The organism is Geobacillus jurassicus NBRC 107829 (assembly GCF_001544315.1).
Lineage (GTDB): Bacteria > Bacillota > Bacilli > Bacillales > Anoxybacillaceae > Geobacillus > Geobacillus jurassicus.
This window is the reverse complement of the sequence record NZ_BCQG01000008.1, coordinates 1-56501: the sequence shown is the minus strand read 5'-3', so window position 1 is coordinate 56501 and position 56501 is coordinate 1. Positions and strand designations below refer to the sequence as shown.

Sequence of the window (56501 nt, the reverse complement as noted above, 5' to 3'; positions counted from 1 at the left end):
TCGCGGAGCGCTTCGGCGGACAAATTTTAGATACGCTCGGCATTGAAAACTTTATCAGCGTCAAATATACGGAAGGGCCGAAGCTCGCGGCCAGCATTGAGGAACATGTGAAACAATACAATGTCGACATCATGAGTTCACAGCGCGCAAAACGGTTGGAGAAAAAAGACTTGATTGAAGTCGAGCTTGAAAACGGCGCTGTGTTGAAAAGCAAAACGGTCGTGATTGCGACCGGGGCGCGTTGGCGCAATCTCGGCGTGCCGGGCGAGGAAGAGTTCAAAAACAAAGGAGTCGCCTATTGCCCGCACTGCGACGGCCCGCTGTTTGAAGGGAAACACGTGGCGGTCATCGGTGGCGGGAACTCCGGCGTCGAAGCGGCGATTGACCTGGCCGGCATCGCCAGCCATGTGACGCTGCTTGAGTTTGCCCCAGAACTAAAGGCGGACGCCGTTTTGCAAGAACGTTTGTACAGCTTGCCGAACGTAACGGTCATCAAAAACGCGCAAACGACGGAAATCACCGGCACGGACAAAGTCAACGGCCTGACGTACATCGACCGAGAAACAGGGGAAGAGCACCATATCGAATTGCAAGGCGTGTTCGTTCAAATCGGATTGGTGCCGAACACCGAATGGCTTGAAGGGACGGTGGAACGAAACCGCTTCGGTGAAATCGTCGTCGATAAACGCGGCGCGACGAACATTGAAGGCGTCTTTGCCGCGGGAGACTGCACGGACAGCGCCTATAAGCAAATCATTATTTCGATGGGCTCGGGTGCGACCGCAGCGTTAAGCGCGTTCGATTACTTGATTCGCCATTAAGATTAAGAGAGCTGATGAACTGCCCCCTCAATGGCTCGACATCATGAGCCATTGGGGGTATGGTTCAATGAATCGGCTCTCTTTTTTATAAGGTGAGACAACTTGACAAACGGCCGGTTTTCTCCGTAATATAAAATTACATTTTTCCATACGGAACAACCGATGATGGAGAGAAGTAGTTAAGGCCCACATGGCCAGAGAGGAAACGCCTGAGGCTGCGAGCGTTTCTCCATGATGGCTTAACGAAAGACACTCCGTAGGTTTCCCTTTGAACGCGCTTTGCGCCAGTAAAGGGGAACGTGTGCCATGCGTTAATGGCAACAAGCGGAAGCCGGATTGGCTTCAATTAGGGTGGCACCGCGGGAATGACGCTCTCGTCCCTATCGATGACAGGGACAAGGGCGTTTTATTTTGGGCAAAGGAGGATGAGCATGGCTTTTCAAATTCCAAGAGGGACGCAAGATGTGCTGCCGGGGGACACAGAAAAATGGCAATACGTCGAATGCGTCGCCCGCAGCCTTTGCAGCCGGTATGGGTATCGGGAAATCCGGACGCCGATTTTTGAGCATACGGAGCTTTTTTTGCGCGGTGTCGGCGATACAACCGATATCGTGCAAAAAGAAATGTACACGTTTGAAGACAAAGGGGGCCGCGCGCTGACGCTCCGCCCGGAAGGAACGGCGCCGGTCGTTCGAGCGTTTGTCGAGCATAAGTTGTACGGCAGCCCGAACCAGCCGCTGAAATTGTATTACAGCGGACCGATGTTTCGCTACGAGCGGCCGGAAGCAGGACGGTTCCGCCAGTTCGTCCAGTTCGGCGTTGAGGCGCTTGGCAGCAGCGACCCGGCGATTGACGCCGAAGTGATGGCGCTGGCGATGCATATTTACGAGGCGCTCGGGTTACAACGAGTCCGGCTTGTCATTAACAGCTTAGGCGATCTTGACAGCCGCCGGGCGCACCGCGAGGCGCTTGTCCGTCATTTTTCAAGCCGCATCCACGAGCTGTGCTCGGACTGTCAGATGCGGCTTCGTACGAATCCGCTCCGCATTCTCGACTGCAAAAAAGACCGCGATCACGAGCTGATGGCGACGGCGCCGTCGATTTTAGATTATTTAAATGATGAATCGCGCGCTTACTTTGAAAAAGTCAAACAATACTTGACGGCGCTTGGCATCCCGTTTGTCATCGATGCGCGCCTCGTGCGCGGGCTCGATTATTACAACCATACGACGTTTGAAATTATGAGCGAGGCGGAAGGGTTCGGCGCGGCAGCGACGCTGTGCGGCGGCGGGCGCTACAACGGGCTTGTCCAAGAAATCGGCGGTCCGGAGACGCCGGGCATCGGCTTTGCCTTAAGCATCGAGCGGCTGTTGGCCGCCCTTGATGCGGAAGGGGTGGAACTGCCGGTGGACAAAGGGCTTGACTGCTATGTCGTCGCCGTCGGTGAGCGGGCGAAAGACGAAGCGGTCCGACTCGTCTATGCATTGCGCCGCGCCGGATTGCGGGTGGATCAAGATTATTTGGATCGAAAACTGAAGGCGCAGCTGAAGGCCGCCGACCGGCTTGGCGCGTCGTTTGTCGCCATCATCGGCGATGAAGAGCTCGAAAGACAGGAGGCGGCGGTGAAACATATGGCGAGCGGCGAGCAAATGAATGTGCCGCTTGGCGAGTTGACGCGCTTTTTGCTTGAGCGAATCGGGAAGGAGGAGTGAGCGAATGGAACGGACGTATTATTGCGGAGAAGTGCCGGAAACAGCCGTCGGCGAGCGTGTCGTGCTCAAAGGCTGGGTGCAAAAGCGCCGCGACTTAGGCGGGCTCATTTTCATCGACTTGCGCGACCGAACGGGCATCGTCCAAATCGTCGCCAGCCCGGATGTGTCGGCTGAAGCGCTGGCGGCAGCGGAGCGCGTGCGGAGCGAATACGTCCTGAGCGTCGAAGGAACGGTTGTCGCCCGCGCGCCGGAGACGGTCAACCCGAACATCGCAACCGGCCGAATTGAAATCCAGGCGGAACGAATTGAGATCATCAATGAAGCAAAAACACCGCCGTTTGCGCTTTCCGATGACACGGATGCAGCGGAAGACGTGCGCTTAAAATACCGGTATTTAGATTTGCGCCGCCCAGTGATGTTTCAAACGTTGGCTCTTCGGCACAAGATCACAAAGGCGGTGCGCGATTTTTTGGACGGCGAGCGCTTTTTGGAAGTCGAGACGCCGATGCTGACAAAAAGCACGCCGGAAGGGGCGCGCGACTATTTAGTGCCAAGCCGCGTCCATCCGGGCGAATTTTACGCCTTGCCGCAGTCGCCGCAAATTTTTAAGCAGCTGCTGATGGTCGGCGGCGTGGAACGGTATTACCAAATCGCCCGTTGCTTCCGCGACGAGGATTTGCGCGCTGACCGCCAGCCGGAATTTACGCAAATCGACATCGAAATGTCGTTTATCGAACAAGAGGATATTATCGATTTAACCGAACGGATGATGGCTGCGGTCGTGAAAGCGGCAAAAGGGATCGACATCCCGCGCCCGTTTCCGCGCATCACGTATGACGAGGCGATGAGCCGCTACGGCTCGGACAAACCGGATGTGCGCTTCGGCCTGGAACTTGTTGACGTGTCGGAAATCGTCCGTGATTCAGCGTTTCAAGTGTTCGCCCGCGCCGTCAAAGAAGGAGGCCAAGTGAAGGCGATCAACGCGAAAGGCGCTGCAAGCCGTTATTCGCGCAAAGATATTGACGCCTTAGGCGAATTTGCCGGACGCTACGGGGCGAAAGGGCTCGCTTGGCTGAAAGCGGAAGGCGAAGAGCTGAAAGGACCGATCGCCAAGTTTTTCACCGATGAGGAACAGGCGGCGCTGCGTCGGGTTCTCGCTGCAGAAGACGGAGATTTGCTTTTGTTTGTCGCCGACGAAAAAGCGGTCGTCGCCGCGGCGCTCGGTGCGCTGCGGCTGAAGCTTGGCAAGGAGCTCAGCTTGATCGATGAAACAAAGCTCGCGTTTATATGGGTGACCGATTGGCCGCTGCTGGAATACGACGAAGAAGAAGGGCGCTATTACGCCGCCCACCATCCGTTTACAATGCCGGTGCGGGATGACATTCCGCTGTTGGAGACAAACCCAAGCGCCGTCCGCGCGCAGGCGTACGATCTCGTCTTAAACGGTTATGAACTTGGCGGCGGCTCGCTCCGCATTTTCGAGCGCGACGTGCAGGAAAAAATGTTCCGCGCCTTAGGGTTCAGTGAGGAAGAGGCGCGCCGCCAGTTCGGCTTCCTGCTTGAGGCGTTTGAGTACGGCACTCCGCCGCACGGCGGCATCGCGCTTGGGCTTGACCGGCTTGTGATGTTGCTCGCTGGGCGCACGAACTTGCGCGATACGATCGCGTTTCCGAAAACGGCGAGCGCGAGCTGCTTGCTTACCGAAGCGCCGGGGCCGGTCAGCGCCAAGCAGCTCGAGGAGTTGCACTTGGCGGTCGTGCTTCTGGAAAAAGAATAATGGCGCTGCTGGAAAGATCGGCGGCAAGTGTTCACAAACGCTCAAAAATATGATACAATCAAAGCAACAAACCGTCCTAATGTGTTCGTCGAATCACCGATCGTTTTGACCGAACAGTGAATGATCCGGGAGCCCGGAGTTTCCAAGCGGCGCGCATGCCTCTTCGTCACAGGGGAAGCGCAAACCTTGGAACAGGGCACCCACCTATGGGAGAGCGGGTTCAAAACGAAGGCATCGACGGCACGATTGGGACTGGCGTACATCAAGGAGTCAACAACATTTCCCCTATGCGGATGGCCGCGTAGGGGTTTTGTTTTGCCAGCAAAATGCCGTTGCCTCTTTGGCTGTCTTGATGGTAGGATAAAAAGCGGCATAAACATCAATTTTGAAGCAAACGGAGAGGAGAACGATGCTGCACCAATTTTCCCGCAATGAACTGGCGATTGGCCCCGAGGGGCTTGAGAAATTAAAAAACGCCACGGTCGCCGTGCTTGGCATCGGCGGCGTCGGGTCGTTCGCCGTCGAGGCGCTCGCCCGTTCGGGCATCGGCCGATTGGTGCTTGTCGATCGCGACAACGTCGATATTACGAACATCAACCGGCAAATCCACGCGTTGCTCTCGACCATCGGCCGTCCGAAAGTGGAGCTCATGAAAGAACGCATCGCGGACATCAACCCGGCATGCGATGTCATCGCGCTGCAAATGTTTTATACGGAAGAGACGTATGAGCAGTTGTTTGCCTATGACTTGGATTTTGTCATCGATGCGTCCGACACGATTGTGTACAAAGTGCATTTGATGAAACAATGCCTCAAGCGCGGCATTCCGATCATCTCCAGCATGGGGGCGGCGAACAAAATGGATCCGACCCGGTTCCGCATTGCGGATATTTCGAAAACGCACACCGACCCAATCGCCAAAGTGATTCGCGCCAAATTGCGCAAAGAAGGGATCCGCCGCGGCATTCCTGTCGTCTTTTCCGATGAGAAGCCGGTGAAAATCCGCGAGGACGTCCGCCAAGTCGTTGGCAATGACGCTTCGCCGATCCGCAAGGCGAAAATGCCGCCGTCTTCAAATGCCTTTGTGCCGTCGGTCGCCGGATTGATCATGGCGTCCTACGTCGTCAACCAATTGTTAAAAGACGTTCCGATCGCCCGCGTCGGCGAATAAGAGGTTGAAACAAGAGGCGCTGCATCCGCACGCCTCTTTTTGTTGCTATGAATGGGCCATCGGTTCGCTTTGTTCGCCAACCTCAGCGAGAAGCAGCTGGGCGAGGGAGAGGCGGTCTCCTTCTTCAGCGGCAAGCTGGCGGGCGCGGGCCATAATTTTGACGAGCGCCTCGAAATCTTCTTGAACAGTCGACTGTCGCGCTTCAAGGTGTTGCAGTTTTTTTCTCAATTGCTCGTTGCGCGCCTCCCATTCGGCTCGCTCCAGCTTTAGCCGTTCGTTTTCTTGCCGCGCCGCTTCCAGCTGTTCCGCATCGCGCCGCAGCGCTTGCAAAAAGGCAATGCATTGGTCCAACGTCAGCGGGGCGGCCGGGAGAAATGGCGATGACCCTTCAGCCGCTTTGCTGTCATCAAGGGCGGGAAAGGCGATGGCGGCTGCTTCTTTCTGCCATTTTTTCATCATCTCCAACGCTCGTTTCCGTTCTTTTCGTTGTTTTTTTGCTTGTTCAATAGCGTCGAGATGCCGTTTGCGCACCTCGGCGTTCCAGCGGAAACCGCATGCCGCTGCCGTCCGGTGCAGTTGTCTCCCAACGTCTTCAAAAGCGGCAAGTTGCGTTTTTCCTTCGCGTATATATTGCAGCACCGTTTCAGCCAACAGTACGTCTTCTTCATGCGACCAGGCATCCTGTCTTGTTTTCATGTTGTCCACCTCATTAAATTGTCATGTTGATATTATAGTTTTTCCGTTCGATTTTCATTTTAAACTTCGCCTTTTCATTTTTCCCATTTTCATGTATCATAGAATGTAGTTTTGTATGACCAGTCAGTCCAATCCTCTTGGACCGATTGGTCAAAATCGTGGGATGAGAGGTGGCACAATGACGTTTTTGACCAGGTTCAGTTTGAAAAACGCGGCAGCCGTGTTTGTGTGCTCCTTTTTGCTTTTGCTCTTAGGACTGTATTCCTTCTCTTCTTTGAAGGTCGATTTGCTGCCGAACATTGAATTTCCCCAGTTGTCGATTGAAGCGGTCTATCCCGGAGCTTCTCCGCAAGACATGAATGAGGAGGTCACGGCCAAGCTTGAGGAAAAACTGAAGCCCCTTGACGGGCTCAAGCAAATGCAGAGCTCTTCCTACGAAGGAATGGCTGTTATCAATCTTGAATTTCCGTTTCGTACGGATATGGAGAAAATGGAGCGGCAGGTTGAATCGATCATTGATGAGGCTGGATTGCCGGATGGCGTGCACACGGAGGTCAACCGGTTTTCCTTCGGCATGATCCCGGTTTTCAACATTTCTTTGTTTGCCAAAAACGGAACGGATCTGCAAGCGTTGCTCGAAACCGAAGTGGTTCCGGAACTGAATAAAATTGACGGGGTCAACTCCGTTTCGATCGGCGGAGACAGCGACCGCCTCATCCGGATCACGGTCGACCGGGAAAAAGCGGCTCGGGCCGGGCTGACATTGACAGATATTAAAAACCAAATCAATGAAAAGGTGCTGGCTTTCCCGGCGGGAACATTGCAAACCGATGCGTGGCAAATTCCCGTTCGCGTCGAAGAAAAATTGAGCAGCATTGATGAGTTGAAAAACTTGAAGCTGGTTCCGGCGGCTGTTCCTACGGCGGCCAATGGACTCCAACGGGTGACGCACGTCAAGTTGGGGGATATCGCAACGATTGAAGAAGTCAATGAGCAAAGCGAATTTACCCGTTATAATTTGAAACCGTCACTGTCGATGGCGGTCACGAAAAAACAAGATGCCAATACGATTGAAGTGGCGGACCAAGTCATCAAAGTGCTCAATTCCTATAAGGACCAGTTCAATTATTCCATCGGGTTTGATTCGTCAGAAGGCATTAAACAATCCGTCGAATCGCTCGTCCGTGAAGGGCTGCTCGGGGCGCTGTTCGCTTCGTTGGCCGTATTGCTCTTTTTGCGCAACATCCGGGCGACCGTGATTGCCATTGTTTCGATTCCGCTTTCATTGCTTGTATCGGCCATTTTTCTCAACCGCATGGAGATTACGCTCAATGTCATGACGCTTGGCGGCATGGCGGTCGCCGTCGGCCGCGTTGTGGATGACAGCATTGTCGTGATTGAAAACATTTTCCGACGCGTCCGTCGGGAGAAAACAGGCATCAGCGATGAGTTGGTCGAACAATCAACGAAAGAAATTGTCAAAGCCATTGTGTCTTCGACGATGACAACGGTTGTCGTCTTTTTGCCTCTAGGGCTCGTCGGGGGCATTACAGGGGAGTTTTTCTTTCCATTTGCCTTGACGATTACGTTTGCCCTTCTGGCTTCTTTAGTGGTGGCTGTGACGGTCGTGCCGATTTTGGCGAAATTTTCGTTCCGCCGCGTCCCGCCGGAAGAAAAAGAAGGGGCGCTTCAGCGCTTGTATGGCCGAATCATTGAATGGGCCCTCAACCATAAAGCCATGGTCTTTGTGTTGTCGGTCGTGCTGCTGGCTGGTTCATTGGCGCTTGTGCCGCGCCTTGGCTTTACGTTTTTGCCGAACGAAGAGCAGAAAACGCTGGTGGCCAGCATCGAACTGCCGGCTTCCACATCGGTGGCCAAGACGAATGACGTGTCGTTGGAGCTTGAGAAGATGTTTTTAAAACGAAGCGATGTCGACAGCGTCACCGCCGCGGTCGGCAGTCGCGATTTCCGCACCGGTTTGAAGCGGTCCAATCAAGCAAGCTATTATATTTTGCTAAAAGATAGAGCCGATGCCAGCAAAACGGTGGAGGCTTTAGAAAAAGAGATGCGCCGCATCGCCGACCGGCATGCGCCGGGGGCCAAAGTGGGCGTGCAAGAGATGTCAAGCGGAGGGCCGCCGACGAACAATAACGTCAATATTGACTTGTATTCCAACGATTTGGAGGCGCTCCAAACGGCGTCCAAACAGGTCGAGGCATATTTAAAGCAGCGCGATGATGTCAAGGACGTGACGAATAACTTGACGGAAAAGCAAAAACAAGTGATTGTCGCCATTGATCCACAAAAGGCGGCCGCCTATGGCGTTTCGGGCATGCAATTGCTCGGGACGGTTTCCGATGCGACAAAACCGGTTGATGTGGGGACGCTGAAACTCGGCGGCAAAGAGGAGCAAGTTGAACTTTCGTATGATGAAACGTTGGGATCGATCGATGAGTTGAAAGAACTTCCTATTGTGACGAGAAATGGAGTGATTCCGCTTTCGGCTGTCGCCGAAGTGAAAGAGGCGCAAGTGTATACGTCCATTCAAAAGCTGGACGGAAAAGTGTTTGCCCGCGTATCCGCCAAAATTGTCGGTGACAACATCCAGAAAGTAACGAATGATGTCGTCAAGCATGTAAATGATTTGAAGCTTCCATCCCATGTCACAGTGAAAACGGGCGGCGGAAGCGACGAGACGGTGCAGACGTTCCGCGAGCTTGGTGTGGCCATGGCGGCGGCCATCGGGCTTGTGTATTTGATGATGCTGATTACATTTGGCAAGGTGCGGGTGCCGTTGATCATTTTATCTTCGCTTTTGTTTGTTCCCATCGGTTCGCTGTTCGCTTTATATGCGGCCGATGAGCCGCTCTCTATCAGCGTTATGATCGGCTTGTTGATGTTGATTGGCATCGTGACGACCAATGCGATCGTGCTGGTGGATCGAATCGGGCAAAACCGCGAACAAAAACGGATGACGGTGCGGGGCGCTATCATTGAAGCAGGCAAAACGCGGCTGCGGCCGATTTTAATGACGGCGTTTGCGACTGTGACAGCGCTCATTCCGCTTGCGCTGACGAATGAAGCAGGCACTTTGATTTCCAAAGGGTTGGCGATCACCGTCATCGGCGGCCTGACGTCGTCGACGTTATTGACGCTTGTGTTCATTCCGGCGATGTATGAGGCGTTTTTCTTCCAGACGGCCAAACGCGAGCAGATGGCGGAATGACAGGGCTGGATGGCCGGATCATCGGTCATCCGTCATTTTTTTTCATTGCACGATCGACTATAATGGACATGAAAGACGGAGTAAGGAAGGAGAAAACATTGGGTCGGAAAGAGGACGTCATTGAAACCGCAATGAAATTATTCGCCGAAAAAGGCTACCACGCTACCTCCATGCAAGAGATTGCCGAGCGGAGCGGTGTAGCTAAAGGTTCGATTTACAATTATTTCAAATCAAAAGAAGAGTTGGCTGTGTCGATTTTCCGCTACCATTATGAAGTCCTGTTTCGCCAACTTAGACAAATCGGGGCGGATCCGGCCTTAACGGCGCGCGAGCGGTTTTGCCGCCAGTTGACCGCGCAAATTCGGCTGTTTGACGAACATAAAGAGCTGGTGCAAATGCAGTTGGGCGAACAAGCGGTGAAGGTAAGTGATGAGGTGCAGCACCTGGTGTTCCGCATCCGCGCCCACACACTCAACTGGTACCGCCGGGCGATTGAAGACATATATGGCGAACAAGTGCGTCCGGTTTCGTTTGATTGCGCGGCGATGCTCAACGGAATGCTGAAAGAATATTTGATTTACCTGGCGGTGGATCGAAAGCCGCTGCTTCCTGAGAAGCTCGCCCCATTCTTGCTCGGCCGGCTTGATGCCATTGTGGCCAGCCTGCTTGACGAAAAGGCAGGGCTTTTGGATGAAACGATGATGGCGGATTATATTGCTGCTGCAACCCAAGAGCGACGCCAATGGAAAGAACGGGCCATCCGCTGTTTAGAGCGCATGACGGCGATGCGCCCGTCTGAAGACGACATTCTTCGCTCGCTGCACTTGCTGAAGGAAGAAATCGAGAAAGGGGAAACGGCTAGGCGGTTTATGGTGGAAGCGCTTCTGCTCTATTTGGAGAAACACTCGCTTCCGCTGCTCAATGAGTTGAAGAAAGCCATTGAACGCTATTTTCAGTGAACTGCTCCCACTGAGCTTTGCCTGAAGGGGGAGACTTCTTTCAGAAATCTGTTAAAAACCGTCGATGTCCCCTTGGGGAGATGCCGATGTATGGGAGACGCCCTCTCATGCCGGCAACAAACAGTCCCATTCGTCCCACATGGATCGACGGCATCGAATAATGTCTGCGAACAAAGCGCCATCAATCTCGAGGAGGGGTCGGCATGCCCACAACGACGGAGCCGCTTGCGCTGCGAATGCGTCCGCGGACGATTGATGAAATCGTAGGGCAAGCCCATATCATCGGGCGGGAGACGCCGCTTTACAAAATGGTGAAAAAAGGATATGTACCATCGCTGTTGCTGTATGGGGAGCCAGGGACGGGGAAGACGTCGCTTGCTTACGCCATCGCCCGCACTGCTGGGCGGGAGCTCGTTGCCATCAACGCGACATCAGCCGGAAAAAAAGAGATCGAAGAGGCAGCCGAAGCGGCGCGCTGGTCAGGGAACGTCCTGCTGTTTATCGACGAAATCCATCGGCTGAATAAGGCGCAGCAAGATGTCTTGCTCCCCCATCTTGAATCAGGGCTTATCACTTTGATTGGAGCGACGACGGAAAATCCGTTTCATGAAGTCAACCCGGCGATCCGCAGCCGGTGCGGGCAAATTCAGCAGTTAAAACGGCTTGAGCCGGCCGATTTGCTCGTCATTTTAAAACGGGCACTCGCCGATCCGGAGCGGGGCGTCGGGGCGCAGACGGTGATCATCGATGACGCGCTGTTATGGCGCATCGCCGAAGCGGCCGGCGGGGATGCGCGCGTGGCGCTGTCGCTCCTTGAGGCGGCTGTCGCCGCCGCTGATGAACGCGACGGCTGCCTTTACATTGATGAAGCCGTCGTTGCCTCGTGCACAGCGAACCGTGGATTCACCCATGACAAGTACGGTGATCATTACTATTCGCTGTTGTCCGCGTTCCAAAAAAGCGTGCGCGGCAGCGACGTGGACGCCGCGCTCCACTATTTGGCGCGCCTGCTTGAAGGCGGCGATTTGGCGTCCGTCTGCCGGCGGCTGCTCGTCATTGTTTACGAAGACATCGGGCTCGCCAATCCAATGATGGGGGTAAAGGTGCAAGCGGCGGTGTCCGCGGCGGAACGGCTCGGGCTGCCGGAGGCGCGCATTCCGCTTTCGGTTGTGACGATCGAGCTTTGTTTGAGCCCGAAATCGAACAGCGCCTACAAGGCGCTTGATGCCGCTTTAGCCGACGTGCGCGCCGGCAAGCTCGGCGACATCCCTGACCATTTGAAAGACGCCCATTACAAAGGAGCGGCCGCGCTCGGCCACGGACAAGGGTACTTGTATCCGCACGACTACCCGAATGGTTGGGTGGCGCAAGCTTATTTGCCATCTGTTCTTGAAGGCGTCCGCTATTATGAACCGAAAGAGCATGGCGAGGAAAAGCATTACGCCAAAGTATACCGTCGGCTTGAGCAGTTGAAACAAGAGGGCAAGGTTCGGCCGTGAAGGGAAGAGGCTTTTATGGTATAATAACACAGGCGATTGACTGAACAGAGGAGTCGCGTGTTTACAATGGTGCATCCATTTACCCCAAGGCTGCGTTGGGGCATTTATTTTGCCGGCTTGGCGCTGCCGCAATGCCGGAAGATGACAAGCCGCTTTGTTGCGGCCGGCCGGCGCTCAGGTGCAAGGGTGAAGCCGTTAGGGGGGATAAAATGAAAATTTCGACGAAAGGCCGATATGGGCTGACGATTATGATCGAATTGGCGAAAAAATATGGCGATCGCCCGATCTCGCTTCGTTCGATCGCCAAGGCGAACAATTTATCGGAACATTATTTAGAGCAGCTCGTCACGCCGCTGCGCAACGCCGGGCTTGTCAAAAGCATCCGCGGAGCGTATGGCGGCTACGTGCTTGCTGAGCATCCGGCGAAAATTACCGCCGGCGACATTTTGCGCGTGCTTGAAGGGCCGCTGACCCCAGTCGAGGAGCTCGACGAGGAAGAGCCGGCGAAGCGCGAGCTATGGATTCGCATCCGCGATGCGGTCGAGGAAGTGCTCGACAGCACGACGCTCGAAGATTTGGCGAAGTATAGCGACGGGGATGAAGGGGCATATATGTTTTATATTTAAAAGCACATTAAAAGCACAGAAAGGAAAGGAGAATGGCTGTTGGAACGGATTTATTTGGATCATGCGGCAACGTCTCCGGTCCATCCGGACGTGGCGGCCGGCATGGTCCAGTGGATGACCGAACAGTTCGGCAACCCGTCAAGCATCCATTATTTTGGCCGGCAAAGCCGCCGGGCGGTCGATGAAGCGCGAGCCGTTGTCGCCCGTTCCATCGGGGCGAAAGAGACGGAGATCGTGTTTACAAGCGGCGGCACTGAGGCGGATAACTTTGCGGTCATCGGAACGGCCATAGCGAACCGCGGCCGCGGCTATCATATTATTACGACCGCCATTGAGCATCATGCGGTGCTGCGCGCTTGTGAATACTTAGAGAAGCACGGGTTCGAGGTCACGTATTTGCCGGTTGACGAACAAGGGACGGTATCGGCAGAGGATGTCAAGGCCGCGCTGCGCGATGAGACGATTTTAGTGTCGGTCATGTTTGCCAACAACGAAGTCGGCACGATCCAGCCGATCCGCGAAATCGGCGCGCTGCTGCGCGATCACCCGGCTTACTTTCATACCGATGCCGTACAAGCATACGGGCTTCTTCCGATCGATGTGAATGAATACGGGATTGACTTGCTGTCGCTTTCGGCGCATAAAATCAACGGTCCAAAAGGAAGCGGGGCGTTGTATGTTCGGGAGACGGTCCGCATCACTCCGCTTCTTTTCGGCGGCGAACAAGAGCGGAAACGGCGCGCTGGCACAGAAAACGTTCCCGGCATCATCGGTTTGGCGCAGGCGGCGGAAATCGCCGAGCGGACAAGGGAGGAGAAACGCCGGCAATATACGGCGTGGCGTGAGGCGATGCTTGCGATTTTCCGCTCCTCCGGAATCGATTATGCGGTCAACGGCAGCCCGGATGGCTTGCCGCATATTTTGAATGTCGCCTTCCCAGGAACGAACGTCGAATCGCTGCTTGTGAACTTGGATTTAGCCGGCATTGCCGCTTCAAGCGGGTCGGCGTGCACGGCCGGGTCGATCGACCCATCGCACGTGCTTGTTGCGATGTGCGGAAGGCAGTCGGAGCGCATCCGCTCGTCCGTCCGCTTCAGCTTTGGGCTCGGCAATACGACGGAACAAATTGAGCGGGCGGCGGAAGAAACGGTGAAGATCGTCAAACGGCTCACTAAAGGGGGGTGAAACAGAGTGAATAAAGCGCCGCACGAAACGCGTGTAGTCGTCGGCATGTCCGGCGGGGTCGACTCGTCGGTCGCCGCGCTGCTGCTCAAAGAACAAGGATATGATGTGATCGGCATTTTTATGAAAAACTGGGACGACACCGATGAAAACGGCGTCTGCACGGCGACAGAGGACTACGAAGACGTCGTGCGCGTCTGCAACCAAATCGGCATCCCGTACTACGCGGTCAACTTTGAAAAGCAGTATTGGGACAAAGTGTTTACGTACTTTTTGAACGAATACAAGGCCGGGCGCACGCCGAACCCGGATGTGATGTGCAATAAAGAAATCAAGTTCAAGGCGTTTTTAGAGCACGCCATGTCGATCGGCGCCGATTACGTTGCGACCGGCCATTACGCCCGCGTCGAGTTTCGCGACGGCGAGTACAAAATGCTGCGCGGAGCCGACCGGAACAAAGATCAAACGTACTTTTTAAACCAACTCGGCCAAGCCCAGCTGTCGAAAGTGATGTTTCCGATCGGTCATTTGCACAAAGCCGATGTGCGTCGGATCGCGAAAGAAGCCGGGCTCGCCACCGCTGAAAAAAAAGACAGCACCGGCATTTGCTTTATTGGCGAGCGCGATTTCAAAGAATTTTTAAGCCACTATTTGCCGGCCCAGCCGGGAGTGATGAAAACGCTCGACGGTGAAGTGAAAGGTCGGCATGACGGCGTCATGTATTATACGATCGGCCAACGCCATGGCCTAGGCATCGGCGGCAGCGGCGAACCGTGGTTTGTGGTCGGCAAAGACGTGCGCGAAAACGTGTTGTATGTCGCCCAAGGGTTTGAAAACGAATATTTGTATTCCACCTCGCTAAAAGCGGTCGATGTCAACTGGGTGTCTGACCGCAAGCCGGAAGCGCCGTTTCGCTGTACGGCGAAATTCCGCTACCGCCAGCCGGATATCGGCGTGACCGTTCACCCGCTTGCAGACGGCAAGGCAGAGGTCGTGTTTGATGAACCGGCGCGGGCGGTGACGCCGGGACAGGCGGTCGTTTTTTACAACGGTGAGGAGTGCCTTGGCGGCGGCACGATCGACGAAGTGTTCCGCAACGGTGAAAAGCTTTGGTATGTCGGTTGACCGCCTTGCCGGCGCGCGGGATCTTCCATTGCCGCTTTAGGATAGCGGATGTTGCTTGAAAATCACGTTGAATCAGGGGGGATGGGCGGTGGCCAATTTCAACGAACAAGGCTTGGCGTATATGCGCGAAGGAAAGTATGAGGAAGCCATCCGCTGTTTTTCCGCGGCGGTCGGAGAGCATCCGGACGACCCGGCCGGCTATATCAACATCGGCACCGTGCTTGCCGCAGCCGGCGAGGAAGAGAAGGCGCTTGAGTGCTTCCGGCAGGCGCTTAGGCTTGACGAGCGGGCGGCAGCCGCGTATTACGGCATCGGTACGGTGCATTACAAACGCGGACAATTTGCCCTGGCGAAAGACATGTTCGAGCGGGCGCTCGGGCTCGGGCTCGATGACGCCGATACGCATTTTATGCTCGGCATGTCATTATGGCGGCTTGAGATGCCGCGGCTGGCGCTGCCGTATTTGCAGCGGGCGGCCGAATTGAACGAAACAGATGCCGAAGCGCTCTTTCAGCTTGGCCTTTGCCTCGCCACTCTCGATTACGTCGATGAGGCGAAGCGCTATTTCGAAAAAACATTGGAACTCAACCCGCACCATGCCGATGCATACTACAATTTAGGCGTCATTTATGCGTACAAGGATGACCTCCATGCCGCCCGCGCCATGTTTGCCGCCGCCTTGGACGCCAAGCCCGATCACGTGCTTGCCGGGTACGGAAAGAAACTGATGGAAAAGCGGCTTGCGCCGTAAAAAGGCAGGGGAAGGCTGTTGCAAGAGCAACAAACGCTTGCCCTTGACGGGCGTACGTTCATTAAAGGGGTATGCTTAGCCGTCATTTTTCATAACGAGGAAACGCTGTATACGGTCGTCCGTGTGCGCGTTGAGGAAACGAACGAAGCGCTCGGCGAGGAAGAAGTCGTCGTCACTGGCTATTTTCCGCTCCTAAACGAAGGGGACGTCTACGTCTTTTACGGACAATTCCGCCACCACCCGCGTTTTGGCCGCCAATATGCGGCCGAACAATTCCGCAAACAGCTCCCAAACACGAAAGAAGGGGTCATTCATTATTTATCGAGCGGGTTGTTTAAAGGGATCGGCAAAAAAACAGCCGCCGCGATTGTGGAGGCGCTCGGCGAAAACGCGATTGCGGTGATTTTGCGCGATCCGGGGGCGCTTGAGCGGGTGCCGAAGCTGACGAAGAAAAAAGCGAAGCAGCTGTATGAATCGCTCCGCGCCCACGAAGGGCTTGAACAGACGATGATCGCCCTTGCCCAGCTTGGATTTGGCCCGCAGCTGGCCATGAAAATTTACCAGGCATATGGCGAAGAAGCGATCGACATCATCCACGAGAACCCGTACCAGCTCGTTGAGGATATTGAAGGGATCGGCTTCGGCCGAGCGGATGAAATCGGCCGCCATCTTGGCATTTCCGGCAGCCATCCGGCCCGGCTGCGCGCCGCCTCGTTGTTTGTTCTCGAGCAAGCATGCTTGCAGGAAGGGCATGTTTATTTGCGCGAGGAAGAGCTGATTGACCGCATCGGGAGGCTGCTCGAAGGAAGGCCGAGCGGCGCCGTCGATGGACAAGCCATCAGCCAGATGCTCCTCATGTTAAGCGAAGAAGGAAAGCTGATCGCTGAGCAAGGCCGCTATTATCTTCCGTCTCTTTATTTCGCCGAAAAAGGAATCGTTTCAAACATTCGGCGTCTGCTCGGGCAGACGCCGCCTGCAGCGTTTGCTGAGTCGGAGTTTTTGCTGGCGCTTGGGGCGCTTGAAGAGAGGATCGGCATACAATTCGCCCTCCAGCAGAAGGAGGCGATCCAACGGGCGCTTTCCTCGCCGTTGTTTATTTTGACCGGCGGCCCGGGAACGGGAAAAACGACGGTGATCAAAGGCATTGTCGAGCTGTTTGCCGCGTTGAACGGCTTGTCGCTTGACCCGGCTCATTACAAAAACGGCGAGCCGTTTCCGGTGTTGCTCGCCGCGCCGACCGGCCGGGCGGCGAAGCGGATGAGCGAGGCGACCGGACTGCCGGCGGCGACGATCCATCGGCTGCTCGGCTGGAACGGGGCGGAGGGGTTCAGCCGCGATGAAAACGAGCCGATTTCCGGCAAGCTGCTTGTCGTTGACGAGATGTCGATGGTCGACACATGGCTCGCTAACCAGCTGTTAAAAGCTGTGCCAAACGGCATGCAAGTCATTTTCGTCGGCGATGAGGATCAATTGCCGTCCGTCGGTCCGGGGCAAGTGCTGAAAGACTTGCTGCGCTCAGGCGTCGTGCCATCGGTTCGGCTGACGGAAGTGTATCGCCAAGCGGAAGGGTCGTCGATCATCGAGCTGGCCCACGCGATGAAACGAGGCATCGTGCCGGCCGATGTGACCGCCCCGAAGGCGGACCGTTCATTCATCCGCTGCCGCGCCGGACAGGTCGTCGACGTCGTGCGGCAAATTGCTGACAACGCGCGCAAAAAAGGATTTTCCGTGAAAGACATTCAAGTGCTTGCTCCGATGTATCGCGGTCCGGCAGGCATCGATCAATTGAACAAAGCGCTTCAAGAGCTGTTCAACCCGCCGGCCGAGGGGAAGCGGGAGCTGTCGGTCGGCGAGGTCGTCTATCGTGTCGGCGATAAAGTGCTTCAGCTTGTCAACCAGCCGGAAGACAACGTCTTTAACGGCGACATCGGCGAAGTCGTCGCCATTTTTTACGCCAAAGAAAATACGGAAAAGCAAGACTTGCTCGTCGTCTCGTTTGACGGTATTGAAGTGACGTACACCCGGCAAGATTTAGGGCAAATTACCCATGCGTACTGTTGCTCCGTCCACAAAGCGCAAGGAAGCGAATTTCCGATCGTCATTTTGCCTGTCGTCAAAAGCTATTACCGGATGTTGAAGAGGAATTTGCTGTATACCGCGGTGACAAGAAGCAAACAGTTTCTCATTTTGTGCGGCGAAGAGGAGGCGTTTCGGTTCGGCGTCGCCAAGCAAGGCGATGAGGCGCGCCAGACGGGGCTCGCTGAGAAGCTGGCGGGGGCGGTGATGCCGCTTGTCGAGGGCGAGCTGCCGCTTGAAGACGCGAACATAGGAATGGAAAACGTTACGCCGTATGACTTTATGGTCGATGAGTCAAGCTAAAGGTGGCTGGAAAGGTGGGAGAATCATGCGGACGTTTTCCGACATCAAAGGGCTTCCCATTTACGAACAAACGACGGGAAAAATGGTCGGAACGATCGCTGACATTTGGTTTACCAGCCACGGCGCGGTCAAAGGGTTTGTTGCGGAACGGAGCGGCTTGTTTGGCCGCCGCCGCTACTTGCCGCTTTCGGCCGTGCAATCGTTCGACAACGAGCGGATCATCATCCGCGATTCGGGCAGCTTCCAGCCGTTTCCTTCTCCTGACAGCGGCCACTCTCTTTACGGTGAACGCGGCCTCGCCGGCAGCATGGTTGTCGCCGCGGACGGAACAACGATTGGATTGCTCGATGACGTATATTTTGACGGGCAGTTGGGAAAAATTGACGGATACGAGATCAGCGAGGGATTTTTTTCCGATCTGACCGCAGGAAAAAAACGAATGGATCCGGCTCCGTTCACCGCCAAAGAAGGAGTTGTCACCGTTGAAATCTAAGGTAAGGAGAGTGGCTGTCGATGCTCATTTGCCCGAATTGCAAGCGGAAAAACTTAGGGAAAATCGGCGTCAACCAGTACTATTGCTGGGACTGCTTTATTGAGCTGTCGGTCTCAAAAGGAATGATTCACGCCCATCAAGTGGAAGAAGATGGGACGCTGAGCTCCCTGGATGACTTGTTCGATGACCATGAGCGAATGATCCAATTTTAGGGGGGACACGCATGAACCGGACAATGACATCGCTGTTGGCAGTCGGGTTAGGCGTCGCCGCTTATCAGCTTGCTCAGCGCAACAACTGGATCAACGGCCGCACGATGCGGAGAATGCGCCGCCGCTTGATGCAGGCGATCCGTTGATGGCGCTGCCGCCCCAGCTCTTGCGGCGGGGGCGGCGGTTTGTAATTGTAAAATAATGTTAAAAAACGACAAAGGCATATTTTCTGCCCCGTCTCCTACACTAACGGTAGGAGGTGTGGCGATGGGCGAGCAACAATGGCTGTCGTTCTTTCGCATCGGAAAATGGCTGCTGATTACGGCGATCATCTATTTAATCGTCCGGATGAAGGACGTTTGGTGGCCGGTTGTCGACTTTGTCGCCGCCGCCTTGACCCCTTTTTTGCTGGCCGCGTTCATCACCTATTTGCTTTATCCGCTGGTGGAATACATTCATAGCAAAGGGATGCCGCGCGCGTTCGCCGTTTTGCTCATTTATTTGCTCTTTTTCGGCTCGATCGGTTACGGCCTGTACCGTGGCGTACCGGTGCTGATCGCTCAGCTGCGCGAACTGGATGAACAACTGCCGTCGTTGATGAATACATATCGCCAATGGGCGCGCTACATTCACGATGAAACGTCGACGTGGCCGATGGAAGTGCATACGCGCATCGAAACGATGTTTGTCGAGCTTGAGCAGACGGCCGCCGCCGCTGTCACGATGGCCATTGACGCCGCCAAATCGTTCATCGGCTCGGCAGCGACGTTGTTTCTCATCCCGTTTATCGTCTTCTATATGTTAAAAGACATCGATGTGCTGAAAAAAGCAGTTTGGTACATGACGCCAAAACAGTGGCGCGAGCCGGGAATGGCGTTTTTGAAAGATGTCGATGAGTCGCTCGGCGGCTACATCCGCGGCCAGCTGTTCGTCTGTGCGGCGATCGGCTCGGCGGCGGCGCTCGGTCTGTGGCTTGCCGGCATGGATTATCCGCTCTTGCTTGGTTTTGTCATTGGTGTGACGAACATCATTCCGTATTTCGGCCCGCTGATCGGCGCGGTTCCGGCGGTCATTTTGGCAGCGACCGTGTCGCTGAAAATGGTTGTCATCGTTCTTGTCATCATTTTTACGTTGCAGTTTCTCGAGGGGAACGTCTTGTCGCCGCTCATTGTCGGCAAAAGTGTGCATATGCACCCGCTTGTCATTATGCTCGCCCTTTTTGCCGGTGGCGAACTCGCCGGCGTGCCCGGCCTGATTTTAGCCGTTCCAACAGCGGCGGTGCTGAAAGTGGCCATCGCCCACTGGAAAGAGCATTATGCCCCGCATTGACAAACGGCTGCTGCTTGTCTATAATCTTTCAATGAAAAAGCGAATACATAACGCGATGACGGATCGAGTATGTTGCAGTCCATCTTAACGCGCTTTGGCGCACAGAGAGGAATTTCCGCGGCTGAAAGAAATTCCAGATGAAGGGCAACAGAAGGCTAATCCGGAGCGCAGGCAAAACCTGACGCAAGGCTGCGTTACGGCCAAAGAGGCGATGGGCGTCCTTTTGCCCATAAACAGGGTGGTACCGCGAGCGCAACTCTCGTCCCTGCAGGGGATGGGAGTTTTTTTATAGTAAAAAAGCAAAGGGGAGGATCATCATGAAAAAGCTGACATCCGCCCAAGTGCGGCGCATGTTTTTAGAGTTTTTCCAAGAAAAAGGCCATGCGGTTGAGCCGAGCGCCTCGCTCATTCCGGTCGACGACCCGTCGTTGTTGTGGATCAACAGCGGCGTCGCGACGTTGAAAAAATATTTTGACGGGCGCATCGTTCCGGAAAACCCCCGCATTTGCAATGCGCAAAAATCGATCCGCACCAACGACATCGAAAACGTCGGGAAAACGGCGCGCCACCATACGTTTTTCGAGATGCTTGGCAACTTTTCGATCGGCGATTACTTCAAGCGCGAAGCGATTCATTGGGCATGGGAGTTTTTGACGAGCGACAAATGGATCGGCTTTGATCCAGCACGGTTGTCGGTCACCGTCCATCCGGAGGATGAGGAAGCGTACAACATTTGGCGCAATGAGATTGGCCTGCCGGAGGAGCGGATCATTCGCTTAGAAGGAAACTTCTGGGACATCGGCGAAGGCCCAAGCGGTCCGAACACAGAAATTTTTTACGATCGCGGCGAAGCGTTCGGCAACGATCCGAACGATCCGGAGCTGTACCCGGGTGGGGAAAACGACCGCTATTTGGAAGTATGGAACCTTGTCTTTTCGCAGTTCAACCATAACCCTGACGGCACGTACACGCCGCTGCCGAAGAAAAACATCGACACCGGCATGGGGTTGGAGCGGATGTGCTCGATTTTGCAAGACGTCCCGACAAACTTTGAAACCGACCTGTTCCTGCCGATCATTCGCGCGACGGAACAGATCGCCGGTGAGCGGTATGGCGAAGATCCGGAAAAAGATGTTGCCTTCAAGGTGATCGCCGACCATATTCGCGCGGTGACGTTTGCGATCGGCGACGGGGCGCTGCCGTCGAACGAGGGCCGCGGCTATGTGCTGCGCCGCTTGCTCCGCCGCGCGGTGCGCTATGCAAAACAGATCGGCATTGAACGCCCGTTTATGTACGAACTCGTCCCGGTCGTCGGCGAAATTATGCACGATTACTATCCAGAAGTAAAGGAAAAAGCCGATTTCATCGCCCGTGTCATCCGGACGGAAGAAGAGCGGTTCTATGAAACGCTTCATGAAGGGCTCGCTATTTTGGCGGAAGTGATTGAAAAAGCGAAGGCAGAAGGAAGCCGCGTCATTCCGGGCGAGGAAGCGTTCCGCCTGTATGATACGTACGGCTTCCCGGTCGAGCTGACGGAAGAGTACGCCGCCGAAGCGGGCATGACGGTCGATCACGCCGGCTTTGAGCGCGAAATGGAGCGGCAGCGCGAACGGGCGCGCGCGGCCCGGCAAGATGTCGATTCGATGCAAGTGCAAGGCGGAGTGCTTGGCGATATTAAAGACGAAAGCCGGTTTGTCGGTTATGACGAACTCGTCACCGCCTCTACGGTCATTGCGATTGTCAAAGACGGACAGCTTGTCGAGGAAGTCAAAGCCGGCGAAGAGGCGCAAATCATCGTCGATGTCACGCCGTTTTACGCCGAAAGCGGGGGGCAAATCGCTGACCAAGGGGTGTTTGAAGGCGAAACAGGGATGGCGGTCGTCAAAGATGTACAAAAAGCGCCGAACGGCCAACATCTCCATGCGATCGTCGTTGAGCGCGGGAAGGTGAAAAAAGGCGCCCGCTATACGGCGTGCGTCGATGAAGCGAAGCGGGCTCGCATCGTGAAAAACCATACGGCGACCCATTTGCTCCATCAAGCGCTAAAAGATGTGCTCGGCCGCCATGTCAACCAAGCTGGGTCGCTTGTCGCTCCGGACCGGCTCCGTTTTGACTTCACCCATTTCGGGCAAGTGAAGCCAGACGAACTCGAGCGCATCGAATCCATCGTCAATGAACAAATTTGGAAGAGCCTTCCGGTTGACATTTTCTATAAACCGCTCGAGGAAGCAAAAGCGATGGGCGCCATGGCCTTGTTTGGCGAAAAATACGGCGACATCGTCCGCGTCGTCAAAGTCGGCGACTACAGCTTAGAGCTGTGCGGCGGCTGCCATGTGCCCAACACATCAGCGATCGGGCTGTTTAAAATCGTCTCCGAATCCGGCATCGGCGCCGGCACACGCCGGATTGAAGCGGTGACTGGGGAAGCGGCGTACCGTTTTATGAGCGAACAGCTGGCCATTTTGCAAGAGGCGGCGCAAAAACTGAAAACAAGCCCGAAAGAGTTGAACGCGCGCCTTGACGGGCTGTTTGCCGAGCTGAAAGAGCTCGAGCGCGAAAACGAATCGCTCGCCGCCCGCCTCGCCCGTATGGAAGCGGAGCACCTCACCCGACAGGTGAAAGACGTAAACGGCGTGCCGGTGTTGGCGGCGAAAGTGCAGGCGAACGACATGAATCAATTGCGGGCGATGGCCGACGATTTGAAGCAAAAGTTAGGAACGGCGGTCATCGTGCTGGCGTCCGCCCATGGAGGAAAGGTACAATTGATCGCCGCGGTGACGGACGATTTAGTGAAAAAAGGGTTCCATGCCGGCAAGCTGGTGAAAGAAGTGGCGTCGCGCTGCGGCGGCGGGGGCGGCGGGCGTCCGGACTTGGCGCAAGCCGGCGGCAAGGATGCGAACAAAGTCGGCGAAGCGCTCAGTTATGTCGAAACGTGGGTGAAATCCGTTTCCTAATCAGCGTGGATCGTGTACAATGGATGTAAAAGGACGGGGTGCGTGAATAAGGAGCGAGGTGGAAACGGTGAGCTCGTTTGATCAAACGATGCAGTTTCATTTTTCCGAGGAGCCGGCTGAGACGAACGTTCGTGAGGTGCTGTTGACGGTGTATGACGCCTTGCAGGAAAAAGGCTACAACCCGATCAATCAAATCGTCGGCTACTTGCTGTCCGGCGACCCGGCTTACATTCCGCGCCATAAAGATGCGCGCGCGCTCATCCGCAAAATCGAGCGCGACGAATTAATCGAGGAATTAGTGAAATTCTATTTACAGGGGCAACGAAAGGACTAACCGATGCGAGCGCTAGGATTGGATTTTGGAACGAAAACGCTCGGCGTCGCGGTGAGCGACGAACTGGGCTTGACGGCGCAAGGGTTGGAGACGATTTCCATCGATGAGGAGCGCGGCGACTACGGCTTAAAGCGGCTGCGCGCCATCATCGATGAGTACGGCGTCGATACGATTGTCGTCGGATGGCCGAAAAACATGAACGGTACGCTCGGGCCGCGCGCCGAAGCGAGCGAGCGGTTCGCGGCCAAGCTGCGCGAGGAGTTTTCTTTGCCGGTCGTGCTTTGGGATGAACGGCTGTCGACGATGGCCGCCGAACGGATGTTGATTGCCGCTGATGTCAGCCGGAAAAAGCGGCGGAAGGTGATTGACAAAATGGCGGCGGCCGTCATTTTGCAGTCATACTTGGACAGTAAACGGTGAATGGGAGGAAAAAACATGGAGCATGGAGACCGCCATATTACGGTGATTGATGAACACGGCAACGAGCAGCTGTGTGAAATTTTGTTTACGTTTGAATCGGACGATTTTGGCAAGTCGTACGTATTTTACTACCCAGTCGGCGCAGAGGAGGAAGATGAAGACGGCGAAACAGAGGTGCACGTTTCCGCCTTTATTCCCGGCGATGAAAACAAAGAAGGCGAACTGCTCCCAATTGAGACAGAAGAAGAGTGGGACATGATCGAAGAAGTGTGGAACACGTTTTGCGCTGAACAGGAAGACGAAGACGATGAATAACAGAACAGCAGGCGGCATACAGCCGCCTTGTTTTTTGTAGGCAAACGAGATACGGGCTCAGCTCCTCCCTTCCCGGCTTGGCGTTTTTTCGCCGTCGGGGGCGAAACATGCGGAATTTTGTAGTATAATATGGCCGGGTGAAAGGAGAATGGAGATGGAGAAGAACGGTTTCAAGGGGCAAGAAGCGAGGTTTGTGCGACGCATGGTCTTCATCGTTTGCGCCGTCCTGCTGGCAGCGCTCGTCATCGTGGGCGCCAGCAGTTTCTTATACATCCGCTCAGCGCTGAAGCCGGTCGATCCCGATGATCGCACTCCGGTTCATGTATCGATTCCGGTCGGTTCGACGGCGTCCGACATCGCCGAGCGGCTTGAACAGAAGCGGCTCATTAAAAGTGCGGCCGTGTTTCGCTTGTACGTCCGCTGGAAACACGAATCCGGTTTCCAGGCTGGAGAGTACGAGCTGACGCGGGCGATGTCGATGGCGCGCATCATCGAGCTGTTAAAAACGGGAAAATCGTTGAAAATCGGATTGAAGCTGACCGTTCCGGAAGGGTCGCAATTGGTGCAAATCGCCGACCTTATTGCCGCCAAAACGGGATACAAGCATGAGGACATTATGAAGCTGCTCAACGACCGGGCGTACATTGAACGGCTGATGAAAGCTTATCCGGATGTATTGACCAAGGACATCTTCGATAAAGCCGTCCGCTACCCGTTGGAAGGCTATTTGTTCCCGGCGACGTATGTGTTTGCCGACAAAAAACCGCCGCTTCCGGAGATCATTGAGGCGATGGTTGCCAAAACAGCTGCGGTGCTCGACGCATATCAGGCAGCGATGAAAGAAAAGAACATGTCGCCGCATCAGCTGCTGACGCTCTCATCGCTCATTGAGGAAGAGGCGACGGAAAAAGCCGACCGCGAGAAAATTGCCAGCGTGTTTTACAACCGTTTGCGCATCGGCATGCCGCTGCAGACCGACCCGACCGTTTTGTATGCCCTCGGCCAACATAAAGAGCGCGTGTTGTATAAAGATTTGCAAGTCGATTCGCCGTACAACACGTATATGCATAAAGGGCTGCCGCCGGGGCCGATCGCCAACGCCGGCGTCATGTCGATCAAAGCGGCGCTCGAGCCGGCGGAGACCGACTATTTGTACTTTTTGGCAACGCCGGCTGGCGAGGTCATTTTTACGAAAACGTTGGCCGAGCATAACCGGGAAAAAGCAAAATACATTGGGAAACAATAGATCAAAACGGAAGTTGATGGCCAGCCGGGTGAAACGGCTTCGCTTTTCCGCTGTTTTATGGTAGTATAAATAAAGTTGAGTTGAACAGACCGACGATAAGAGTCCGCTTGCGGCTCTTATTTTTCATGACGATAAAGCGCAAATGCCGGGTTGCGGTTCAACCTTTGGCGAGCGCTTTTCACTTTGCTGATGGGGGAGGAATTCCTCTTGCTTTCTGATGACATCGTTTCGTACTTGCAGCGGTTGCGTCCGGCGCCGGATGTGGACATTGAGGAGATGGAGCAATACGCTCGCGAACATCGCGTGCCGATCATGGATCCGGTGAGTATGGAAGTGCTACTGTTTGTGTTGAAGCTGGCCAAGCCGCACCGTATTTTGGAAATCGGCACGGCGATCGGCTATTCGGCGATCCGGATGGCAAAAGCGCTGCCGGATGCGCGCATTGTGACGATCGAAAAAGACCGGGAGCGGTACGAGCGTGCCCGTTTTTATATCGAAAAAACGAACACCATGCAGCAAATCGAGGCCGTGTTTGGCGATGCGCTCGCGGTCAGAGGGCAGATCGCGGCCGCCGCGCCGTTTGATGTGTTATTTATTGATGCCGCCAAAGGACAATATGAACGCTTTTTTACGCTCTATGAGCCGCTTGTCGCTGCAGAGGGCCTCATCATCAGCGACAACGTCTTGTTTAAAGGGCTCGTCGTCGCCGAAGCGCCGGCAGACAATAAGCGGCGGTGGAACATCGCCCAAAAAATCCGCCGCTACAACGAATGGCTCATGAGCCGAAGCGACTATGACACGGTCATCATCCCAGTCGGCGACGGGCTCGCCATATCGAGAAAACGAGGTGAAGAACAATGAAAAAACCGGAATTGCTCGTGACTCCGACGAGCGTTTCCCATATCGACGAGCTGGCTGCAGCCGGGGCGGACGCGGTCATCATCGGCGAGCAGCGCTACGGTTTGCGGCTTGCCGGCGAATTTTCCCGCAATGATGTCGCTGCCGCCGTCAAAGCCGCCCACCGGCACGGCATGAACGTGTACGTGGCGATGAACGCCATCTTCCATAACGATAAAGTGGATGAGCTTGGCGACTACGTCGCATTTTTGGCCGATGTCGGCGCTGACGCCATCGTTTTCGGCGATCCCGCAGTGCTCTTGACCGTCCGGGAAACGGCGCCGCACATGAAGCTCCACTGGAGCACGGAAACGACGGCGACGAACTGGTATGCGTGCAACTATTGGGGCCGGAAAGGGGCGAAGCGCGCCGTTTTGGCCCGCGAGTTGAACATGGACGCCATTTTGGAAATCAAAGCCCATGCTGAAGTGGAAATCGAGGTGCAAGTGCACGGCGCAACGTGCATGTATCAATCGAAGCGCTCGCTGATCGGCAGCTATTTTGAATATCAAGGGAAAGTGATGGAAGTTGAACGGAAGAAGTACGAAAAAGGGATGTTTCTCTACGACAAAGAGCGCGGCAACAAATATCCGATTTTTGAAGATGAAAATGGCACGCATATTATGAGCCCGAACGATCTTTGCATCATTGACGAGCTCGGCGACATGGTCGAGGCCGGCATCGACAGCTTTAAGATTGACGGCATTTTGCATGAGCCGCGCTACATTACGGAAGTGACGAAGCTGTACCGCCGCGCCATCGATTTGTGCGCCGCTGACCGCAAACGATACGAGCGGGAAAAAGATGAACTGCTTGCAGCGGTTGAAGCGCTCCAGCCGCCGCATCGCCGCATTGACACCGGATTTTTCTTCAAAGAAACCATTTACTGAGAAAAGGAGGGAAGCGGCATGCTCTTGAAAAATGATCGCATTTCCGAGATCATTGACGGCAAGCGAGTCATTGTGAAAAAACCGGAGCTGCTCGCCCCGGCCGGCAACTTGGAAAAACTGAAAATCGCCGTCCATTACGGCGCGGACGCCGTCTTTATCGGCGGCCAAGAATACAGCTTGCGCGCCAACGCCGACAACTTTACGATTGAGGAAATTCGTGAAGGGGTTGAATTTGCGAACCGGTACGGCGCGAAAGTGTATGTGACGGCCAATATTTATGCCCATAACGAAAACATTCCCGGCTTGGACGACTATTTGCGGGCGTTAGAGGATGCCGGCGTTTCCGGCATCATCGTTGCTGACCCGCTCATTATCGAAACAGCGCGCCGGGTGGCGCCGAAGCTTGAAGTGCATTTAAGCACGCAACAATCGCTTACCAACTGGAAAGCGGTCCAATTTTGGAAAGAGGAAGGGCTCGAGCGGGTTGTGCTCGCTCGTGAAGTGGGCGCAGAAGAAATCCGGCAGATCAAAGAGAAAGTCGATATTGAAATCGAGGCGTTCATCCATGGGGCGATGTGTTCCGCCTACTCCGGCCGCTGTGTATTGAGCAACCATATGACGGCGCGCGACTCAAACCGCGGCGGATGCTGTCAGTCGTGCCGGTGGGATTACGATTTGTATCAGTTCTCCGACGACCGGGAAATTCCGCTGTTTGCTGAAGGGGACGCTCCGTTTGCCATGAGCGCGAAAGATTTGAACTTAATCCGCGCCATTCCGGCGATGATTGAACTTGGTGTCGACAGTTTGAAAATTGAAGGGCGGATGAAATCGATCCATTACGTGGCGACGGTTGTCAGCGTGTATCGGAAAGTGATTGACGCCTACTGTGCCGATCCGGACCATTTCACGATCCGCGAAGAGTGGGTGCGGGAGCTTGAGAAATGCGCCAACCGCGAGACGGCGCCGTCGTTCTTTAACGGCTTCCCGGATTATACAAACCATATGTACGGTACGCACAGCCGGAAAACGACGCATGAGTTTGCCGGCTTGGTGCTAGGCTACGACCCGGAAACCGGCATCGCCACCGTCCAGCAGCGCAACCATTTCCGTCCTGGCGATGAAGTCGAATTTTTCGGCCCGGAAATTGAGAACTTCACCCAAGTGATCGATACAATTTGGGATGAAGACGGCAATGAGCTCGATGCGGCCCGCCACCCGCTGCAAATCGTGAAATTTAAGGTCAAGCGCCCTCTCTTCCCGTACAACATGATGAGAAAGGAGAATTAAGATGGGGAAGAAGCCCGTTGTCATCGGCGTCGCCGGCGGCTCCGGTTCGGGCAAGACGAGCGTCGCCCGCGCGATTTATGACCATTTTGGCGACCGCTCGATTCTTGTTTTGGAGCAGGACTTTTACTACAAAGACCAAAGCCATCTTCCATTTGAAGAACGGCTGAAGACAAACTACGACCATCCGCTGGCGTTTGACAACGATTTGTTGATTGAGCACATTCATAAGCTGCTTCGCTATGAGCCGATTGACAAGCCGGTGTATGACTATACGCTGCACACCCGCTCGAGCGAAGTCATTCGCGTCGAGCCGAAAGATGTCATCATCGTCGAGGGCATTCTTGTCTTAGAGGACGAGCGGCTTCGCAACTTAATGGACATTAAAGTGTATGTCGACACCGACCCGGACATCCGCATCATCCGCCGCCTCATCCGCGACATTAAAGAGCGCGGCCGCACGTTCGATTCGGTCATCGAGCAATATTTGTCCGTCGTCCGGCCGATGCACAATCAATTTGTCGAACCGACGAAGCGCTACGCGGACGTCATCATTCCGGAAGGCGGGCAAAACGTCGTCGCCATCGATTTAATGGTGGCAAAAATTCGCACAGTTCTTGAACAAAAATCGTTTTTATAATAACATAACAGAGACAAAACAATATATTATATAACAAGTAAGCGTACGAACAGTTGTTTTTCTGTTCGTACGTTTTACATAATGCAGAACTATAGAGGAGTGAGATGAATGGCGAACGAAAAGCAGTATCCAATGACGAAAGAGGGAAAAGAGAAACTGGAACAAGAACTCGAGTACTTAAAAACGGTCAAGCGGAAAGAAGTGGTGGAGCGCATTAAAATTGCGCGCGGGTTCGGAGATCTGTCAGAAAACTCGGAATACGACGCCGCGAAAGACGAACAAGCATTTGTCGAGTCGCGCATCCAAATGCTTGAAAATATGATCCGCAACGCGGTGATCATTGAAGAAGACAAAGAAAACCCGGACGTCGTCTCGCTCGGCAAATCGGTCACGTTCGTTGAGCTCCCGGACGGTGAAGAAGAGACGTATACGATCGTCGGCAGCGCCGAAGCCGACCCATTTGAAGGGAAAATTTCCAACGATTCGCCGATCGCCAAATCGCTGCTCGGCCGCCGCGTCGGCGATGAGGTGACGGTGCAAACACCAGGCGGGGAAATGCTTGTGAAAATTGTGGCCGTAAAATAACAAAGCGGCTGATTGGAGCGGGCGGCGCGCCAAGCGAGAAAATGGCCGCCGCTTGACGTTTCAAATGGAAACACCTCGTCAAGACTGATGATGAGGTGTTTTCTTTATGTGGAGAAAACGGACGATCGTCATGCTTGCTCTCATTCAATTGGGCTTGTTGTTGCTTGTCGGGCGGTTGGCGCAAATCCAGCTCATTGACGCCGAGTCGTTTGCCAATCATAATTTAATTGCCGAAAGCGTCGACCAACGGACGCAGGAGCTGATGATCGATGATGGGCGCGGCTCGTTTGTCGATCGGAACGGTGCGCCGCTCACGAAGCGGTACGTGCCGTCGCTTGTCTTATTTCCATTTTTGTCGACGATGAAATGGCCGATCGAGCAAGTCGCCCGCATCGCCGGTGTCTCTGAAGAAGAGATTCGCCGCCAGCTTGAGCGGGCGAACGGCCCGTTTGTCTTAGAGAAGGATGGCGAACCTCTCGCCTTGAGTGCCCTGCAAATGAAAGAAATCAACGATTTGCGCATTCCGGGGGTATTTGCCGTCAACAAGCAATATCCGTTGGAAACGGTGTACGCCCCGCATTTGCTCGGCTTCACCCGTCCGGATCGTGAGCTGATCAAGAAGCGTTATCCGAAACGGACGCTGCCGCCAAAGGCCGAAGTGGGCATTCAAGGGCTTGAAAAAGCGTTTGACGAATTTTTGCTCGCCGACGGCGAAACGAAGCTGCTTTATCACGTCGATGCCCAAGGGCGGCCGCTGTTTGGGCTTGATGTCAAATACAGCGACCCAGGCAACCCGTTTTATCCCGTCACCGTGCAAACGACGCTTGACCGCGGCGTGCAGCAAGAGATGGAACGGATCGTCGATCGATACGGGCTAAAAAAAGGCGGCCTTGTTTTGCTGGATATTGAAACAAACAGCGTGCTCGCCATGGTCAGCCGCCCAAACATGGACCCTCGCGATCCGTATAAAAATCGTGGGGCGGAAAACCAAATGGTGCTGCCGCAAGTCCCCGGTTCGATTTTTAAAACGGTCATTGCGGCTGCAGCGCTTGATGAGGGGCTCGCTTCGTTTGAGACGACCTTTGACTGCAGTCGAAAAATTGACGGCAAAACACGCGATGAGGAGCATGATTACGGCATGCTTGATTTAGCAGACAGCTTTGCCGTCAGCTGCAACAATGCTTTCGCCACGCTCGGCAAACAGCTCATCAAGCATGACCCAGATGCGTTTGAGATGTATGCGGAAAAGCTCGGGCTGTATCCGACAGCCGGCTGGGAAGGAGCGGTGTACCATGAGGAGCGTTTCCGTCAGTTCCCCGAAGAGCGAAACGGAACAATTTGGCACGACCCGCGCGACAAGAGAGTGCCGCTTGCGGTGGCGCAAACCGCCATCGGACAAAAAGATGTGCGCGTCTCGCCGCTTGGCGTTGCCAACATGATGGCGACGATCGCCCGCGGCGGCGAAGCGCTCAAGGTGCGGGCCGTTGACAAAGTGCTGTATAAAAATGGCACGATGCTCTTTTCGTTTCCGCCTGAGCCAGCTTCGGACATGGAGTCGATCGCGCCGCAGACAGCCGAAGAGCTTCAGCAGCTTTTGCGCGGCGTCGTCACGAAAGAAGACGGCACCGGCCGCCGCTTCCGCACGTTGCCGTATTCGGTCGCCGGCAAATCCGGGACAGCGGAGACAGGAAAAACGGACGGCGGCGCCGAATGGATCAATAAATGGTTTGCCGGCTACTTCCCGGCCGACCGCCCGAAATACGCCCTGGCTGTCGTTGAGCTTGATTGCCCGAGCGGGCGCGCCGTGGCGAACGACGTGTTTGCCGCCGCGGTCGAGGCGCTTTACGCTTACGACCGCACCAAAAACGAAGGGGAATAACGAATGGATGTAAGGAGAACACCATTTTCAGCATGAAGATCATCAAAAGAAGGGAGAGGAGACGGTGGCGCAAACGGGAACGCGCTTTGCCGCCCGCGCCAAGCGGCGGAGAATCAACCGCTGGCTCAACGGAGCCATTGCGGTGGTTGTGCTGCTCATTCTCATTGTCGGTGGGAATTTGCTGTTTGGCGGCGAACCGGGCGAGAAGGCGGTCGATCGCGGAGCCAAAACAGAGGCGGCCAACGCGAAGCGAGTGGAAGTGGAAACGGGCGCGTCGACGGCGCCGGCGGAGGAGGAAGGCACCGCTTCCGCTGATGAACAGAGCGAACCGGCTGATGAAACGAGCGAATCGAACGTGACAGAAACGCCGGGCCCGCCGGGGTCGAACGTTGAAAAAGAAATCGTCAACCCGGCATGGCAACCGATCGGCACGACGCAATCCGAGCCGCATGAAACGGTGTTTCAGAAAGATTCGGTTGACTGGAAGGAAATGCTTGATGCGGTCAGCTATGCGACCGGCATCGCTCCGGAGGAGATGATCGTTTGGTTCATCGGCAACAACGGGCCGAACAAAGCGGTCGCCACCATTTCGCAGAAAGATCAAACCGCCCATTACAAAGTGTATATTGAGTGGGTGACGAACGAAGGCTGGAAGCCGACGAAAGTGCAAAAGTTGAAGCAAAAGCCGTAGCGGCGCCAGAAAAATTGAAGAAGTTCGTTGACTGCAAGCGGCAAACGATGTTGGCCCGTTGGCCGCGGCAAAACATACGAAGGTGTCCCAAAAGGTTCGGGACACCTTTTCTTACGGTTGTGTATACGCATCCAACACGATCAACACAGGCATGCATAGAAGAACAAGGCCTTTTGGGACAGCCTTGTCATTTTTTCGCTTTGAAATGAACGACCGCGCTGTACCACCGCTTCCCGTTTTCCGTGATGTGCATTTGATGCGAGACATGGTAGACGGAAAGCAAGAGCGCCTTGTTATGTTCAATTTGTTCGTTGATTTTTTTCTCGAGCGCCCGCAAATCGTCGGCTTCAAAAAATTCGATTTTATCCTCGATCAAATCAAGGGAAATGTTAGGCATCGCTCTTCCTCCTTTCCATTGTCAGTGTAGCAAATTTTCCCGCCCTCATCCACCGGCGTGCAAGGGGGAACAATACGAATGAGGCAAGCACGATCGTTGAGCGAGTAAAAAACATATGCTACAGTAGGAGCAGACGAACGTTCAAAACATACTATAATGATAGGAATTATAAACTTTTGCGGAGTGTGACGATATGGGCAGAGAGTTTCTCGATTTGTTTGAACAATGGGCAGAGTCGTACGACCGATCGGTCGAAGGATATGATGAGCAATACAGCGATGTGTTCGCCGGCTATGACCGCATTTTGAGCACAGTTGCCGACAAAGCCGGCCAAGTTGTGCTCGAGTTTGGCGTCGGCACCGGCAATTTGACGAAAAAACTGCTTGAGCGCGGCAAGAAAGTGTATGGCATCGAGCCGTCGGCGCCGATGCGGAAAAAGGCGGCGGAAAAACTCGACGGGCGGGCGGTCATTATGGACGGCGATTTTTTGCAATTTCCGCTGCTGCCGGAACCAGTCGATACGATCGCCAGCACGTATTCGTTCCATCATTTGACCGATGCTGAAAAAGATGAAGCGCTGGCCAAATATAGCCAGTTGCTCTGTCCTAGTGGTAAAATAGTGTTTGCCGATACGGCGTTTCGTGACAAAGAGGCGTTCCGCCGGGCGGTTGAGGCTGCCCGGGCGCGCGGCTTTCACGACTTGGCCGACGATTTGGAACGCGAATATTATACAACGCTTGACGTATTGGCGTCGCTGTTTGCCAAGCATGGCTTTTCCGTCTCCTTTGCGCAGCAAAATGCATTCGTCTGGGTGATGGAGGCGGTGAAACTAACGACATAGGAAAGAGGGAGAACGATGAAGGCAGCCATTATCGGAGCAATGGAAGAAGAAGTGGCCATTTTGCGCTCGCGCATGGATGGACGGGAGGAAACGGTCATCGCCGGGTGCGAATTTTCGACTGGCCATCTTGACGGCGTGGAGGCGGTGTTGTTGAAATCCGGGATCGGCAAAGTGAATGCCGCGATGGGAACGACGCTTCTCCTTGACCACTTCCGCCCTGATTTCGTCATCAACACTGGGTCGGCCGGAGGATTTTTGCCGTCGCTGCGCGTCGGCGACCTCGTCATCTCCGAGGAAGTCGTCCATCATGATGTCGATGTGACCGCGTTCGGCTACGCCTACGGGCAAGTGCCCGGCCTGCCGGCGCGCTACCGGGCGGATGAGGCGCTTGTCGATGCGGCGAAGCAGGCGGCGGCGCAGCTCGAGAGCCTGCAGGCAGTGACCGGGTTGATTGCCACCGGCGATTCATTTATGAATGATCCAAAGCGCATCGAATTTGTGCGCAGTCAGTTTCCGGAACTGTGCGCCGTCGAAATGGAGGCGGCGGCCATCGCCCAAGTGTGTGTGCAGTTCGGCACGCCGTTTGTCGTGATTCGCGCATTGTCGGATATTGCCGGCGAAGAGTCGGACGTATCATTTGAACAGTTTTTGGAGACGGCGGCGAAACATTCAGCCGAACTCGTCTTGTCTATGCTTTCCGTTATGAAGGAGAGACGCTAGGAAACAAAACGCCGCCGTTCCGCTGCCAAAATGAACGTGAAGAAACGGAGTGACTCGCATGCGGGTAGCGAAAAGCATCCATGAGCTGATCAGCCATACGCCGGTCGTTGAAATTACACGCTTCCCCTTGCCGGAAGGCGTTCGCCTGTTTGCGAAGCTCGAGTATTTCAACCCGGGCGGAAGCATTAAAGATCGGCTCGGACAAGAGCTGCTGCGCGAGGCGTTTGCATCGGGCAAACTGAAAGAGGGGGGCACGATCATCGAGCCGACAGCCGGCAACACCGGCATCGGTTTGGCGCTGGCGGCAATCGGCAAAAATGTGAACGTCATTTTTTGCGTGCCGGAAAAGTTCAGCATCGAAAAACAGCAGCTGATGAAAGCGCTCGGGGCGCAAATCGTCCATACGCCGACCGAGGAAGGAATGGAAGGGGCGATCCGCAAGGCGGAAGAGCTCGCCCGCACGATTCCGGGCGCTTATTGCCCGCAACAGTTTCAAAACCCAGCCAACCCAAGGACGTACTACAAAACGCTCGGTCCGGAGCTGTGGGACGATTTGGACGGGCAAATCGACATTTTTGTCGCCGGCGCCGGCTCCGGCGGCACGTTCATGGGGACGGCGACGTTTTTAAAAGAAAAAAACCCGGCCATCAAAACGGTCATCGTCGAACCGGAAGGCTCGATTTTAGGCGGCGGCGCGCCCGGCCCGCATCGGACGGAAGGGATCGGCATGGAGTTTTTGCCGCCGTTTATGGATCCCGCTTATTTTGACGCCATCTATACGATCCGCGACGATGACGCCTTCCGCCGCGTCAGCGAGCTGGCGAGACAAGAGGGGCTTTTGGTCGGCAGTTCGTCCGGCGCCGCGTTTCATGCCGCCTTGCTTGAGGCAGAGAAAGCGAAGCCAGGAACGAATATCGTTGTCATTTTCCCTGACGGGAGCGAGCGGTATTTAAGCAAACACATTTATGAAAGTGGAGGATCCTCATGAGACGGAAAACGATGCTTATTCACGGCGGCATTCCAGGTGATCCACACACAGGGGCGGTGTCGGTCCCGATTTATCAAGTGAGCACGTACAAGCAAGAGGAAGTCGGAAAGCATAAAGGGTTTGAATACTCGCGCACCGGCAACCCGACGCGCGCTGCGCTTGAGAAGCTGATCGCAGATCTCGAAGACGGTGAAGCTGGATTTGCGTTCGCTTCTGGGATGGCGGCGATTACAGCCGTCATGATGCTGTTTCAAAGCGGCGACCATTTGGTGCTCACCGATGACGTCTACGGCGGCACGTACCGCGTGATGACGAACGTGTTGAACCGGTTCGGGCTCGAGGCGACGTTCGTCGATACGAGCGATGTCGCCAACATCGAGGCGCACATTCGTCCAAATACGAAAGCCATCTATATCGAAACGCCGACGAACCCGCTGTTGAAAATCACAGACTTGCAAGCCGCCGTTGCCATAGCTCGTGCGCACGGACTGTTGACGATCGTCGACAACACGTTTTCCACTCCGTATTTCCAGACGCCGCTTGAGCTTGGGGCCGATATCGTCATCCATAGCGCGACGAAGTATTTAGGCGGCCATAGCGATGTCGTCGCCGGGTTGGCAGTTGTCCGCACGCCGGAGCTTGCCGAACGGCTCCATTACGTACAAAATTCAACCGGCGGCGTGCTCGGTCCGCAAGATTCATGGCTGTTGATGCGCGGGATGAAAACGCTTGCTGTGCGGATGGAAGAACATGAAGAAAATGCTCGCCAAATCGCTGCCTTTTTGGCTGAGCACAAGGCGGTCAAGCGCGTCCATTATCCAGGTCTTCCGGATCATCCGAACCACGAGTTGGCGAAAAAGCAAATGCGCGGATTTGGCGGCATGATTTCGTTTGATGTCGGCAGTCTAGAGCGCGCCGAGAAGGTGTTGTCGCGCGTCCGCTACTTTACACTTGCTGAAAGCTTAGGGGCGGTCGAAAGTTTAATTTCGCTGCCAGGGAAAATGACGCACGCCTCGATTCCGAAGGAACGGCGTGAACAGCTCGGCATTACTGACGGCCTTATCCGTTTGTCGGTTGGGCTTGAAGATGTCAACGATCTGCTTGACGATTTGGCGCAAGCGCTTGGCTGAAATTGCCGCTCCCCCTTTCGTTTAGGTTGTGATACAGTGAGAACGAGAGGAGGGGAACGGCCTTGAATGAACAACAATGGAACGACTTGCGCGCGAAGATGGGTGATTACAAGACGTACAGCCTTGTCTTATTCGCGCTTGGGACGTTTTTCTATTTAGGAACGATCATCCCGGGAGCGCTTGAGACAGCGAAAAAGCCGTTCGCCTTATTGGCGGTTGCCGTCTGTTTCGCCGTTGCGCTTGGCTTCTCGCACTGCGCTGCCCGCTATGCTCGCCGGCTTGAGGAAGAAGAGAACCCGTTTGAGCAATAAACCCGCTTTTTTGTCCAAAAGGCGGGTTTTTTGGTTGGCCGCGCGGTTTACAGGCGAAAGTGAATTTTTTGCTTAGTTGACTATTGAATTTCACCAATTGTTCAAAATGTGGCGGAAGCGATCCACGTCTTCTTTGGTAAAATAAAAGTAAACGAGAAGGCCAAGGAGGGAACGGGGATGTTCGCCATCGTCATGTCGGTCATCATTACAGCGTCGATTGCACTCGTCGTTGCCGCGGAAGTCAGCGTTGAGGCAGGAGTATAACCACGGCGGCTCCGCCTGCATCGGGAGGGGATAAGCAGGCGGACCGCATGGGCGGAATGTTGGCATCAATAGTTTTTGTTGGCCAAGTCATTGCCGGCTCGTTTCGAGCCGGCCTATTTTTTCGTCCAGACACGGACAACATCGCCCCTGCATATACATAACGATAGGCGGTTTCCGCCGATGACAGCAGGCGGGGGTGAGGGCATGTCCGGCATTTTCACGGCGTTTACGTTTCTGTTGAAAGAGCTGACGTTTCTTGTCTCGTATATTAAAAACAATGCGTTTCCCCAGCCGTTGAGCGCTCAAGAAGAGGAACGGTATTTGGAGCTGATGGCAAAAGGCGATGAACAAGCCCGCAACCGGCTGATCGAACACAACTTGCGCCTTGTTGCCCATATTGTGAAAAAGTTTGAAAATACGGGAGAAGAGGTCGAGGATTTAATCTCCATCGGCACGATTGGCTTGATCAAGGCGATTGAAAGTTATTCACCGGGAAAAGGAACGAAACTGGCAACATATGCGGCTCGATGTATCGAGAACGAAATCCTCATGCACTTGCGTTCGCTGAAAAAAACGCGCAAAGATGTTTCATTGCATGAACCAATCGGCCAGGACAAAGAAGGAAACGAAATCAGTTTGCTTGATATTTTAAAAGCCGAAGGCCAAGACATCGCCGATGAAATCCATCTGAACATGGAGCTCGAACAAGTCAAACAATATATCAGCGTGCTGGATGAGCGGGAAAAAGAGGTGATCATCAACCGCTTTGGCCTTGGCCGGCAGCGGGAAAAAACGCAGCGTGAAATCGCCAAAGAGCTCGGCATCTCAAGAAGCTACGTTTCGCGCATCGAAAAACGGGCATTAATGAAAATGTTTCATGAATTTTATCGGCAGGAAAAAGAAAAACGGCGATCATAACGAAAAGCGGGTTGCTGGTGCAGCAGCCCGCTTTTCTATGAACGAAAGAATATAAATTATTCAAAAAAAACAAATGTTTCGCCTATAATCTTTTAACAAAGCGGTTTCAACTAAAAATATTGACAGATTTTATTTTTAAAAGTAAAATAATTTTGTCGTCTTTTGTCTAAAATTGTCTAAAGGAGGCGAAAAAAGAATCATGCGCAAGATCGGCTTGGCATGGCAAATTTTCATCGGACTTATTCTCGGGATTATCGTCGGAGCCGTTTTTTACGGAAACCCTAAAGTAGCGACGTATTTGCAGCCGATCGGAGATGTTTTTCTCCGTTTAATTAAGATGATCGTCATTCCGATCGTCGTTTCGAGCTTGATTGTCGGCGTCGCCAACGTCGGCGATGTAAAAAAGCTCGGAAAGTTGGGCGGCAAAACGATCCTTTATTTTGAGATCATTACGACGATTGCCATTATCGTCGGCCTCTTGGCGGCAAACATCTTCCAGCCGGGTGTCGGCGTCAATATGAAATCGCTTGAGAAAACAGATATCCAATCGTACGTCGATACGACGAACGAAGTGCAGCACCATTCGATGGTTGAAACGTTTGTCAACATCGTGCCGAAAAACGTGTTTGAAGCGTTGTCGACCGGCAATATGCTGCCGATCATCTTCTTCTCAGTAATGTTCGGTTTGGGCGTCGCCGCGGTTGGCGAAAAAGGGAAACCGGTGCTTCGTTTTTTCCAAGGCACGGCGGAAGCGATGTTTTATGTCACAAATCAAGTGATGAAGTTTGCGCCGTTTGGCGTCTTTGCCTTGATCGGCGTGACGGTGTCGAAGTTCGGCGTCGCTTCGCTTCTTCCGCTCAGCAAGCTCGTTGTGCTTGTTTATGCGGTTATGGCGTTTTTTGTGCTTGTGGTGCTTGGTGGAGTGGCGAAGTTGGCAGGGATTAAAATTTTTCATATTATTAAAATCTTAAAAGATGAAATCGTGTTGGCGTATAGCACGTCGAGCTCGGAAACGGTGCTTCCAAAAGTGATGGAAAAAATGGAGAAGTTCGGATGTCCGAAAGCGGTGACATCGTTTGTCGTTCCGACCGGCTATTCGTTTAACTTGGACGGTTCGACGCTCTATCAGGCGCTCGCGGCTGTGTTTATCGCTCAACTGTATGGCATCGACATGCCGATTTCACAGCAAATCTCGCTTGTGCTCGTTTTGATGGTGACGTCCAAAGGGATTGCCGGCGTCCCAGGCGTGTCGTTTGTCGTCTTATTGGCGACGCTTGGCACCGTCGGCATTCCAGTGGAAGGGTTGGCGTTTATCGCTGGCATCGACCGCATCTTGGACATGGCCCGCACAGTGGTCAACGTCATCGGCAATTCGCTGGCGGCGGTCGTGATGTCGAAGTGGGAAGGGCAATATAACGAAGAACAAGGAAAACAATACATCGCTGAGCTGCAGCAGCAAAGCGCCTAGAGAAAAAGCGGCTGAACATCGGCCGCTTTTTCGTTTTGCTTGCTAGAAACATATAGTATAATTAAACAATGGGAAAAGGGATGGAAAGCAAGGAGGAACAACGGTGCACGAAATCATTCAATCGATGTTTTCATTTTTGACTAGTTTAGGTTACGCTGGCATCGCTCTTGCCTTGATGGTGGAAGTGATCCCTAGCGAGATCGTGCTGGCTTATGCCGGCTATTTGGTGGCGCGCGGGGATGTCTCGTTCGCTGGTGCGGTGGCGGCCGGAACAGTAGGCGGCACGGCAGCGCAGCTGTTTTTGTATTGGATGGGCTACTATGGCGGACGGCCGTTTCTCGATCGCTATGGAAAATATATATTGATCAAGCCAAAGCATTTGGATGTGGCGGAACGATGGTTTGCTAAATTCGGCCCCGGCGTCATTTTCAGCGCCCGGTTTATTCCCGTCGTCCGCCATGCGATTTCGATTCCGGCCGGCATTGCCCGGATGAAATGGCTGCCGTTTACGATTTACACGGTGCTGGCTATCATCCCGTGGTCCATCTTGTTTATTTGGTTGGGAGAGCAGCTTGGACACCGATGGCGGCAAATTGACGAGATGGCAACGCCGTACGTCCGCCCGGCGATCGCAACGGCTGTGGCGGTGGCGGCGATTTACATCGTTTGGCAGCGACGGCGCCGCGTTGCAGACGGAAAGGAACGCATGAAATAGTTGTCCGGCCGCATCGTGTCGGCTATATTTATACATGAAACATCTGTTGGCTAAATTTTTAGGAAAAATGAGGGACGAACGTGAAACGTTGGATCATGATTGCGCTGCTATTCGCTGTGGAGCTATGGCTTGTGCCATACAGCGTGCCGCTTCTCTTCGCGCTTGCGACCGCGCTTTTGCTTGAGCCGTCCATCCGCCGATTGCAAGAAAATTATAAGCTGAAGCGCGCACACGCCGTCACGGCGATTTTTTCATTGTTTATCATCATTCTTGGGCTTTCCCTTTACCTTCTAGTCGTTATTTTTGTACAGCAAGTGATGGCGCTCTCGCAAAAACTGCCTTACGTCTTAAGCGAAGCGACGAAAGTGCTCGACCGCCTCATTCAAACGTGGCAGTCGTATTCCAGCTCCATTCCGCAGGAAATCATCGATTCGCTTGAACGCGGTGTAAATACCGTCCAGCAAATGCTTTTGTCGTTTGCGACCAACTTGACGCAGTCGCTCGTCCATTATATTGCCGCCATTCCGGCGTTTTTGATTCATTTTTTGGTGTATTTGATCGCGCTGTTTCTCATCTGCCTCGATTTGCCCCGGCTGAAGCAAGGAATGCGCCGCTATTTGTCCGAACGGACCCAGCAGCGGCTCGGAATGGTCGTCGCCCAGCTGAGCAAAGCCGGGATCGGCTTTTTGAAAGCGCAGTTTTTGCTTAGTTTAATTACGTTTTTCCTTGCGCTGGCTGGCCTGCTGTTGTTGGGCGTCGACTATGCGGCGCTAATGGCGCTGATCATCGTCGTTGTCGATATTTTGCCGATTTTAGGAACGGGTTCCGTGCTCGTTCCGTGGGGGCTCATCAGCATGGCGAACGGCGACAATACGCTTGGCATTGGCTTGATCGTTCTGTTTGTCGTCATCACCGTCGTGCGCCGGATCATCGAGCCGAAAGTGTTTTCCACCAATTTAGGCATTTCCCCGCTCGCCGCGCTTGTCAGCGTTTATTTGGGGTTTCAGCTGCTTGGCTTTATCGGGTTGTTCGTCGGGCCGGTCGTTGTCATTTTGGTTGAAGCGCTTGCCAAAGCTGGGGTCATTCAATGGAAGATCAAGCTTTGACCTTTTTTCGGGAAAGGGCCTTCGTGGATGAAGGTGAAAAAGCCGGCGAAACGCCGGCTTTTTTTCGTTTGGACATAGGCCAGAGGCGTTTGGCCAGACGGTGGTTTAGAAAAAAGAAAAACCGCCCGCTTAAGGCGCGGCGGTCACTGAGTGGATGTGGACGAATCGTTGAGGTTGGTGCGCGGCAAAATCAAAATTTCGACGCGCCGGTTTTTCATCCGCCCTGCAGCCGTAGCGTTCGAGGCGATCGGCTTGTATTCGCCATACCCTTTGGCGCTGAAATAGCGCGGGTCGAGCCGCTTGTTTTCAAGCAGCACTTTCATGAAATTGACGGCGCGCATGACGCTCAGCTCCCAGTTGGAAGCAAATTTCTCGTTATGGATCGGCACGTTGTCCGTATGGCCGCTGATAATGACATTGCGCGGCGGGTTCATGACAAGCAAAGCGGAGATTTCCGCCGCCAGACGCCGGTCTTTCATGCGCACTTCGGCGCTGCCGGAGTCGAATAAAATATCATCTACAATCGTAATGGCGAGCCCTTCGTCAGTCAAGGAAGTCTGCAGTTTGCCAGTCAGCTTGTTGTCGCGGATATAGCCGTCGATTTTTGCTTTCATTTGCCCTAGCTCTTCTTTTTCCTCTTTGCTTACTGTCGGGGAAGGCTGCTTTTCTTGATGCTGCCCCTCTTCGTCTTGGGTCAGCGGGGTGATCGGCTCGATCGGGCTTTGAAAGTCAAGGACGCCTGTTCCACCGGCAAAGGTGGTGCTGAAGGCGCGCGCAATTTCTTGAAATTTTTTTTGATCAATTTGGCTGCTGGCAAACAAGACAATGAACAAGGCAAGCAACAGCGTCAACAAGTCCGCATACGGAATGAGCCATGCCTCGCTCATATGGTCGTCATGCTTGTTCTTTTTTTTCTTAGCCATTGGCCGTTTCCCCTTGCACCAGCGCTTGGCGCCGCTCGCTTTCCGGCAAGTATGAGGCGAGTTTTTGTTCGATCATGCGCGGGGCTTGTCCTTCCAAAATGGACAGCACTCCTTCAATCATAATGTAGCGCACGCGCGCCTCTTCCTTCGATTTTCGCCGCAGTTTGTTGGCAAACGGATGCCAAAGCACATAGCCGGTGAAAATGCCGAGCATCGTGGCGACAAAGGCGGCGCTGATCGCCTTGCCGAGCTCGGCGATGTTTTCCATATTGCCAAGTGCGGCAATCAGGCCGATGACGGCGCCAAGCACCCCGAGCGTCGGCGCATATGTGCCTGCTTGGGAAAAAATCGCGGCATTCGCTTCGTGGCGTTCTTCCATGGCGGCGATTTCCTCTGTCATCACATCGCGGATGAACTCTTGCGTTTGCCCATCGATCGCCATGCTCAGTCCGTTGCGCAAAAACGGGTCGTCAATGTCGTCCAATTTCGCCTCGAGCGCCAGCAATCCCTCACGACGGGCGATGTTCGCCCAGTCGACGAACAGAGGAATGAGTTGCTCAACCGTTGGCGTGTCCGGTTCGGTGAAAATAATTTTTAGTAGCTTTGGCACTTTTTTGATTTCTCGCGTTGGAAAGGCGATGACGACCGCCGCCGCCGTCCCGACGAGAATGATGAGGATAGCGGCCGGATTGATCAACACGGCGGGTGAAACGCCTTTAAAGTACATGCCCAACCCGACGGCAACGAAGCCAAGAATGATGCCGATAACCGATGTTTTGTCCAAAAGAATCCCCCCGCTTTTTCCGTACGAACGATCTACGCCATTGGGCGTTTTTATGAAGAAACCATATTTATCATATACTGAATATAGGAGGTTGAAAAGGGAAAAAGGTGTGACATGAGACGCAAAAAGCCGCCCGCTCCATAGGCTGACGGAAAGGGCAGCTCCGGCGATCGTCATATTTTTTTCAGCTTAAACGTTCCGACCATTAGAAACGATAAAATGAGCGCCAAAAACATAAACGACTGTGGCGGAAAGTATGGGATGGCCAAATAACCGAGCGTCATCAACACCCCGGCGGCCGTGATCGGCAGCCCCGCAAAGTAGCCGTTGTTTTCTGTGATGTTGAAGCGAGCGAGGCGGAAGGCGCCGCAAGCGATGTACAAAACGGTGAATACCGCGCCGGGCGCGCCGAACTCGTGGAACAAGCCTTGGTGCATCAGCAAGGCGGGAGCGACGCCGAAGGAGACGATGTCACTCATCGAGTCGAGCTGCTTGCCGAGTTCAGATTCAATGTTCAGCTTTCGTGCGACAGCGCCGTCAAAACGGTCGACAAACGCGGCTAAAAAAACGAGCAGCACGCTCATATGAAGCTGCCCTTTCAGCGTAGCCAGGACGGAAAAGCCGCCAAGCGACAAGTTCGTCATCGTCAAGATGTTTGCCATGTTTGCTTTCAGCTTTTTTAACGTATAATCTAAATAGTTCGATAAGAACAAGTTTCCCCACTCCTTTTCCAACAGAAAACGCCAAAAGAAAATTCTACTACCATTATACTCATTTTGGCGGTAATATGGAAGGTAGTAACGAATGGCGATGTTGCGCTACTGGAGGGAACGTGCTTGCGAAAATGGCTGTATCGTTTGTTGATTGAGCTGACCAATCACTCGCTTTCTTCAAAGCTGCTCGCTTCGTTTGCCAAGTCGCGCCTCAGCGGGCTATTGATACCATCGTATGCAAAAATTTATCATATTAACCAAGAAGAGATGGAAAAAAGCTTGAAAAATTATAAGACATTGCAGCAGCTGTTCATCCGTCGGCTGAAGGCCGGGGCGAGGCCGGTCGACGCTGATGAGCATGCGGTCGTCAGTCCGGTCGATGCCGTCATTGAAGACATGGGCACGATTCGGGAAAACTGTGAAATGATTGTCAAGGGAAAGCCGTATTCCATTGCTGAAATGCTCGGCAGCGTCGAGGCGGCGCGGCCGTATGTGAACGGGTTCTTTTTTATTCTGTATTTGAGCCCAAGCCATTATCACCGCATCCACAGTCCAATATCTGGGGTGATCGAAAAGCAATGGGCGCTCGGCCGCAAGTCGTATCCAGTCAACCGTCTTGGCTTAAAATATGGACGTCGGCCGCTGGAGAAAAATTACCGCTTGATCACCGAAGTCGCAGCCGGCGGCAAGCGTCTGGCGATCGTCAAAATCGGCGCCATGTTCGTCAACAGCATTGAATTGACCCATGAGGGTGAACAGCTTGTCAAAGGAGAGGAAATGGCGTATTTTTCGTTCGGTTCGACGGTCGTTTTGCTGTTTGAACGAGGAAGCTTCGCACCTGACCCGCGCATTGTTGCGCCGATGCCGATCAAAGTCGGCGAGCGGCTCGGCTATTGGCGCCAAGGGCGCGAACGTTAAGGCTTTCGGAAACAAAAAAAAGCCCGAAGGCCTTCGTTTATGAGGACAGCTTAATTTTATGGGTCAATGAGCGGCGCTGGATTTCTTTTTCGATCAACTCGATGAATTCCGGGCTGAGGTTGAGCTCTTTCGCCTTGAAGTACGATTCGATCAACAGCTCATCGGACAGATGCTTCATCGGCCGGGTCCTCCTTTGAATATGGAATATAGCGAGCATGCTATACATATAATGGTAGGTTACTTTCACTGTACCACGATTTGAGGAATAGAACAACCGTTCTGTTATCCACAGAAAGCAGTGGATAACATGTGGAAAACATGTTTGTAAAGCAAGAAAAGCGTGATGGATAGCCTGTGTATAATGTGGGCAACAGTTATCCACAATCCGGCAGGCAAAAAATTTGTCGAAAACTTTTTTGCCAGACAGTTCTGGCGGGAGATTGGCAAACTTTGTTTTGAAACGGAAGAAGAAATTCGTTATGATGGGAAAAGCAGAGCAAAAGGCAGGTGTTGATATGCTTCATTACTTTTTGCCAAGCCAGTTTGCCAAGCGCGTCATGGACATCACACCGGACGTGCTGAAGCAAAAAGGGGTCAAGGGGATCATCACCGACTTGGACAACACGCTCGTCGAATGGGATCGGCCGAGCGCTACCCCGGAGCTGGCCGCATGGTTTGATGCGATGAGGCAGGCGGGCATTAAGGTCGTCATCGTATCGAATAATAATAAACAACGCGTGCAGTCGTTTGCTGAGCCGCTCGGCATTCCGTTCATCTTTGAAGCGCGCAAACCGCTGACACGTGCGTTTTTGCAAGCATTGGACATGATGGGATTGAAAAAGGAAGAAGTCGTCGTCATCGGCGACCAGCTGCTGACCGATGTGCTCGGCGGCAACCGACTTGGACTCAACACGATTTTAGTCGTCCCGGTCGCTGAGACGGACGGATTATGGACGCGCTTCAATCGAAAAATGGAGCGAAAAATTTTAAACGCCATGCGCAAAAAAGGGATGATTTACTGGGAGGAATGATCGTGGAGCCACAACTGCGTTGCATCGGCTGCGGAGCGGCCATCCAGTTTGACGATCCGAAAAAGGCGGGCTATGCGCCGAAAAGCGTGCTCGAGAAAGAGGCGGAAGACGTCATTTGCCAACGCTGCTTCCGCTTGAAGCATTACAATGAAGTGCAAGATGTGCCGCTTGATGACAGCGACTTTTTAAACATGCTGCATCGCATCGGGGAGTCGAAGGCGCTGGTTGTCAACATCGTCGACATTTTCGATTTCAACGGCAGCTGGATTCCTGGCTTGCCGCGGTTTGCGGCTGAAAATCCGATTTTGCTCGTCGGCAACAAGGCAGATTTATTGCCGCGGTCGGTCAAATACCCGAAGCTGCTGCGCTGGATGCGCCGCATGGCGGAAGAGCTCGGGCTGCGTCCGGTGGATGTCTGCCTTGTCAGCGCAGCGAAAGGAATCGGCATGGCGAAGGTGATGGAGGCGATCGACCGCTATCGCGAGGGCGGCGATGTCTATGTCGTCGGCTGCACAAACGTCGGCAAGTCGACGTTCATCAACCGGATCATTGAAGAAGCGACCGGCAAAGGGAATGTGATTACTACGTCATATTTCCCTGGCACGACGCTGGATATGATCGAAATCCCGCTTGAGGGCGGGGCGACGTTGTATGATACGCCAGGGATCATCAACCATCACCAAATGGCGCACTTTGTCGATGCGCGCGATTTGAAAATCATTACGCCAAAGCGGGAAATCCATCCGCGCGTTTATCAGCTCAACGAAGGGCAGACGCTCTTTTTCGGCGGCTTGGCCCGCCTCGATTACATCAAAGGCGGGCGCCGCTCGTTCGTTTGCTATATGGCCAACGAACTGACGGTTCACCGGACAAAGTTGGAAAAAGCCGACGCCCTTTACGCCAACCAGCTCGGCGATTTGCTCTCACCGCCAAGCAAGCGCTATGCCGCTGAGTTTCCGCTGCTTGTGCCGCGCTCGTTGTCGGTCAAAGAGCGGAAGACAGACATCGTCTTTTCCGGTCTCGGCTGGGTGACGTGCAACGACCCGGGCGCTCAGCTCGTCGTCCATGCTCCGAAAGGGGTCGACGTGTTTATTCGCCAATCGTTGATTTAAGACAATGTGGGAGGGGAGAACGATGGAAAAGGTATACGGGTTGATCGGGTTTCCCGTCGAGCACTCGCTGTCGCCGCTCATGCATAACGATGCGTTCGTCCGCTTGGGCATTCCGGCGCGCTATCATTTGTTTTCCGTCGAACCGGAGCAAGTCGGCGCGGCGATCGCCGGCGTGCGGGCGCTCGGCATCGCTGGGGTGAATGTGACAATCCCGCACAAACCGGCGGTCATTCCGTTTTTGGATGAAGTGGACGAGCAGGCGCGCCGCATCGGGGCGGTCAATACGATCGTCAACGACAACGGCCGGCTCGTCGGCTATAATACGGATGGCCCCGGCTATGTAAAGGCGCTGGAAGAAGAAATGGACGTCTCCCTTGACGACCGGCGCATTTTGGTGATCGGCGCCGGCGGCGGGGCGCGCGGCATTTACTTTTCCCTGCTGTCGACGGCAGCCGAGCGCATCGATATTGCCAACCGGACGGTGGAAAAGGCGGAGCGGCTCGTCCGCGAAGGGGATGCGCGCCGCTCGGCGTATTTTTCGCTCGCCGAGGCCGAAAAACGGCTGGCCGAATACGATATTATTATCAATACCACTTCTGTCGGCATGCATCCGCATGTCGAGGCGCAGCCGCTTTCCCTTGAACGGCTGCGTCCAGGGGGGATCGTTTCCGATATTATTTACAACCCAATGGAAACGAAATGGTTAAACGAAGCGAAAGCGCGCGGCGCCCGCGTGCAAAACGGCGTCGGCATGCTCGTATACCAGGGGGCGCTCGCGTTTGAAAAGTGGACCGGCCAATGGCCGGATGTCAACCGGATGAAACAGCTTGTCATCGAAGCGTTGAGGAGGTAAGATATGTTAACTGGAAAACAAAAACGGTTTTTGCGCGCCCAAGCTCACCATTTAAAGCCGATTTTTCAAGTCGGCAAAGGCGGCGTGACGGAAGCGATGACCGAACAAATCGCAGCGGCGCTCGAGGCGCGCGAGTTGCTGAAAGTAAGCGTTTTGCAAAACTGTGAGGAAGACCGCTGCACCGTCGCCGAGCAGCTCGCGGCGGGAACAGGGGCGGAAGTCGTGCAAGTGATCGGCAACACGATCGTTTTGTACAAAGAATCGAAAGAGCATAAACAAATCGTCCTGCCTGACTGACAACGGGGGCGGCTACGGCAGGCGGCAGGGGGAAGGAAGATGGGAAAAATCGGGATTTTCGGCGGCACGTTTGATCCGCCCCATTACGGTCATTTGCTCATGGCGAATGAAGTGCTTGATGCTCTTCGATTGTCAGAAATTTGGTTTCTGCCCAACCGCATTCCTCCCCATAAGCAGCACGAACAAGTGACGAAAAGCGAAGACCGTTTGCGCATGCTCGAGTTGGCCGTGGCCGGCCATCCGCGCTTTCACATTGAGACGATCGAGCTTGAACGGGAAGGGCCTTCGTATACGTATGATACGATCCGGCAACTCGTCGCGATGCATCCCAATGACGAGTTTTATTTCATCATCGGTGCGGATATGGTCGAATATTTGCCGAATTGGCACCGCATCGATGAGCTCATTGGGTTGGTGACGTTCGTCGGCGTCAAGCGGCCGGGGTTTTCAATGGAAACGCCGTATCCGGTCATCGAGGTCGAAGCGCCGCAGTTTGCTGTTTCGTCTTCGCTCATTCGCGAGCGGGTGCGAAACGGGCAGACGATTCGCTACCTCGTGCCGGAAGGGGTCAGACTTTATATCGAGGAGAAGGGGCTATATGGAGCGAGGACAGGCGTTAATGATCGTGAAACAACAGCTGACGGAGCAGCGCTACGAACATACGCTTGGCGTTGTCGAAACCGCCGTTAAGCTCGCCAAGCAATACGGCGCTGACGCAAAAAAGGCGGAACTGGCGGCGATTTTCCATGACTATGCAAAATTCCGCCCGGTCGAGGAAATGAAACAAATCATTTTGGCGCAAAATATGCCCAACGATTTGCTTGCTTACAACAGCGAGCTTTGGCATGCGCCCGTCGGCGCCTATTTAGTGAAGACGGAAGCCGGCATTGACGACCCGGAAGTGTTGGATGCCATTCGCTACCATACATCCGGGCGCGCCGGGATGACGCTGCTTGAAAAAATCATTTACTTAGCCGATTATATTGAACCGGGGCGGCGTTTCCCCGGCGTTGATGAAGTAAGGCTCCTAGCGGAAGAAGACCTCAACCGGGCGCTGTTGCAGGCGGTGAAAAACACGATCGCGTTTTTGCTTGAGAAGCGCCAGCTCATTTATCCAGACACGATTCATGCGTACAATTCACTCGTGCGTGAAGTGAAGGGGGAAGCAAAACGGTGACGGAACAAGAGGCATTGCAGCTTGTCGTCCGCGCGGCGGATGACAAAAAGGCGGAGCAGATCGTCGTCCTCAACATGAAAGGCATTTCGCCGGTCGCCGATTATTTTGTCATTTGCCACGGCAATTCGGACAAACAAGTGCAAGCGATCGCCCGCGAAATTCAAGACCAAGCGGAGGAACACGGCCTAGCGGTGAAGCGGGTCGAAGGGTTCCATGAGGCGAAATGGGTGCTCGTTGATTTGGGCGATATCGTCGTTCACGTCTTCGCCAAAGATGAGCGCGATTATTACAACCTCGAGCGCCTTTGGGGAGACGCCCCGACCGAAGACGTCGCGGCTGTGCTGCAGCCATGACGTACGGCCGCTTTGCCGATTGGTATGACGCGCTCATGGCCGAGGCGCCGTACGACGCATGGCAATCGTTTGTCGAGCGGGCCTTCGCCCGCTACTCCCAAAGGCCCGGCAGACGGGTCGTTGACATCGGCTGCGGGACGGGGGAGCTTGCCATTCGCCTCGCCAAGGCGGGATGGCAAGTGTCGGGCGTTGACTTGTCCGAGCATATGCTTGCTATCGCCCAGGCGAAAGCCGGAGCGGCGGGCGTCGATGTGCCGTTTTTCGAACAAAACATGGCGGAGCTCGACGGGTTTTCTGATTTGGATGGCGCCTTCATTTTTTGCGATGCGCTGAACTATTTGACAGGCGAAGAGGATGTCAAGCGGACGTTCGCCGCCGTCTATCGCGCCCTTGGCGGCGGCGGGCTGCTTTTGTTTGACGTCCATTCCGTCTACAAAACGGACGTTTTGTTTCGCGATGCGGTGTTTGCGGATCAAGACGAGGACATCAGCTACATATGGACATGCCATCCACTTGACTGGCCGCACAGCGTCGGGCATGAATTAACCTTTTTCGTCCGCCGCGGCGCCCTTTATGAGCGCTATGACGAATGGCACGAACAGCGCACGTTCGAGCGCGCCGCCTATGAGCAATGGCTTTATGACGCCGGTTTCGAAGTGCTTGAGGTGACCGCTGACTTCACCGATGCGCCCCCGACCGAAACGGCGGAGCGCTTGTTTTTTGTCGCGCGGAAGCGGTGAGCCGGAATAGACAAAAAAGAAGGCGCTGTTGCCAATGGTGTATTTGAGATGCTTGAACACCGCTCGAAATAGGGCAAAAAGAGGAAAAAGAGCCGGAGGGCTCTTTTTTTTGAAATTATATTGGTTGAGAAGGATTATAAGGCTTATTTGTCGAAATATAACGATTGCAATTAGACAATCCGAAAACAGCTCAACAGCCGTAGTTTGCCTCTATAGCAACAATGTTGCACCCAGCCACAAAGCCGGATGAGGATGGAAACGATAGCCCCTAGCTGAAGAAGCCAGGGGTAACTTTTTTGCCAAACAAAGCAGGAATTTACCGTTCCGCGTCGAATTAAACTTATGAAAACTGTTGCTTCACCTTCTCCACATCTTCTTTAAACTTCTCATGTGTTTTCGCCAGCACTTCTTCAAAGACGCCGTTCATTCGTTGTTCCAGCACAGCGATTCCTTCCCCGGTAATGCCGCCTTTGACGCATACTTTTTCCTGCAACGTTGGCAATGTGTACAGATTCCGCTTGAGCAGTTCCCCAAGGCCGATGATCATATCGGTCGCCAGCATCGTCGCTTGTTCTTTCGTGATGGCGGTTTTGGCCGTCGCGGCGTTGATGAAGCGCTGAAGCAAATAGCTGAAAAACGCCGGGCCGCAGCTTGAGATGTCGGAGGCGACGCGGGTGATGGCCTCGTCGATGTACACCGGCGAGGCGATGCGCCGGAGAAGATCATCGATCGTTTGCCGGCAATCGGCCGAACAGCGTGATCCAAACGTGACAAGGATGCTGCCGGAGAGCGCCCGGTTCGCAATGCTCGGGATGGCGCGCACGACTTGGCAAGGGACGGCCGCTTCAAGCTGTTCGACGCTGATGGGGCTTGTGATCGATACGAGGCAATGTTCATTTGTCCAGCACGTGGTCAGTTGCTGCAATAATGGGTGGATGTCGAACGGTTTGATGCATAAAAAGATGACGTCGGATTGTTTGACGACTTCTGCCGCATCGGCAGCCACCTTGATTCCGGGATATGCGTGTTGTATGGCAAACGCTTTGGCAAGCGTGCGGTTCGTAATGACCAGTTCATTCTCTTTGACGGCGCCGGAGTCGAGGAACGCTTCGATTAAAATGGTGCCCATATTCCCCGTGCCGATGACGCCGATGTTCATGTATTGTCCCCCCTCCCGGTTTTGTTCGCCGGAATTCTCTTTTTCGATATGTATGAGCAAAATGCTTGATTTATGACTGGAAACGGAAAGGATGGGACGTATGTGGGAACAGGTGCAGGAGCTTGGAAAACGGTATGGAAAAGTGGGAGTGCTTTTGCTGTTTGCCGCGGCGGCGGGGTTGTGGGTGTTTCGTCATCCGACGGATGAAAAGGGGCAAGTCGTCTTGCCGGCGGCTGAAACCGATGCCGCCCAGCCGGAAGCAAAAAAGGAAGAAGCGCCAAAGACCGCTGTGGTGGATGTGAAAGGGGCGGTCGCGAAACCAGGGGTGTACGAGGTGGCGGCGGACGCCCGCATCCGCGATGTCATCGCCCTAGCCGGCGGATTAACGGACGAGGCGGATGAAACGAAAGTCAATCTGGCGGCAAAAGTGCGCGATGAAATGATGATTTACGTGCCGGCAAAAGGCGAGGCCGCTCCTGCGTCGGAAACAACCGGTGCCGCGCCGAAAGATGAAGCGGGAAGCGGGCCGCAAGTGGCGATCAATACGGCGACGGAAGAGGAGTTGATGCAGCTTCCCGGCATTGGACCGGCGAAGGCAAAAGCGATCATCGCTTATCGCGAGGAACACGGGCCGTTTCAGCGGGCGGAAGACTTGTTGAATGTGACCGGAATCGGCGAAAAAACGTTGGAGAAATTGAAACCGTATTTGCTTGTGCCGTAAATGAGGGGAGAGCGAAGCGTTTCTCGTTTATGGGCGGATCGGGGTTGACGCGGACGTTTTTCGACGTTGACGGGGGCAGGCGGCGGCCGGTAGACTAAAAGTATGGAAACGAGCGGAGGGACGTAAAATGGAACGAATCACGTGGGATCAATACTTTATGGCGCAAAGCCATTTGTTGGCTCTGCGCAGCACGTGCACAAGGCTCGCGGTCGGAGCGACGATTGTGCGCGACAAACGCATCATCGCCGGCGGGTACAACGGGTCGATCGCTGGCGGCGCCCATTGCATCGATGAGGGGTGCTACGTCATTGATGGGCATTGTGTGCGGACGATTCACGCGGAAATGAACGCCATTTTGCAATGCGCCAAGTTCGGCGTCCCGACAGAGGGGGCGGAGATGTATGTCACCCATTTTCCATGTTTGCATTGCTGCAAGGCGATCATTCAAAGCGGCATCCGCGCGGTCTATTATGCGCAAGACTACAAAAACCATCCGTACGCCTTGGAGCTGTTTGCCCAAGCCGGCGTCCGGCTCGTGCAAGTGCCGTTGAAAACGGATGTGTTCGCCTTGCTTTCCGGTGGAGGGGAAGCATGAAAGGACAAGCTGTCTATCCCGCCGCGGCGGCGCTGCTTGCCGTGGCGGCCGCCTCCCCATCCAAAACCTCGTTTCTTCTCCTTGTCGTTTATCTCCTTCTTCTTTTCATCCGCCGGCCGCACTGTTTCCTGCCTTCTTTGGCTGCAGCTGCCCTCTTTTTTGTCTATTTTCTCATCGTTGACCATCATAACCAAACGTCCCTTTCTGGCGGCCGCCATTCGCTTTCCATCCGTTTTTCCGCCGCGCCGGCGATCGACGGAGACCGGTTGCAGGCGGCCGTTCAAGCTGGCAAGGAGCGGGTGCAGCTCCGTTACACCATTCGCACGGTCGCGGAAAAAGAAGCGTTGCGAGCGCACCTCATGCCAGGGACGGTATGCCGCGTCAGCGGAACGCTTGAGCGCCCGATGCCGGCCAGCGATCCGTATGCGTTTGATTACCGCCGCTATTTGTACCGCCACCGCATTCATTGGCTCTTTCTCGCCGAGGAGATCGATCTTTCCGCTTGCGTGCGCGTCCGTCCAACCATCGTCGAGCGGCTTGAGGCGATTCGCGAAGCCGGCGTTCGCCGGATTGAAGCCCGGTTTCCGCCGGAAGCGGCCGGCATTGCCGCTGCGCTCATTTATGGCGAACGCCGCTCGCTGGATGAGGCGGTGCTTGACGGCTACCAGCGGCTCGGGCTCATCCATTTGTTGGCGATTTCCGGCGGCCATGTCACCTTGCTTGTCGGCGCCGCATTTGCCGCTGCCATTCGGTTTGTGACGCGCGAGGCGGCCGTGCTCGCCTTGCTTGCTCTATTGCCTATGTATGCGGTGCTCGCCGGCGCTTCGCCGTCGGTGTTGCGCGCCTGTGCGACAGGAATGATTGTATTGGCCGTCCAGTGGAAAAAAGGAACAATCCATCCGCTTGATGCGTTGAGTTGGACAGCGTTGGCGCTGCTCGTCTTTGATCCATATATGGTTTGGGATGTCGGCTTTCAACTATCGTTCATTGTCACGTTCGTCCTTCTTGTTCATTTCCCTGTGTCCGTCTCCGTTCGTTCGCCGCTTGGGCGTCTGTTTCAGACAGCGCTTGCCGCTCAGCTCGCCGCGCTGCCGGTTTTGCTTTACCATTTTTATGAAGTTTCTGTTTGGAGCGTAGGACTCAATGTCTTCTTTGTCCCTTGGTATTCATTTGTCATCTTGCCGCTCGCTTTTCTATCCGCGGTTTTTCCCTTTTCTCCACTCATTTGGCTGTTTAGCCGTCTCATTGAGCTGACGGACGCCGTTGTCCATTTTTTCTCGGCCGATCACCCGTTTATGCTTGTGCTTGGCCGTCCGGGGCCGTGGTGCTTAGCTGGCTATTTGGCGGCTGTCATGGCGGCGTTTTTGGATTGGGAGCGCGGACGAGCGCTCCGCGGATTGGCGGCGGTGACGGCGGCCATGGCGCTTCAGCTCGTCGTGCCGTATATTGATCCAAAAGGCGAGGTGACGGTGTTGGATGTCGGGCAAGGCGACTGCATTTACATTGAGCTTCCTTATCGAAAAGCAGTTTATCTCATTGACACCGGAGGGACGCCGGAACGGGCGCAGGAATCATGGCGCAGGCGGTCGCGGCGGTTTGCTGTCGGCCGCGATGTCGTCATGCCGTTTTTAAAAGCGCAAGGGGTGCGAACGATCGATAAGCTCATATTGACGCACGATGATGCCGACCATATCGGGGCCGCGCCTGAGGTGCTCGAAGCGGTCAAAGTGAAGGAAATTGTCACAAGCCCGAGGGCGCTGCCGCGCGTCCAAAAGATGGCGCGCCCGTTTCCCGTGCCGGTCAAAGCGGCTGTGCGGGGAGAACAGTGGAAGAAGGGGGGCGTGCTGTTTTCTGTGCTCCATCCGGAAGAGGGGAACATCGAGGATAATAACGGTTCGCTTGTGTTGCTCGTTCGCCTCGGCGGGTTGACGTGGCTGTTTGCCGCGGATATCGAGGAAGAGGCGGAGCAAGCGCTCATCCGCGCGTATCCAATGTTGCGCGTCGATGTATTGAAAGTCGCCCACCACGGCAGCAAAACGTCGACAACCGAGCCGTTTTTGCAAGCAGTCAAGCCGCGGGCGGCCGTTATTTCCGTCGGCCGCTACAACCGCTATGGGCATCCGTCCCCCGAAGTGCTCATGCGGCTAAAGCGCCAACGGGTGATCGTTTGGCGGACGGATGAAAGCGGGGCCATTCGCTATGTGTATGATGAAAATGGTGGAACCTTTCAGGTGATGAAACCATAAGATGTAGTGCGCAAAAAATAAGGATTGCTTATGCAAGCAATCCTTATCGGCCAAAAAATTCGATTAGCGTTGCGATGATGAACATCGTGGCGAAAAAGCCAAACGATACGATGAATCCGACGGCGGAATCGACGGCGTCATTGCGTTGGCTTTGCACTTCCTTTTCGAATACGTTCATCGTTTTCCCCCTCCTCGTGCAATCATTTTTAGTATAGACGAAAACGTACAAAAAATCTACCACCGCTCGCTTCTTTTCCTTCCTTGACAACAGTTGACACAAATACTTTCCAACGGCCGGGAAAACATAAAAATAACCCGTTGGCAAATAAGGTCCTAGGACTTATTTGCCAGCGTTTATATAAAGGGGAACCGGTTTTTTCGGCAGCCGGTTCCCTTGTAAAATGGCGAAAAACAGTGTATCTTTCTAGCAGAAACATTGCTAGGGAATGGAGACGGGAACATGCTGGAACGCGTATGGGGAAACATCGAAAAACGGAATTTTTCTCCCCTCTATTTATTATACGGCAGCGAGCCGTTTTTATTAATGGAAACGTATGATCGATTGGTGAACGCGGCGCTTGGCGATGAGGAGCGGGAGTGGAACTTGGCTGTGTACGACTGCGAGGAAACGCCGGTGGAGGCGGCGTTGGAGGAGGCCGAGACGGTGCCGTTTTTCGGCGAGCGGCGCGTCATTCTCATCAAGCATCCGTATTTTTTCGCCGCGGAAAAGGAGAAGGAGATCGAGCATGACTTGGCGAAGCTGGAGGCGTACTTGAAGGCGCCGGCGCCGTTTTCGATCGTCGTCTTTTTGGCGCCGTACGACAAGCTCGATGAGCGGAAAAAAATTACGAAGCTCGCTAAAGAGCATAGCGAAGTCGTCATCGCCGCCCCGCTTGCCGAAGCAGAGCTGCGCGCCTGGGTGCGGCGCCGGATCGAGAGCGAAGGGGCGCAAGCAAGCGATGAGGCCATCGACGTTTTGTTGCGGCGGGCCGGGACGCAGCTTTCCGTCTTGGCGAATGAAATTGACAAGCTGGCGCTGTTTGCCGGGCCGGGCGGAACGGTCGAGGCGTCGGTTGTTGAACGGCTTGTCGCCCGCACGCCGGAAGAAAACGTGTTTGTGCTGGTCGAGCAAGTGGCGAAGCGCGATATTCCGTCGGCGCTGCAGACGTTTTACGATCTGCTTGAGAACAATGAGGAGCCGATCAAAATTTTGGCGTTGCTTGCCGGCCATTTCCGCTTGCTTTCGCAAGTGAAATGGCTCGCTTCGATAGGCTACGGGCAGGCGCAAATCGCTTCGGCTCTCAAGGTGCATCCGTTCCGCGTCAAGCTTGCCCTTGCCCAAGCCGCCCGCTTCTCTGACGGGGAGCTTGCGGAGGCGATCAATGAGCTCGCTGCCGCCGATTATGAAGTGAAAAGTGGGGCGGTCGATCGCCGGCTGGCTGTCGAGTTGCTTCTGATGCGCTGGGGCGCCCGTCCGGTGCAGGCGGAGCGCCATGGCCGGCGGTGAACAAAAGAGGCAATAAAAAACGACCTGGCGCCAGGTCGTTTTTGATTAGGAAGCTTGGATGCTGTTCAATTTTTTTGCTAAGCGCGATTTTTGCCGGCTGGCGGCGTTTTTATGGATAAGGCCTTTGCTTGCAGCTTTGTCTAATTTTTTCGACGCGATAATGAATGCCTCGCGCGCTTTTTCTACATCTTTCAATTCGACGAGCGCTTCAAATTTTTTGATCGCTGTGCGCATGGCCGATTTCATCGAGGCGTTGTGAGCCCGACGTTTTTCGCTCGTTTTCGCGCGTTTGATCGCTGATTTGATGTTAGCCATGTTCGTTCACCTCCGTTACCGTTCCTATTCTCACTGTGAACAACAGGAAGAACAAGTGTTATTCTATCAAACGCGTTTTGATTATGCAAGAGTGTTCAAGCGAAAA

Annotated in this window: 61 protein-coding genes, 1 other RNA gene and 1 other annotated feature (1 of these 63 running past the window's edge); of the genes, 53 read left to right on the top strand and 9 right to left on the bottom strand. The window is 54.3% G+C overall.

Annotated elements, in window-relative coordinates; all coding sequences use genetic code 11:
- The 5 genes from ahpF to GJ1_RS03770 form a co-directional block, all read left to right on the top strand.
- A protein-coding gene (ahpF, locus tag GJ1_RS03790) for an alkyl hydroperoxide reductase subunit F (protein WP_066228683.1) crosses the window boundary here: on the top strand, positions 1-821 show its 3' portion. It extends 709 nt beyond the left edge of the window; the window shows 821 of its 1530 coding nt (coding positions 710-1530); its start codon lies beyond the left edge, outside the window; the stop codon is at positions 819-821.
- A gap of 153 nt (positions 822-974) precedes the next feature.
- Positions 975-1206: a binding site (T-box leader), on the top strand.
- Positions 1207-1252: 46 nt separating this feature from the next.
- Positions 1253-2533: a histidine--tRNA ligase gene (gene hisS / locus GJ1_RS03785; RefSeq protein WP_066228680.1), complete on the top strand. Its 1281-nt coding sequence runs from the start codon at positions 1253-1255 to the stop codon at positions 2531-2533.
- A gap of 4 nt (positions 2534-2537) precedes the next feature.
- Positions 2538-4310, top strand: coding sequence for an aspartate--tRNA ligase (aspS, locus tag GJ1_RS03780; protein WP_066228677.1), 1773 nt, complete (start codon positions 2538-2540; stop codon positions 4308-4310).
- A gap of 70 nt (positions 4311-4380) precedes the next feature.
- A non-coding RNA gene (ssrS, locus tag GJ1_RS03775) (6S RNA) lies at positions 4381-4567 on the top strand.
- Between the two features lie 152 nt (positions 4568-4719).
- Positions 4720-5481, top strand: a complete 762-nt coding sequence (locus GJ1_RS03770) for a tRNA threonylcarbamoyladenosine dehydratase (protein WP_066228674.1) — start codon at positions 4720-4722, stop codon at positions 5479-5481.
- Between the two features lie 45 nt (positions 5482-5526).
- On the opposite strand, the gene GJ1_RS03765 is transcribed toward GJ1_RS03770, so the two are convergent.
- Positions 5527-6177 carry an RsfA family transcriptional regulator gene (locus tag GJ1_RS03765; protein WP_066228671.1) on the bottom strand — a complete coding sequence of 217 codons (651 nt, stop codon included), beginning with the start codon at positions 6175-6177 and terminating at the stop codon, positions 5527-5529.
- A 178-nt stretch (positions 6178-6355) separates the two neighbouring features.
- Between GJ1_RS03765 and GJ1_RS03760 the strand changes: the two genes are divergently transcribed.
- From GJ1_RS03760 to GJ1_RS03650, 25 genes are all read left to right on the top strand, one after another.
- Complete coding sequence (locus GJ1_RS03760; RefSeq protein ID WP_066228669.1) at positions 6356-9403, top strand: efflux RND transporter permease subunit; 3048 nt, start codon at positions 6356-6358, stop codon at positions 9401-9403.
- A gap of 98 nt (positions 9404-9501) precedes the next feature.
- Positions 9502-10362, top strand: a complete 861-nt coding sequence (locus tag GJ1_RS03755; RefSeq protein WP_066228665.1) for a TetR/AcrR family transcriptional regulator — start codon at positions 9502-9504, stop codon at positions 10360-10362.
- Between the two features lie 203 nt (positions 10363-10565).
- Positions 10566-11861 carry a replication-associated recombination protein A gene (locus tag GJ1_RS03750; RefSeq protein ID WP_066228663.1) on the top strand — a complete coding sequence of 432 codons (1296 nt, stop codon included), beginning with the start codon at positions 10566-10568 and terminating at the stop codon, positions 11859-11861.
- A gap of 66 nt (positions 11862-11927) precedes the next feature.
- Positions 11928-12074 carry a hypothetical protein gene (locus GJ1_RS18265; protein WP_157068353.1) on the top strand — a complete coding sequence of 49 codons (147 nt, stop codon included), beginning with the start codon at positions 11928-11930 and terminating at the stop codon, positions 12072-12074.
- Positions 12071-12487: a cysteine metabolism transcriptional regulator CymR gene (cymR, locus tag GJ1_RS03745; protein ID WP_066228660.1), complete on the top strand. Its 417-nt coding sequence runs from the start codon at positions 12071-12073 to the stop codon at positions 12485-12487. Before GJ1_RS18265 ends, cymR begins: the two co-directional genes overlap by 4 nt.
- A gap of 39 nt (positions 12488-12526) precedes the next feature.
- A complete protein-coding gene (locus tag GJ1_RS03740; protein ID WP_066228657.1) occupies positions 12527-13672 on the top strand; it encodes a cysteine desulfurase family protein in 1146 nt (381 codons plus the stop codon).
- A 6-nt stretch (positions 13673-13678) separates the two neighbouring features.
- Positions 13679-14794 (top strand): tRNA 2-thiouridine(34) synthase MnmA, encoded by a 1116-nt coding sequence (gene mnmA / locus GJ1_RS03735; protein ID WP_066228654.1) that lies wholly within the window; start codon positions 13679-13681, stop codon positions 14792-14794.
- 88 nt (positions 14795-14882) lie between these two features.
- Positions 14883-15545: a tetratricopeptide repeat protein gene (locus GJ1_RS03730; protein WP_083509931.1), complete on the top strand. Its 663-nt coding sequence runs from the start codon at positions 14883-14885 to the stop codon at positions 15543-15545.
- A gap of 18 nt (positions 15546-15563) precedes the next feature.
- On the top strand, positions 15564-17924 hold the full coding sequence (gene recD2, locus GJ1_RS03725) for an SF1B family DNA helicase RecD2 (protein ID WP_066228651.1): 2361 nt from the start codon (positions 15564-15566) through the stop codon (positions 17922-17924).
- 25 nt (positions 17925-17949) lie between these two features.
- Positions 17950-18417: a PRC-barrel domain-containing protein gene (locus GJ1_RS03720; RefSeq protein WP_066228646.1), complete on the top strand. Its 468-nt coding sequence runs from the start codon at positions 17950-17952 to the stop codon at positions 18415-18417.
- 20 nt (positions 18418-18437) lie between these two features.
- Positions 18438-18629 carry a YrzR-like zinc ribbon domain gene (locus GJ1_RS03715; RefSeq protein WP_025949318.1) on the top strand — a complete coding sequence of 64 codons (192 nt, stop codon included), beginning with the start codon at positions 18438-18440 and terminating at the stop codon, positions 18627-18629.
- A gap of 11 nt (positions 18630-18640) precedes the next feature.
- The gene (locus GJ1_RS17585; RefSeq protein ID WP_083509930.1) at positions 18641-18775 is read left to right on the top strand and encodes a YrzQ family protein; all 135 of its coding nucleotides are present in this window, start codon (positions 18641-18643) and stop codon (positions 18773-18775) included.
- Positions 18776-18896: 121 nt separating this feature from the next.
- Entirely contained in the window at positions 18897-19958 is a 1062-nt protein-coding gene (locus tag GJ1_RS03710) for an AI-2E family transporter (RefSeq protein WP_066228642.1), read from the top strand.
- Positions 19959-20275: 317 nt separating this feature from the next.
- Positions 20276-22912 (top strand): alanine--tRNA ligase, encoded by a 2637-nt coding sequence (gene alaS, locus GJ1_RS03705; protein WP_066228639.1) that lies wholly within the window; start codon positions 20276-20278, stop codon positions 22910-22912.
- Positions 22913-22979: 67 nt separating this feature from the next.
- Positions 22980-23246: an IreB family regulatory phosphoprotein gene (locus GJ1_RS03700; RefSeq protein WP_015375467.1), complete on the top strand. Its 267-nt coding sequence runs from the start codon at positions 22980-22982 to the stop codon at positions 23244-23246.
- 3 nt (positions 23247-23249) lie between these two features.
- A complete protein-coding gene (gene ruvX / locus GJ1_RS03695; protein WP_066228635.1) occupies positions 23250-23666 on the top strand; it encodes a Holliday junction resolvase RuvX in 417 nt (138 codons plus the stop codon).
- A gap of 15 nt (positions 23667-23681) precedes the next feature.
- Entirely contained in the window at positions 23682-23981 is a 300-nt protein-coding gene (locus GJ1_RS03690) for a DUF1292 domain-containing protein (RefSeq protein WP_066228736.1), read from the top strand.
- Positions 23982-24135: 154 nt separating this feature from the next.
- The gene (gene mltG, locus GJ1_RS03685) at positions 24136-25227 is read left to right on the top strand and encodes an endolytic transglycosylase MltG (RefSeq protein ID WP_066228632.1); all 1092 of its coding nucleotides are present in this window, start codon (positions 24136-24138) and stop codon (positions 25225-25227) included.
- A 207-nt stretch (positions 25228-25434) separates the two neighbouring features.
- Positions 25435-26088, top strand: a complete 654-nt coding sequence (locus tag GJ1_RS03680) for an O-methyltransferase (protein ID WP_066228628.1) — start codon at positions 25435-25437, stop codon at positions 26086-26088.
- Complete coding sequence (locus tag GJ1_RS03675; RefSeq protein ID WP_066228625.1) at positions 26085-27014, top strand: peptidase U32 family protein; 930 nt, start codon at positions 26085-26087, stop codon at positions 27012-27014. The genes GJ1_RS03680 and GJ1_RS03675 overlap by 4 nt, the downstream gene beginning before the upstream one ends.
- An 18-nt stretch (positions 27015-27032) precedes the next feature.
- Positions 27033-28301, top strand: a complete 1269-nt coding sequence (locus GJ1_RS03670) for a peptidase U32 family protein (RefSeq protein ID WP_066228621.1) — start codon at positions 27033-27035, stop codon at positions 28299-28301.
- A gap of 1 nt (position 28302) precedes the next feature.
- A complete protein-coding gene (gene udk / locus GJ1_RS03665) occupies positions 28303-28938 on the top strand; it encodes a uridine kinase (RefSeq protein WP_066228618.1) in 636 nt (211 codons plus the stop codon).
- Between the two features lie 108 nt (positions 28939-29046).
- Positions 29047-29523: a transcription elongation factor GreA gene (greA, locus tag GJ1_RS03660; protein WP_066228615.1), complete on the top strand. Its 477-nt coding sequence runs from the start codon at positions 29047-29049 to the stop codon at positions 29521-29523.
- Between the two features lie 106 nt (positions 29524-29629).
- Positions 29630-31402: a peptidoglycan D,D-transpeptidase FtsI family protein gene (locus tag GJ1_RS03655; protein ID WP_066228612.1), complete on the top strand. Its 1773-nt coding sequence runs from the start codon at positions 29630-29632 to the stop codon at positions 31400-31402.
- 64 nt (positions 31403-31466) lie between these two features.
- The gene (locus tag GJ1_RS03650) at positions 31467-32093 is read left to right on the top strand and encodes a YrrS family protein (RefSeq protein ID WP_066228609.1); all 627 of its coding nucleotides are present in this window, start codon (positions 31467-31469) and stop codon (positions 32091-32093) included.
- A 187-nt stretch (positions 32094-32280) separates the two neighbouring features.
- Here GJ1_RS03650 and GJ1_RS03645 read toward each other — a convergent pair whose 3' ends face one another.
- Entirely contained in the window at positions 32281-32490 is a 210-nt protein-coding gene (locus GJ1_RS03645) for a YrzA family protein (protein ID WP_066228606.1), read from the bottom strand.
- A 193-nt stretch (positions 32491-32683) separates the two neighbouring features.
- Here GJ1_RS03645 and GJ1_RS03640 point away from each other — a divergent pair, with 193 nt between their 5' ends.
- The 10 genes from GJ1_RS03640 to ytvI all read left to right on the top strand — a co-directional run bounded on the left by GJ1_RS03640 (position 32684) and on the right by ytvI (position 40951).
- Positions 32684-33331, top strand: a complete 648-nt coding sequence (locus GJ1_RS03640; protein WP_066228603.1) for a class I SAM-dependent methyltransferase — start codon at positions 32684-32686, stop codon at positions 33329-33331.
- A gap of 15 nt (positions 33332-33346) precedes the next feature.
- Positions 33347-34051 (top strand): 5'-methylthioadenosine/S-adenosylhomocysteine nucleosidase, encoded by a 705-nt coding sequence (mtnN, locus tag GJ1_RS03635; RefSeq protein ID WP_066228600.1) that lies wholly within the window; start codon positions 33347-33349, stop codon positions 34049-34051.
- A 58-nt stretch (positions 34052-34109) separates the two neighbouring features.
- Positions 34110-35039, top strand: coding sequence for a PLP-dependent cysteine synthase family protein (locus GJ1_RS03630; protein WP_066228597.1), 930 nt, complete (start codon positions 34110-34112; stop codon positions 35037-35039).
- Positions 35036-36169 carry a bifunctional cystathionine gamma-lyase/homocysteine desulfhydrase gene (locus tag GJ1_RS03625; protein ID WP_066228594.1) on the top strand — a complete coding sequence of 378 codons (1134 nt, stop codon included), beginning with the start codon at positions 35036-35038 and terminating at the stop codon, positions 36167-36169. Before GJ1_RS03630 ends, GJ1_RS03625 begins: the two co-directional genes overlap by 4 nt.
- Before the next feature lie 62 nt (positions 36170-36231).
- A complete protein-coding gene (locus GJ1_RS03620; RefSeq protein WP_066228592.1) occupies positions 36232-36480 on the top strand; it encodes a YrhC family protein in 249 nt (82 codons plus the stop codon).
- Between the two features lie 108 nt (positions 36481-36588).
- Positions 36589-36744 (top strand): hypothetical protein, encoded by a 156-nt coding sequence (locus tag GJ1_RS18260; RefSeq protein WP_157068352.1) that lies wholly within the window; start codon positions 36589-36591, stop codon positions 36742-36744.
- Between the two features lie 204 nt (positions 36745-36948).
- The gene (gene sigK, locus GJ1_RS03615; RefSeq protein ID WP_066228590.1) at positions 36949-37662 is read left to right on the top strand and encodes an RNA polymerase sporulation sigma factor SigK; all 714 of its coding nucleotides are present in this window, start codon (positions 36949-36951) and stop codon (positions 37660-37662) included.
- Between the two features lie 199 nt (positions 37663-37861).
- A complete protein-coding gene (locus tag GJ1_RS03610) occupies positions 37862-39130 on the top strand; it encodes a cation:dicarboxylate symporter family transporter (protein WP_066228589.1) in 1269 nt (422 codons plus the stop codon).
- A gap of 103 nt (positions 39131-39233) precedes the next feature.
- A complete protein-coding gene (gene uptA / locus GJ1_RS03605) occupies positions 39234-39845 on the top strand; it encodes an undecaprenyl phosphate transporter UptA (RefSeq protein ID WP_066228586.1) in 612 nt (203 codons plus the stop codon).
- An 80-nt stretch (positions 39846-39925) separates the two neighbouring features.
- On the top strand, positions 39926-40951 hold the full coding sequence (gene ytvI / locus GJ1_RS03600) for a sporulation integral membrane protein YtvI (protein WP_066228584.1): 1026 nt from the start codon (positions 39926-39928) through the stop codon (positions 40949-40951).
- 143 nt (positions 40952-41094) lie between these two features.
- Here the strand turns inward: ytvI and motB are convergent, their stop codons facing one another.
- The 3 genes from motB to pssA all read right to left on the bottom strand — a co-directional run bounded on the left by motB (position 41095) and on the right by pssA (position 43371).
- Complete coding sequence (motB, locus tag GJ1_RS03595) at positions 41095-41874, bottom strand: flagellar motor protein MotB (protein ID WP_066228581.1); 780 nt, start codon at positions 41872-41874, stop codon at positions 41095-41097.
- Positions 41867-42658, bottom strand: a complete 792-nt coding sequence (gene motA / locus GJ1_RS03590; protein WP_066228733.1) for a flagellar motor stator protein MotA — start codon at positions 42656-42658, stop codon at positions 41867-41869. The genes motB and motA overlap by 8 nt, the downstream gene beginning before the upstream one ends.
- Positions 42659-42831: 173 nt before the next feature.
- A complete protein-coding gene (gene pssA, locus GJ1_RS03585; protein WP_066228577.1) occupies positions 42832-43371 on the bottom strand; it encodes a CDP-diacylglycerol--serine O-phosphatidyltransferase in 540 nt (179 codons plus the stop codon).
- A 123-nt stretch (positions 43372-43494) separates the two neighbouring features.
- Here pssA and GJ1_RS03580 point away from each other — a divergent pair, with 123 nt between their 5' ends.
- The gene (locus GJ1_RS03580) at positions 43495-44289 is read left to right on the top strand and encodes a phosphatidylserine decarboxylase (RefSeq protein ID WP_066228574.1); all 795 of its coding nucleotides are present in this window, start codon (positions 43495-43497) and stop codon (positions 44287-44289) included.
- A 37-nt stretch (positions 44290-44326) separates the two neighbouring features.
- Here the strand turns inward: GJ1_RS03580 and GJ1_RS03575 are convergent, their stop codons facing one another.
- Positions 44327-44467 carry a sporulation histidine kinase inhibitor Sda gene (locus GJ1_RS03575; RefSeq protein ID WP_008879941.1) on the bottom strand — a complete coding sequence of 47 codons (141 nt, stop codon included), beginning with the start codon at positions 44465-44467 and terminating at the stop codon, positions 44327-44329.
- 337 nt (positions 44468-44804) lie between these two features.
- Here GJ1_RS03575 and GJ1_RS03570 point away from each other — a divergent pair, with 337 nt between their 5' ends.
- The 8 genes from GJ1_RS03570 to GJ1_RS03535 are packed head-to-tail and all read left to right on the top strand — an operon-like array spanning position 44805 to position 49852.
- Positions 44805-45320 carry a YqeG family HAD IIIA-type phosphatase gene (locus tag GJ1_RS03570; protein WP_066228727.1) on the top strand — a complete coding sequence of 172 codons (516 nt, stop codon included), beginning with the start codon at positions 44805-44807 and terminating at the stop codon, positions 45318-45320.
- A gap of 2 nt (positions 45321-45322) precedes the next feature.
- On the top strand, positions 45323-46432 hold the full coding sequence (yqeH, locus tag GJ1_RS03565; protein ID WP_066228730.1) for a ribosome biogenesis GTPase YqeH: 1110 nt from the start codon (positions 45323-45325) through the stop codon (positions 46430-46432).
- 22 nt (positions 46433-46454) lie between these two features.
- Positions 46455-47285, top strand: a complete 831-nt coding sequence (aroE, locus tag GJ1_RS03560; protein ID WP_066228571.1) for a shikimate dehydrogenase — start codon at positions 46455-46457, stop codon at positions 47283-47285.
- Between the two features lie 3 nt (positions 47286-47288).
- Positions 47289-47582, top strand: a complete 294-nt coding sequence (gene yhbY / locus GJ1_RS03555) for a ribosome assembly RNA-binding protein YhbY (RefSeq protein WP_014196388.1) — start codon at positions 47289-47291, stop codon at positions 47580-47582.
- 39 nt (positions 47583-47621) lie between these two features.
- Positions 47622-48272 carry a nicotinate-nucleotide adenylyltransferase gene (locus GJ1_RS03550; protein ID WP_066228568.1) on the top strand — a complete coding sequence of 217 codons (651 nt, stop codon included), beginning with the start codon at positions 47622-47624 and terminating at the stop codon, positions 48270-48272.
- Positions 48181-48759: a bis(5'-nucleosyl)-tetraphosphatase (symmetrical) YqeK gene (yqeK, locus tag GJ1_RS03545; RefSeq protein WP_066228565.1), complete on the top strand. Its 579-nt coding sequence runs from the start codon at positions 48181-48183 to the stop codon at positions 48757-48759. Before GJ1_RS03550 ends, yqeK begins: the two co-directional genes overlap by 92 nt.
- Positions 48756-49112: a ribosome silencing factor gene (gene rsfS / locus GJ1_RS03540; RefSeq protein ID WP_066228564.1), complete on the top strand. Its 357-nt coding sequence runs from the start codon at positions 48756-48758 to the stop codon at positions 49110-49112. The genes yqeK and rsfS overlap by 4 nt, the downstream gene beginning before the upstream one ends.
- On the top strand, positions 49109-49852 hold the full coding sequence (locus GJ1_RS03535) for a class I SAM-dependent DNA methyltransferase (RefSeq protein ID WP_066228561.1): 744 nt from the start codon (positions 49109-49111) through the stop codon (positions 49850-49852). The genes rsfS and GJ1_RS03535 overlap by 4 nt, the downstream gene beginning before the upstream one ends.
- A gap of 340 nt (positions 49853-50192) precedes the next feature.
- Here the strand turns inward: GJ1_RS03535 and comER are convergent, their stop codons facing one another.
- Positions 50193-51011 (bottom strand): late competence protein ComER, encoded by an 819-nt coding sequence (gene comER, locus GJ1_RS03530; protein ID WP_066228558.1) that lies wholly within the window; start codon positions 51009-51011, stop codon positions 50193-50195.
- 100 nt (positions 51012-51111) lie between these two features.
- Between comER and GJ1_RS03525 the strand changes: the two genes are divergently transcribed.
- The 3 genes from GJ1_RS03525 to GJ1_RS03515 all read left to right on the top strand — a co-directional run bounded on the left by GJ1_RS03525 (position 51112) and on the right by GJ1_RS03515 (position 54573).
- Positions 51112-51732 (top strand): helix-hairpin-helix domain-containing protein, encoded by a 621-nt coding sequence (locus GJ1_RS03525; RefSeq protein ID WP_066228552.1) that lies wholly within the window; start codon positions 51112-51114, stop codon positions 51730-51732.
- A gap of 127 nt (positions 51733-51859) precedes the next feature.
- Entirely contained in the window at positions 51860-52327 is a 468-nt protein-coding gene (locus tag GJ1_RS03520; protein WP_066228549.1) for a ComE operon protein 2, read from the top strand.
- Positions 52324-54573 carry a DNA internalization-related competence protein ComEC/Rec2 gene (locus tag GJ1_RS03515; protein ID WP_066228545.1) on the top strand — a complete coding sequence of 750 codons (2250 nt, stop codon included), beginning with the start codon at positions 52324-52326 and terminating at the stop codon, positions 54571-54573. The genes GJ1_RS03520 and GJ1_RS03515 overlap by 4 nt, the downstream gene beginning before the upstream one ends.
- 43 nt (positions 54574-54616) lie before the next feature.
- Here GJ1_RS03515 and GJ1_RS17580 read toward each other — a convergent pair whose 3' ends face one another.
- Complete coding sequence (locus GJ1_RS17580) at positions 54617-54751, bottom strand: YqzM family protein (RefSeq protein ID WP_011231993.1); 135 nt, start codon at positions 54749-54751, stop codon at positions 54617-54619.
- Positions 54752-55033: 282 nt separating this feature from the next.
- On the opposite strand from GJ1_RS17580, the gene holA reads away from it, so the two are divergent.
- Positions 55034-56080, top strand: coding sequence for a DNA polymerase III subunit delta (holA, locus tag GJ1_RS03510; RefSeq protein WP_066228543.1), 1047 nt, complete (start codon positions 55034-55036; stop codon positions 56078-56080).
- A gap of 45 nt (positions 56081-56125) precedes the next feature.
- On the opposite strand, the gene rpsT is transcribed toward holA, so the two are convergent.
- Positions 56126-56395 (bottom strand): 30S ribosomal protein S20, encoded by a 270-nt coding sequence (gene rpsT / locus GJ1_RS03505; protein WP_011231991.1) that lies wholly within the window; start codon positions 56393-56395, stop codon positions 56126-56128.
- Positions 56396-56501: the final 106 nt, after the last annotated feature.

Excerpts from the sequence above, each read along its gene's own strand:
- GJ1_RS03570 (WP_066228727.1), top strand. The coding sequence starts at position 44,805 with ATGCTTCATTACTTTTTGCCAAGCCAGTTTGCCAAGCGCGTCATGGAC.
- GJ1_RS03675 (WP_066228625.1), top strand. The coding sequence starts at position 26,085 with ATGAAAAAACCGGAATTGCTCGTGACTCCGACGAGCGTTTCCCATATC.
- udk (WP_066228618.1), top strand. The coding sequence starts at position 28,303 with ATGGGGAAGAAGCCCGTTGTCATCGGCGTCGCCGGCGGCTCCGGTTCG.
- GJ1_RS03715 (WP_025949318.1), top strand. The coding sequence starts at position 18,438 with ATGCTCATTTGCCCGAATTGCAAGCGGAAAAACTTAGGGAAAATCGGC.
- GJ1_RS03525 (WP_066228552.1), top strand. The coding sequence starts at position 51,112 with ATGTGGGAACAGGTGCAGGAGCTTGGAAAACGGTATGGAAAAGTGGGA.
- GJ1_RS03630 (WP_066228597.1), top strand. The coding sequence starts at position 34,110 with ATGCGGGTAGCGAAAAGCATCCATGAGCTGATCAGCCATACGCCGGTC.
- aroE (WP_066228571.1), top strand. The coding sequence starts at position 46,455 with ATGGAAAAGGTATACGGGTTGATCGGGTTTCCCGTCGAGCACTCGCTG.
- GJ1_RS18265 (WP_157068353.1), top strand. The coding sequence starts at position 11,928 with ATGGTGCATCCATTTACCCCAAGGCTGCGTTGGGGCATTTATTTTGCC.
- GJ1_RS03655 (WP_066228612.1), top strand. The coding sequence starts at position 29,630 with ATGTGGAGAAAACGGACGATCGTCATGCTTGCTCTCATTCAATTGGGC.
- rpsT (WP_011231991.1), bottom strand. The coding sequence starts at position 56,395 with ATGGCTAACATCAAATCAGCGATCAAACGCGCGAAAACGAGCGAAAAA.
- GJ1_RS03515 (WP_066228545.1), top strand. The coding sequence starts at position 52,324 with ATGAAAGGACAAGCTGTCTATCCCGCCGCGGCGGCGCTGCTTGCCGTG.
- comER (WP_066228558.1), bottom strand. The coding sequence starts at position 51,011 with ATGAACATCGGCGTCATCGGCACGGGGAATATGGGCACCATTTTAATC.
- GJ1_RS03550 (WP_066228568.1), top strand. The coding sequence starts at position 47,622 with ATGGGAAAAATCGGGATTTTCGGCGGCACGTTTGATCCGCCCCATTAC.
- sigK (WP_066228590.1), top strand. The coding sequence starts at position 36,949 with ATGTCCGGCATTTTCACGGCGTTTACGTTTCTGTTGAAAGAGCTGACG.
- alaS (WP_066228639.1), top strand. The coding sequence starts at position 20,276 with ATGAAAAAGCTGACATCCGCCCAAGTGCGGCGCATGTTTTTAGAGTTT.
- GJ1_RS03770 (WP_066228674.1), top strand. The coding sequence starts at position 4,720 with ATGCTGCACCAATTTTCCCGCAATGAACTGGCGATTGGCCCCGAGGGG.
- GJ1_RS17585 (WP_083509930.1), top strand. The coding sequence starts at position 18,641 with ATGAACCGGACAATGACATCGCTGTTGGCAGTCGGGTTAGGCGTCGCC.
- GJ1_RS03750 (WP_066228663.1), top strand. The coding sequence starts at position 10,566 with ATGCCCACAACGACGGAGCCGCTTGCGCTGCGAATGCGTCCGCGGACG.
- yhbY (WP_014196388.1), top strand. The coding sequence starts at position 47,289 with ATGTTAACTGGAAAACAAAAACGGTTTTTGCGCGCCCAAGCTCACCAT.
- holA (WP_066228543.1), top strand. The coding sequence starts at position 55,034 with ATGCTGGAACGCGTATGGGGAAACATCGAAAAACGGAATTTTTCTCCC.
- cymR (WP_066228660.1), top strand. The coding sequence starts at position 12,071 with ATGAAAATTTCGACGAAAGGCCGATATGGGCTGACGATTATGATCGAA.
- aspS (WP_066228677.1), top strand. The coding sequence starts at position 2,538 with ATGGAACGGACGTATTATTGCGGAGAAGTGCCGGAAACAGCCGTCGGC.
- GJ1_RS03640 (WP_066228603.1), top strand. The coding sequence starts at position 32,684 with ATGGGCAGAGAGTTTCTCGATTTGTTTGAACAATGGGCAGAGTCGTAC.
- GJ1_RS03765 (WP_066228671.1), bottom strand. The coding sequence starts at position 6,177 with ATGAAAACAAGACAGGATGCCTGGTCGCATGAAGAAGACGTACTGTTG.
- GJ1_RS03535 (WP_066228561.1), top strand. The coding sequence starts at position 49,109 with ATGACGTACGGCCGCTTTGCCGATTGGTATGACGCGCTCATGGCCGAG.
- motB (WP_066228581.1), bottom strand. The coding sequence starts at position 41,874 with ATGGCTAAGAAAAAAAAGAACAAGCATGACGACCATATGAGCGAGGCA.
- mtnN (WP_066228600.1), top strand. The coding sequence starts at position 33,347 with ATGAAGGCAGCCATTATCGGAGCAATGGAAGAAGAAGTGGCCATTTTG.
- GJ1_RS03670 (WP_066228621.1), top strand. The coding sequence starts at position 27,033 with ATGCTCTTGAAAAATGATCGCATTTCCGAGATCATTGACGGCAAGCGA.
- GJ1_RS03710 (WP_066228642.1), top strand. The coding sequence starts at position 18,897 with ATGGGCGAGCAACAATGGCTGTCGTTCTTTCGCATCGGAAAATGGCTG.
- ruvX (WP_066228635.1), top strand. The coding sequence starts at position 23,250 with ATGCGAGCGCTAGGATTGGATTTTGGAACGAAAACGCTCGGCGTCGCG.
- yqeK (WP_066228565.1), top strand. The coding sequence starts at position 48,181 with ATGGAGCGAGGACAGGCGTTAATGATCGTGAAACAACAGCTGACGGAG.
- GJ1_RS17580 (WP_011231993.1), bottom strand. The coding sequence starts at position 54,751 with ATGAACGTATTCGAAAAGGAAGTGCAAAGCCAACGCAATGACGCCGTC.
- GJ1_RS03625 (WP_066228594.1), top strand. The coding sequence starts at position 35,036 with ATGAGACGGAAAACGATGCTTATTCACGGCGGCATTCCAGGTGATCCA.
- GJ1_RS03720 (WP_066228646.1), top strand. The coding sequence starts at position 17,950 with ATGCGGACGTTTTCCGACATCAAAGGGCTTCCCATTTACGAACAAACG.
- GJ1_RS03520 (WP_066228549.1), top strand. The coding sequence starts at position 51,860 with ATGGAACGAATCACGTGGGATCAATACTTTATGGCGCAAAGCCATTTG.
- GJ1_RS03645 (WP_066228606.1), bottom strand. The coding sequence starts at position 32,490 with ATGCCTAACATTTCCCTTGATTTGATCGAGGATAAAATCGAATTTTTT.
- GJ1_RS03690 (WP_066228736.1), top strand. The coding sequence starts at position 23,682 with ATGGAGCATGGAGACCGCCATATTACGGTGATTGATGAACACGGCAAC.
- hisS (WP_066228680.1), top strand. The coding sequence starts at position 1,253 with ATGGCTTTTCAAATTCCAAGAGGGACGCAAGATGTGCTGCCGGGGGAC.
- GJ1_RS03575 (WP_008879941.1), bottom strand. The coding sequence starts at position 44,467 with ATGAAGCATCTGTCCGATGAGCTGTTGATCGAATCGTACTTCAAGGCG.
- GJ1_RS03610 (WP_066228589.1), top strand. The coding sequence starts at position 37,862 with ATGCGCAAGATCGGCTTGGCATGGCAAATTTTCATCGGACTTATTCTC.
- mltG (WP_066228632.1), top strand. The coding sequence starts at position 24,136 with ATGGAGAAGAACGGTTTCAAGGGGCAAGAAGCGAGGTTTGTGCGACGC.
- GJ1_RS03760 (WP_066228669.1), top strand. The coding sequence starts at position 6,356 with ATGACGTTTTTGACCAGGTTCAGTTTGAAAAACGCGGCAGCCGTGTTT.
- greA (WP_066228615.1), top strand. The coding sequence starts at position 29,047 with ATGGCGAACGAAAAGCAGTATCCAATGACGAAAGAGGGAAAAGAGAAA.